Annotated in this window: 36 protein-coding genes and 1 tRNA gene; 20 read left to right on the forward strand and 17 right to left on the reverse strand. The window is 57.8% G+C overall.

The window, feature by feature from the left end; genetic code table 11:
- Positions 1-318 precede the first annotated feature (318 nt).
- The 5 genes from GDJ93_RS08590 (at position 319) to GDJ93_RS08610 (ending at position 6350) form a co-directional block, all read left to right on the forward strand.
- Positions 319-1809, forward strand: coding sequence for a PTS transporter subunit EIIC (locus tag GDJ93_RS08590; RefSeq protein WP_152068483.1), 1491 nt, complete (start codon positions 319-321; stop codon positions 1807-1809).
- Between the two features lie 232 nt (positions 1810-2041).
- On the forward strand, positions 2042-2773 hold the full coding sequence (locus GDJ93_RS08595) for a GntR family transcriptional regulator (RefSeq protein WP_152068484.1): 732 nt from the start codon (positions 2042-2044) through the stop codon (positions 2771-2773).
- A gap of 143 nt (positions 2774-2916) precedes the next feature.
- On the forward strand, positions 2917-4086 hold the full coding sequence (gene nagA, locus GDJ93_RS08600) for an N-acetylglucosamine-6-phosphate deacetylase (RefSeq protein WP_152068485.1): 1170 nt from the start codon (positions 2917-2919) through the stop codon (positions 4084-4086).
- A 32-nt stretch (positions 4087-4118) separates the two neighbouring features.
- On the forward strand, positions 4119-4592 hold the full coding sequence (locus GDJ93_RS08605) for a NanQ anomerase/TabA/YiaL family protein (protein ID WP_152068486.1): 474 nt from the start codon (positions 4119-4121) through the stop codon (positions 4590-4592).
- 774 nt (positions 4593-5366) lie between these two features.
- Complete coding sequence (locus GDJ93_RS08610) at positions 5367-6350, forward strand: site-specific integrase (protein WP_152068487.1); 984 nt, start codon at positions 5367-5369, stop codon at positions 6348-6350.
- A gap of 27 nt (positions 6351-6377) precedes the next feature.
- On the opposite strand, the gene GDJ93_RS08615 is transcribed toward GDJ93_RS08610, so the two are convergent.
- Positions 6378-7112, reverse strand: a complete 735-nt coding sequence (locus GDJ93_RS08615) for a hypothetical protein (protein WP_152068488.1) — start codon at positions 7110-7112, stop codon at positions 6378-6380.
- Positions 7113-7404: 292 nt separating this feature from the next.
- Here GDJ93_RS08615 and GDJ93_RS08620 point away from each other — a divergent pair, with 292 nt between their 5' ends.
- From GDJ93_RS08620 to GDJ93_RS08640, 5 genes are all read left to right on the forward strand, one after another.
- Positions 7405-7656: a hypothetical protein gene (locus GDJ93_RS08620; protein WP_152068489.1), complete on the forward strand. Its 252-nt coding sequence runs from the start codon at positions 7405-7407 to the stop codon at positions 7654-7656.
- The gene (locus GDJ93_RS08625) at positions 7647-8513 is read left to right on the forward strand and encodes a DnaB-like helicase C-terminal domain-containing protein (protein WP_152068490.1); all 867 of its coding nucleotides are present in this window, start codon (positions 7647-7649) and stop codon (positions 8511-8513) included. The genes GDJ93_RS08620 and GDJ93_RS08625 overlap by 10 nt, the downstream gene beginning before the upstream one ends.
- Positions 8514-8838: 325 nt before the next feature.
- A complete protein-coding gene (locus GDJ93_RS08630) occupies positions 8839-9177 on the forward strand; it encodes a plasmid mobilization protein (protein WP_193221506.1) in 339 nt (112 codons plus the stop codon).
- Between the two features lie 9 nt (positions 9178-9186).
- The gene (locus GDJ93_RS08635) at positions 9187-11091 is read left to right on the forward strand and encodes a type IV secretory system conjugative DNA transfer family protein (protein ID WP_152068492.1); all 1905 of its coding nucleotides are present in this window, start codon (positions 9187-9189) and stop codon (positions 11089-11091) included.
- A gap of 26 nt (positions 11092-11117) precedes the next feature.
- Positions 11118-12053 (forward strand): relaxase family protein, encoded by a 936-nt coding sequence (locus GDJ93_RS08640; RefSeq protein WP_193221507.1) that lies wholly within the window; start codon positions 11118-11120, stop codon positions 12051-12053.
- Positions 12054-12368: 315 nt separating this feature from the next.
- Here GDJ93_RS08640 and GDJ93_RS08645 read toward each other — a convergent pair whose 3' ends face one another.
- Together GDJ93_RS08645 and GDJ93_RS08650 are read right to left on the reverse strand one after the other, a co-directional pair.
- Positions 12369-13016 carry an XRE family transcriptional regulator gene (locus tag GDJ93_RS08645; protein ID WP_152068494.1) on the reverse strand — a complete coding sequence of 216 codons (648 nt, stop codon included), beginning with the start codon at positions 13014-13016 and terminating at the stop codon, positions 12369-12371.
- Entirely contained in the window at positions 13016-14263 is a 1248-nt protein-coding gene (locus tag GDJ93_RS08650; protein WP_152068495.1) for an arginine deiminase family protein, read from the reverse strand. Before GDJ93_RS08650 ends, GDJ93_RS08645 begins: the two co-directional genes overlap by 1 nt.
- A 262-nt stretch (positions 14264-14525) precedes the next feature.
- Here GDJ93_RS08650 and GDJ93_RS08655 point away from each other — a divergent pair, with 262 nt between their 5' ends.
- The 3 genes from GDJ93_RS08655 to argF all read left to right on the forward strand — a co-directional run bounded on the left by GDJ93_RS08655 (position 14526) and on the right by argF (position 18327).
- Positions 14526-15959, forward strand: a complete 1434-nt coding sequence (locus tag GDJ93_RS08655; RefSeq protein ID WP_152068496.1) for a YfcC family protein — start codon at positions 14526-14528, stop codon at positions 15957-15959.
- A gap of 28 nt (positions 15960-15987) precedes the next feature.
- Positions 15988-17238 carry an arginine deiminase gene (locus GDJ93_RS08660; protein WP_152068497.1) on the forward strand — a complete coding sequence of 417 codons (1251 nt, stop codon included), beginning with the start codon at positions 15988-15990 and terminating at the stop codon, positions 17236-17238.
- 81 nt (positions 17239-17319) lie between these two features.
- On the forward strand, positions 17320-18327 hold the full coding sequence (gene argF, locus GDJ93_RS08665) for an ornithine carbamoyltransferase (protein WP_152068498.1): 1008 nt from the start codon (positions 17320-17322) through the stop codon (positions 18325-18327).
- Positions 18328-18888: 561 nt separating this feature from the next.
- Here argF and GDJ93_RS08670 read toward each other — a convergent pair.
- The 6 genes from GDJ93_RS08670 to GDJ93_RS10020 all read right to left on the reverse strand — a co-directional run bounded on the left by GDJ93_RS08670 (position 18889) and on the right by GDJ93_RS10020 (position 25739).
- A complete protein-coding gene (locus GDJ93_RS08670; protein WP_152068499.1) occupies positions 18889-19491 on the reverse strand; it encodes a hypothetical protein in 603 nt (200 codons plus the stop codon).
- A 4-nt stretch (positions 19492-19495) separates the two neighbouring features.
- Positions 19496-19795 (reverse strand): DUF2958 domain-containing protein, encoded by a 300-nt coding sequence (locus GDJ93_RS08675; protein ID WP_055250300.1) that lies wholly within the window; start codon positions 19793-19795, stop codon positions 19496-19498.
- 416 nt (positions 19796-20211) lie between these two features.
- Entirely contained in the window at positions 20212-20487 is a 276-nt protein-coding gene (locus GDJ93_RS08680) for a hypothetical protein (protein WP_152068500.1), read from the reverse strand.
- A gap of 46 nt (positions 20488-20533) precedes the next feature.
- Positions 20534-23419, reverse strand: coding sequence for a DEAD/DEAH box helicase (locus GDJ93_RS08685; RefSeq protein WP_152068501.1), 2886 nt, complete (start codon positions 23417-23419; stop codon positions 20534-20536).
- A 2-nt stretch (positions 23420-23421) separates the two neighbouring features.
- On the reverse strand, positions 23422-25575 hold the full coding sequence (locus GDJ93_RS08690; protein ID WP_152068502.1) for a site-specific DNA-methyltransferase: 2154 nt from the start codon (positions 25573-25575) through the stop codon (positions 23422-23424).
- Positions 25575-25739: a hypothetical protein gene (locus GDJ93_RS10020; RefSeq protein ID WP_193221508.1), complete on the reverse strand. Its 165-nt coding sequence runs from the start codon at positions 25737-25739 to the stop codon at positions 25575-25577. Before GDJ93_RS10020 ends, GDJ93_RS08690 begins: the two co-directional genes overlap by 1 nt.
- Positions 25740-26050: 311 nt before the next feature.
- On the opposite strand from GDJ93_RS10020, the gene GDJ93_RS08695 reads away from it, so the two are divergent.
- Positions 26051-27088 carry a hypothetical protein gene (locus tag GDJ93_RS08695; RefSeq protein WP_152068503.1) on the forward strand — a complete coding sequence of 346 codons (1038 nt, stop codon included), beginning with the start codon at positions 26051-26053 and terminating at the stop codon, positions 27086-27088.
- Positions 27089-27280: 192 nt separating this feature from the next.
- Here the strand turns inward: GDJ93_RS08695 and GDJ93_RS08700 are convergent.
- Positions 27281-27356: transfer RNA gene (locus GDJ93_RS08700), tRNA-Thr, on the reverse strand.
- 207 nt (positions 27357-27563) lie between these two features.
- Here GDJ93_RS08700 and GDJ93_RS08705 point away from each other — a divergent pair.
- Positions 27564-28046 carry a PTS sugar transporter subunit IIB gene (locus GDJ93_RS08705; RefSeq protein ID WP_193221509.1) on the forward strand — a complete coding sequence of 161 codons (483 nt, stop codon included), beginning with the start codon at positions 27564-27566 and terminating at the stop codon, positions 28044-28046.
- A gap of 324 nt (positions 28047-28370) precedes the next feature.
- Here the strand turns inward: GDJ93_RS08705 and GDJ93_RS08710 are convergent, their stop codons facing one another.
- Positions 28371-29423 carry an aldose epimerase family protein gene (locus GDJ93_RS08710; RefSeq protein ID WP_152068505.1) on the reverse strand — a complete coding sequence of 351 codons (1053 nt, stop codon included), beginning with the start codon at positions 29421-29423 and terminating at the stop codon, positions 28371-28373.
- 206 nt (positions 29424-29629) lie between these two features.
- Between GDJ93_RS08710 and GDJ93_RS08715 the strand changes: the two genes are divergently transcribed.
- Positions 29630-30394, forward strand: a complete 765-nt coding sequence (locus GDJ93_RS08715) for a DeoR/GlpR family DNA-binding transcription regulator (protein WP_226812561.1) — start codon at positions 29630-29632, stop codon at positions 30392-30394.
- Between the two features lie 108 nt (positions 30395-30502).
- Here GDJ93_RS08715 and GDJ93_RS08720 read toward each other — a convergent pair whose 3' ends face one another.
- From GDJ93_RS08720 to GDJ93_RS08730, 4 genes are all read right to left on the reverse strand, one after another.
- Entirely contained in the window at positions 30503-31735 is a 1233-nt protein-coding gene (locus GDJ93_RS08720; protein ID WP_152068506.1) for a Fic family protein, read from the reverse strand.
- A 365-nt stretch (positions 31736-32100) separates the two neighbouring features.
- Positions 32101-33522: a 6-phospho-beta-galactosidase gene (lacG, locus tag GDJ93_RS08725; protein WP_226812563.1), complete on the reverse strand. Its 1422-nt coding sequence runs from the start codon at positions 33520-33522 to the stop codon at positions 32101-32103.
- A 75-nt stretch (positions 33523-33597) separates the two neighbouring features.
- Positions 33598-34182 (reverse strand): PTS sugar transporter subunit IIB, encoded by a 585-nt coding sequence (locus GDJ93_RS10160; RefSeq protein ID WP_226812564.1) that lies wholly within the window; start codon positions 34180-34182, stop codon positions 33598-33600.
- Positions 34128-35375, reverse strand: a complete 1248-nt coding sequence (locus tag GDJ93_RS08730) for a PTS transporter subunit EIIC (RefSeq protein ID WP_226812565.1) — start codon at positions 35373-35375, stop codon at positions 34128-34130. Before GDJ93_RS08730 ends, GDJ93_RS10160 begins: the two co-directional genes overlap by 55 nt.
- A gap of 285 nt (positions 35376-35660) precedes the next feature.
- Between GDJ93_RS08730 and GDJ93_RS08735 the strand changes: the two genes are divergently transcribed.
- Both GDJ93_RS08735 and GDJ93_RS10025 read left to right on the forward strand, forming a co-directional pair.
- Complete coding sequence (locus GDJ93_RS08735) at positions 35661-36662, forward strand: LacI family DNA-binding transcriptional regulator (protein ID WP_193221510.1); 1002 nt, start codon at positions 35661-35663, stop codon at positions 36660-36662.
- Between the two features lie 62 nt (positions 36663-36724).
- Positions 36725-36925 (forward strand): hypothetical protein, encoded by a 201-nt coding sequence (locus GDJ93_RS10025; protein ID WP_193221511.1) that lies wholly within the window; start codon positions 36725-36727, stop codon positions 36923-36925.
- Here the strand turns inward: GDJ93_RS10025 and lacG (GDJ93_RS08740) are convergent.
- Both lacG (GDJ93_RS08740) and GDJ93_RS08745 read right to left on the reverse strand, forming a co-directional pair.
- Positions 36922-38361 (reverse strand): 6-phospho-beta-galactosidase, encoded by a 1440-nt coding sequence (gene lacG / locus GDJ93_RS08740; RefSeq protein ID WP_152068508.1) that lies wholly within the window; start codon positions 38359-38361, stop codon positions 36922-36924. The genes GDJ93_RS10025 and lacG (GDJ93_RS08740) overlap by 4 nt on opposite strands.
- Positions 38362-38427: 66 nt before the next feature.
- Positions 38428-40194, reverse strand: coding sequence for a lactose/cellobiose PTS transporter subunit IIB (locus tag GDJ93_RS08745; RefSeq protein ID WP_152068509.1), 1767 nt, complete (start codon positions 40192-40194; stop codon positions 38428-38430).
- 357 nt (positions 40195-40551) lie between these two features.
- Here GDJ93_RS08745 and GDJ93_RS08750 point away from each other — a divergent pair, with 357 nt between their 5' ends.
- Both GDJ93_RS08750 and GDJ93_RS08755 read left to right on the forward strand, forming a co-directional pair.
- Positions 40552-41556: a LacI family DNA-binding transcriptional regulator gene (locus GDJ93_RS08750; protein WP_152068510.1), complete on the forward strand. Its 1005-nt coding sequence runs from the start codon at positions 40552-40554 to the stop codon at positions 41554-41556.
- 214 nt (positions 41557-41770) lie between these two features.
- Entirely contained in the window at positions 41771-42109 is a 339-nt protein-coding gene (locus GDJ93_RS08755; protein WP_055252615.1) for a PTS lactose/cellobiose transporter subunit IIA, read from the forward strand.
- The last annotated feature ends 224 nt before the right edge of the window (positions 42110-42333 follow it).

Here is a 42333-nt window from a genome sequence, read left to right on the forward strand (position 1 = left end):
AGTAACCAATTTTGAGACGAAATCGAATGGAAATTGCTAAGAATTAGTTTGATAACGAAAGAAATGCATCATGTCTACCTGCGGAAATTACCGTTTACGGGCTAAAAATAACCGTTTGGCAACGATATAGTAATTTGAACGAAATGTGGTGGACGTTTGAATTGAGTGTGTGCTACCGTACATACCAGCAACCCCAAATAGGGACTGGGTTGTCTAAGTTTGCGCATCAATGCCGGCAAGCGGAGAAGCCGGTATGCACAAGGCGCGGACATGGAACTCGTTGGTGAACAACGAAAGAAAGGTTGGAGGAGATACCATATGATGAAGTACCTCCAGAAGCTCGGCAAAGCGCTGATGCTTCCCGTCGCGGCGCTTCCCGTCGCAGGTATTCTTATGGGCGTGGGCTACCTGCTCGCTCCCGCAGTCATGGGTGCTGCCGGTGACACTACCGGTTTTGCCTATACCGCCGGCTTCCTGCTCATCAAGGCAGGCGGCGCTCTTATCGATAACATGGCCTGGCTGTTCGCAGTCGGCGCCGCTGTCGGCCTTGCCGACGATCACGATGGCACCGCTGGCCTCGCTGGCCTCGTCGCTTTCCTGATGATCCAGCAGCTCCTGAGCCCCGCTGTTGTTGGCACCATTCGTGGTATGGACGCCGATGCTCAGACCGCTTGGCTTGCCACGACCGAGGGCATCGCGTTCTCCAAGATCGCTGGTAACTCCTTCATCGGCATCCTGTCCGCCGTCATCGGTGGCACTTGCTACAACAAGTTCAAGGACACCCGTCTTCCCGACTGGTTGGCCTTCTTCTCCGGCAAGCGTTGCGTCGCCATCATGACCGCCGTCATCTGCATCGTCGTCTCCGTCGTCCTGCTCTTTGCTTGGCCGCTCATCTTCGGTGCTCTTGTTGCTCTTGGTGAGGGTATCGCCGCCATGGATGGTATCGGCGCTGGCATCTACGCCTTCCTTAACCGCCTGCTCATCCCGACTGGTCTGCACCACGCACTCAACAACGTGTTCTGGTTCGACACCATCGGCCTGGGCGACCTGACCCACTTCTGGGCTGGCGAGACCTCCGCTGACGTCAAGTGGAGCCTCGGTATGTACATGTCTGGCTTCTTCCCCTGCATGATGTTCGGTATCCCGGGTGCTGCCCTGGCTATGGTTCAGACCGCTAAGAACAAGAAGGCTGCTATCGGCCTGGTTGTCTCCGCTGCCATCTGCGCCTTCGTCTGCGGCGTCACCGAGCCCTTCGAGTTCGGCTTCATGTTCCTGTGCTTCCCGCTCTACGTCGTGTACGCTGCCCTGTACGGCATCTTCACCATCATCACCTACTATGTTGGTTTCCGTGCTGGCTTCTGCTTCTCCGCTGGTGCTACCGACCTCCTGTTCTCCTCTAGCCTCCCGGCTGCTGCCAACACCTGGATGATCATCCCGCTGGGCATCGCTGCCTTCGTGGTCTTCTACCTCGTGTTCCGCTTCGCCATCACCAAGTTCAACCTCATGACCCCTGGTCGCGAGGATGAGGATGTCGAGGAGACCTCCGCTCCCGCCGCTGCTGGCGACGAAAAGTTCGCCGCCCTGGCCGCCGCTGTTCTCGCTGCCGTCGGTGGCAAGGAGAACGTCAAGACCGTTGACTGCTGCGCTACTCGCCTGCGCTTCGAGCTCGGCGATTCCGCTCTGGTCGACGAGGCTGCCTGCAAGAAGGCTGGCGCTCTGGGTGTCATGAAGATGGACAAGGGTGCTACCCAGGTCATCATCGGCACGCAGGTCCAGGCTGTTGCCGAGGAGCTCAAGAAGCTTCTCTAAGCCTTAAAGACGTATCTGTCTTACAAAGGGTCGTCCCGCTCCGCGGGGGCGGCCCTTTTTGCTACTTCAATGCTTGATGCAGCGATGTGATTGGTATTACAGTGCGCAGGCTATCAACCGGCAAACAATATTGAAATATGCTGGTTGACCTGCTGTTATTCCATTCAAACTGCTATAGTACGTGGTGTCTGGTTACAACCAATTTCGAGTCATTTATCCGGCAGGTATCATTATGGCAATGGGAGCGCGCAAACAACCTCTGTACGATCAGCTCGTCGATTTGCTGACCGATAAAATCGATCACGAACTTCGACCAGGTGACTATTTGCCGTCTGAGCGTGACCTGTCGGAACGCTATGGGCTCTCGCGTACGACGGTTCGTCTTGCCCTGCAGGAGCTTGAGCGTCTGGGCTTGGTGGTTCGTCAGCGCGGCCGTGGAACCATGGTGTGCGACCGCTCTCTGCAAACGGCAAACCTCACGCAGACCTATAGCTTTACCGAGCAGATGAAGGCGATCGGCCGTGTGCCCAAGACGACGATTCTTGAGTTTACCGAGGTCGAGGCTGACAAGAATATTGCCGTAGAGATGAATGCGCGCCTGGGCGAGCGTCTGTACAAGATCAAACGCCTGCGTATTGCCGATGGTGTGCCGCTGATGATTGAGTGTACATATCTGCCGAGTCGCAAGTTCTTTGCGCTTAAGCGCCCCATGATTGAGAACAAATCGCTGTACGACATGATCGAGCAGGACTTTCACGAGAAAGTTCGCGTGGCAGAGGAAGAATTCTACGCGAGTATCGCTCGCCATTCCGACGCTCGTCTGCTCGAGATTGCCGAAGGAGCACCGGTCCTGGATTTGATTCGCACCACATATGACATGAACAACGAGGTCATCGAGTATACGCGTTCGGTTGCGCGTGCCGACCAGTTTAAGTACAAGGTCTACCACAACCGCGCAGTCTAGAGTTATTGGGTATAAACGGCTTGGCGTGTTTTGCGGCGGGTGCAAAATATACCAAGCGGTAGAAGGCAACGAACAATCGCTCGAATTAACAATGCAGTGGTTTTTGATCCGCCCTAAAATGCACTGCGGGTACGGGAGCATAGATGAGCACGTATGCTATCAAGGCCGACAAGTTCTTTTTGCCGGCGGGGCCGCAGCTGGGCGGCTACCTCATGGTCGAAGACGGCGTCTTTGGCGTTTGGCAGGCCGATGAGCCCGCTTGTGAGATCAAAGATTATTCGGGTACATGGATTGCGCCGGGCATGGTGGACACCCATATCCATGGCTTCTATAACCATGCCACGACCGATAACGATGCCGAGGGCATCAACATCAGCTCGACCGAGCTCGCACGTCGTGGTACCACCAGCTGGCTTCCTACGACCTTTACCGACGGCGTGGAGCAGATCAAGGACGCCTGCGCCGCCATTGCACAGGCGGACGAAGAGCGTGGCCCCGAGTTCTGTGGTGCCCGTATTCAGGGCATCTACCTGGAGGGTCCGTTCTTTACCATGAAGCACGTGGGTGCCCAGAACCCCGCCTTTTTGATTGACCCGTCCGAGGAAATTTTTGACGAGTGGCAGGAGGCCGCCGGTGGTCGTATCGTCAAGAGCGCTATGGCGGCCGAGCGCGATGGCGCTGCCGCTTACGCCGCGGCTCTGAGCGCCAAGGGCGTCGTGACCTGCATTGGCCACTCCGATGCCACCTATGATGAGTGCGCCGCCGCCATCAATGCTGGCGCCAGCTGCTTTACGCATACCTATAACGGCCAGCGTGGCCTCCATCACCGTGAGCCCGGTGTTGTTGGCGCCGCTATGACCACGCCCAACACCTATGCCGAGATCATCTGCGATGGCAAACATGTGAACCCTGCTGCTATCAAGGCCCTGCTGCAGGCCAAGGGCTGGCAGCACACGGTGCTGATTACCGACTGCCTGGGTTGCGGCGGCATGCCCGAGGGCAAGTACACCAGCGGTGGCATGGATGTCATTATGAAGGACAACCTTTGCTGGCTCGCCGATGGCTCTGCTATCGCCGGCTCGGTGCTCACGCTCGCACAGGGCGTCAAGAACATCGTTGACTGGGGTCTTGCGAGCGCCGATATCGCAATTCGCATGGCGACCGAGGTGCCCGCGCGCTCTGCTCACGTTGAGGATAAATGTGGCAGCATTATGCCTGGCCGCGATGCCGATTTTGTCGTGTTTAATCCCGACCTTACCCTGGTCGAGACGTATGTGGGTGGCAACAGCGTCGGTAACGCGTTTGCCGAGTAGCCGCCAAAGAAACGATCCGAGAGGGGATTTAGATGATTTACGGTGCATTGGGCGATATCGAGGAGTACCGCGGAATGCTCAAGGGCCTCGACGTGCTGATCGACTGGCTCGAGGAGAACGATCCGGCGGAGCTCGAGGTCGGCAGCCATCAGATTCTGGGCGACAAGGTCTTTGCGAACGTCATGGCTCCCACGACGCGTCCCGAGGCCGAGGCCCACTACGAGACGCATCAGCGCTATCATGACTTGCAGATTGACGTCGAGGGCCGTGAGGCCTTTAAGGTTGCCACGGGCAGCCTGACGCTGGTCCAGGAGTTTGACGAGAAGGACGACTACGACCTGGTCGATTCCGACGCTTCGATCGCCGGCGATCTTGCTGACGACAAGTTTGCGCTGTTTGTCGCCGGCGAGCCTCACATGCCCACGCTCGAGTTCCCGGGCGATGGCGCACAGCCGGTCAAGAAGATCTGCTTTAAGCTGCTTGCAGACGCTTACTGGGAAGAGTAGCGCGCTGCTCGGCTGAACTGTTCGTCTGATGGCGTGATTCCCTTGAGGAGCGCGCTTGAGCCCCGCTGATCGCGGTTCCTTTGGGGATTGCGGTTGGCGGGGCTTGTTGTTGAGTAGGGGAGTTGCCGGCGGCGTTGTGCTTGCATTGGCGCATGCGCACTCAAAATCGGCAACAAAAAAGCCGCCCGAAGGCGGCTATCTTGTGCAATGGAGCCAGCGACCGGGCTCGAACCGGTGACCCCCGCTTTACGAGTACGTGAATTCGGCATTTGACGAGATGAAGCCAATTTCACTGAATTTAAAAGAAGCGCAGGTAAAAATAGGTAATTAGCAATTATCGAGCTAGCTATTAGAATCATATTTCCCACTCTTTTCACACTTAGTGAGACTTGAAAGTGTGAAAAGTTTCGATTAGGCTTGCTGGCAAAGCCTTTAAAGCTTTGCCAGCAAGCCTAATCGAAAATCTAACGAGGGATATGATTGCAGGGATTGATAAAAAAGACCGCTCGCGGCACATCGGAATGCATCGATAAGAGCAAAGGCGTCTATCGGATTTATTTCTCCCTGGGAAAAGATCCGGAGACAGGACGGTACCGCCGTAGTCCGTCGCGCAGGGTTCACTGCAGAAGTAAGAACCCGAAAAACTGGCCGAGCGAAGTCGCCAAGGCGTTGGAAGCCTATAGAGCTGAGCTCGAGGGTGCTTCCAGCCGGGACAATGCTCCTCTGGGCCTATCGGATTATGCGGACAGGTTTCACGCGAACAGGGAGTCGACCATGGGATCACCTCTTGCTTATGAGCGTGAAGGTTTGGACATTCGTCACATACGCGAGCTGTTCGGCAATCCCGATCTCACTCGGCTTAAATCGGATGACGTTCGCGCTGCTTATGCCAAGGCTAGAAAAGAAGGCCGGTTCAGCGAAAGTGAAATTCGCCGCATCCACATCAAGCTCAAACAGGTAATGGAGGATGCCGTCGATAACGACCTTGTGGGCAAAAACCCTTGTAGGGGAGTGAAACTGCCCAAGCAGAATGTCGAGGCTCGTAAGGCGCTGAGCGCCGATGAGGCGGCAAGGCTTCTTGCGGTCCTTTTGGAGGAGAAGCCATCTTCCTTTATCACATGCACAATGCTTCTGCTTCTCTGCGGTTTGAGGAAGGGAGAGGCCCTTGGTCTCTCATGGGAGGATTATGACCCCGACGCCAAGACTCTGAGGATAGTAAAGCAATATACGAACGACAGGACATTGAGGCCGCCCAAATCAAAGATGAGCAGGCGTAAGATCTCGGTTGGAAATGAACTTGCCGACTATCTAGACAGGTGGAAAGCCATTCAGCGGAGTGAGTTCGATTCCTTTGCAGTGGGGCAGACTGGAGAAACGCCCATTGTCCATTCCATTGGGGTCGTTGACGCCGCTAACGGCAAACGGGCTCTTGTGACCCGGATGGATGGACATAACTATTCAAGGGCGTTTAGGCTGTTTGCGGCGAAAAACGGCTTCGGTACTTTTGAGGAGAGCAGGGAAGTCATTGGGAGTGACGGCGTCAAACGTACCCGCTATACGGGTTATAGCGGGCTGAAGCCTCATGAGCTTAGACATACGCAAGCGACTTTGCTCGTTGGTGCCAATGCGGACATTAAGACGATCCAGGCACGTTTGGGCCATGCTAGCCCATCGACGACGCTGTCTATCTATAGCCACTTTATTGAGGCAAACGATCAGAAGGCAGCATCAGTGCTGGACAATCTGCTGAAAGGTTAAAAAAGAGGCCCTTGTGGGCCTCTTTTTCTAATCGACATTGTTTCGGTAAATCATTGCGCCATATGGTGGCTCTAGTTCCATTGACTGATAGTAGCTGGCATCTAGAAGGTTGAAATAACAAATGATGGGGGCGGCTAGGTGCTCGTCCATATTTAGGTAATGTCCCTCATCATCTGTGACCAGTTTGACCTCGTCGCGCATTACGTCGGTCATGCGGGGCCAGAGTTTGGTTGCGCGCTGCAATTTGTCCTTTTGACTGTACTCTCCGTTATGGAAGAAGGCAAAATGAGGCGCATCGTATTTTGCGCCGCCGCGAATTTCGATAATTCCGACCTGGCTGCAAGAATTCGCGCATTCCTCTGTTTCCAATAAAGTCCAAGAGGAGGGGAGGACAGCGTAATCGCCGCCGAGGAGATCGACCCGTCGCATTCCCTGGGGCCTCTCCTCTTTCTCGCAATATAAAGAGAAATGGTCGTGGAGCCTCTGGAATTGCTCTCGATAAAGTTCCAATTGACTAAAACTCATTTCTTCTGATCCGTCTACGGGAAGAGCCTTCATTTCATTGGTGATTTGCCGAGCTTCCCTGAGGCACGCCTCATCGAGGGCCCTGGCGACCCTTGGCTGCAACCCCGTGAGCAGGTTGCATAGATAGTCGATAGCCTCGCCGGTGCTTCTGACTGATTCGGGGTTCTTGAGGCGAAGCTCTTCGATTTTCTCCGGGGTCGTCGCCTGAACAGTTGTTCCGAACTTAATTTTCCGCATCTTACTTCCGGATAATGGTAAACGTCCCATAACCACTCCAATCATCGTTGTATATATATTAAATCAGTCAGACAATTAAGTCTATACAGTCAGAAAGTGAATTAGAAATTAGAACTGTAACTAGATATGATTGTGCAACAGACAGTGTTACAATATAAACAGTAAGCGCCTGACCAGCTTGTTTGAAAGGAGTTATTTTGTTTTCGGTCATTGATTAAAAAGCCGCCCGCCCTTCCCTATCTAAGTTTGGCGACGAAGGGGGAGGGGCGAGCTAGCCTGAAAGGATTCTACCATGATTGTAGAGCCTGAACCGTACGCTGCCGTACAAGCATCACCTGCGGTTTCAGTAAATCCCAATTTGGGACATGAGCGCCTTCTTGGGATTTCTGACGTAAGCCAGATGACTGGGCTTAGCCCGGTCACTGCCTCGAAGTTTATGAAAGAGAGCGGGCGTGCGATCGCATTGCATCGTCGCGTTTACATTCTCGAATCCAGCCTTTTTGCTTACCTCCATGAACTGGAGGTGAGCAAACCATGCCGCTAGTGAAGTCCATGAACGATGGCTTGGATAAGACCGCCCTTGCTATTCTAAGCAATAAGCCCCTTGGGCATATTGAGCACCGTGCGCTCGATGCTCTTCTCGGCGGCGTGCGCCAATATCTGTGCATTGTGCCGGGTGGTCCTGGTACTGGCAAGACTACCTTTATGCATCAAGTTGGAGATTGCTGGGCTATTGCTGGCCATCCGGTTGTAATTTTCGAGGGCGAGCTCGCCCGTGCGAGTATGCTCGCGAAGAGCTTGACCCGCATTTCCGGCGGTGAGCTTACGTATGAGGATATGTACAGTGGTGATATGTCCGTAGAAAAACGTGAGCAATTTGACAGGTCGGTCGATGTCTATGCACGCAGCATTGCCGAACGCATGTTTATTATTTCAGGCGAAATTAAAAACGCAGGAATGCGGAAGGCAATTGAAGAGGTTGCCGATAAATATGGTGAACCGCCTCTAGTCATCGTCGATTACGCGCAAATCGTCTCCTTGCCGCAAGAGCTGCGCATTGCGGATGAGCGAATCGGGCTTAAACTCGTTGCATCCGAACTTCGACGGATTGTAGACGAGGTACATTGCCCGCTGTTCGCAATTTCATCCATTAATAGAACTAACTACGACAAGCAGACCACTGGGCTTCAGGCGATTGGTGGCTGTAATATGTTCGAGTATTCGGCAGATTTGGTAATGTCACTTTCCATCAAAGGCGATAGGCCTGAGGAGAGGAATGCCAATATGCTGCTCAAAAAGCGGCCGGTTGTAGCCTCGATCACTAAAAACCGATACGGGTCATGCGGTGTCGTTGAGTTCGAATTCGACGCTCCGGCCGCAACATTTACGGAAATCGGCTAATTATGGAGCCCGGGCTCTGCATCGGCGGGTACCGGGCGCCCAATCCATGCCTATCGTCCGACGAGCTCGAGCGCGCCGAGAACGAGGATCTTCCCTCGTTCTCGGCGGAAGAGCTTATTTGGGAGCGAAGGCGCTTGCTCGATGCCCTCGATTACTATGAGGAGCATTGGCAACCGTACTGCGTGTACCTTGGCACTTTACCCGGGGTTCCCTTTGATGTTTGGGCAAGGGTGAGAATTGAGCGCATCGGTAGGATGCTCCAAGCAATTTCAACTAAATAAAGGTGGCGGGGCCGATGTATCGACCCCGCTCGGATTGGATGGTTATGACTTCCATGAATACGCACATCAACGTGCGAATGAATGAGGTTCAGCGTAAGGCGATCGAGGAGAAGGCGGCGACCATGAATATGCCGGCGTCTACCTTCATGCGTGACGCCGCCCTGCTCTGCGGCGAGAAGCCGGTCAGGGTCGCCGATACGGGGGAGCTTGCCGGCATCAGGACCGAGCTGAAAAAGATCGGCACGAACCTCAATCAGGCGGTCCGCGCCCTCAATACCTACGGCCCCGACCCGGTGGTCCTCAACAACCTCAACCGGGCGACTTCAATCGTTTCAACCTCGGTGAGTTGGGTCAACGATCTGCTCGCCCGTGCGAGAGAGTAGGTGGTTCATGTGAAGGAGAAGCTGGTCATGGCGCTGATTTTCGCCGCACTGCTTACCGCCGGGTTTGCACCTCTTGTTGCCATTCCCCTCGATTGCGTGATCCTCGGACTTCCAATCGAGCTCAGCTCAATCGGATTCGCCCTGAGCGTGGATAGCATCATCTGGTGGTGGGCCAACGTGGCACCTCACTGCATCCCGGGCTGCCTTGCCTCGTTTGCCCTGTTCTTGTTGGTATTCATGCTCATGCAGCTATCGGCTTCCTCGAAGGAGCGGGCCGCCGATGGAGGCGTGCTCGGAGAGGCGCGGGTGAAATCGGGGCCTGAGACCATCCAAGGCTCGGAGATTTGGGATGGGCACGGACAGCCGAAAAACAGGGGATTCGTGTACGGTTTTGAGAAGACGTTGTTCGGCTCCAAGTATCTGTTCGAGCCGAGGCGACATATGTTTCTCGACGGCTCAACGGGCGCTGGAAAATCCAGGGCACTTCTGATTCCAACAATCGATCTGCTGACGTATGGGGCGGATGACGGGGAATCAAGCCCGCAGACCATCATCGTGTCTGACGTGAAGAGTGAACTCATCGAGTTAACGGGCGACGAGCTGGAGCGCCGCGGATACCGGGTGCTTCTGCTGGATGCCCAGCATCCCGAGAGGAGCGACACGTTCAATCCCCTGGAGATGGTCGATAGGCTTGCGAGCGGGGGAGACCTGCCGGCGGCGGAGCAGGCCGCGGACGCCGTCGCCCGTACGCTAATCGCGGGGGAGGCCGATGCGAAGGCGACCCACTGGACGGAATCCGCGCGGTCGCTGCTGGCGGCGACGATCCTTCTGACCGTACTGGACGAGGGCTGCCCGCGGAGTTGCAGACACCTCGCAACGGTCTACCACATCATATGCCTGGGGACGGAGGGTGCCGGCGAGGACCCGTGCGAACCCCTGAAAGGCCTGTTCCGCTCCCTGCCGCAGGGGCACCCGGCCCGCTCGCGCGCCTCGCAGTTCATCTCGAGCGGCGGCAACGAGCTGAGGAGCATCGTCTCCACCCTGAAGGTCAACCTGAGGATTTATGCGTCGGCGCCGATTGCGCGCATGACCTCGGGCAACGATATCGAGCCGGGGAGAATCCTGGGCGAGAAGACCGCGCTATTCCTCCATGTGATGGACGAGGGCTCTCCCTACAACGCGATCGCGGCGGTCCTGTTCGAGCAGCTCTATTCCGCTGTGTATTCCATCGCGGACGCATCCGGCGGCAAGCTGCCGAGGCCCGTGTCCATCCTCGGTGACGAATGGGGGAACCTGCCGAAGGTCGAGTGCCTGCCGAGCCTCCTCAGCCTCGGGCGCTCGTACGACCTGTTCTGGATGGGTGCGGTCCAGAATATCTCCCAGCTCAACAAGTATGGCGAGCGCGACGGACGGAAGAAGATCCTGGCGAACTGCGGCGTCAAGGTCGCCATGAAGCTGGGCGAGGCCGAGGACCGCCAGTATTTCACCGAGCTTGTCGGGAAGACGACACGGCACACCATGGGAACCAGCTCGAGCAGGGGGCCCTCGGGCGGCACGGGGTCAACATCCTACAGCGAGCATGCCGACGACCTGATCCACCCCTGGGAGTGGACGGAAATGTCCCCCGACAAGGACGGCGTGATCGTGGTGAAGACCGCGGAGAACGGCGTGGGCAGGGGCCATGCGGGATGTTTCCGGGCGCCCGTCTGCGATTGCACGCGGATGCCGACGAAAGGGCATTTCGACCTGGGGACGCGCGAGCACGAGACGGCCAAAAGGATGGAATACCAGGCCAGGCTGGTATCGAGGCGGGCGGGCCGGACGGACGGCGTCGATCTGTGGGCCCCCGAATTCGAGGAAGGGCCCGCGGAGGCGCCTGCTTCCGATGGATGGTCCGGCCTCTTCGTCGACTGACGGTGGACTTCGAGGGGAGTCGAAAGATGACCGCAATCAAGCAGACGAGCGTCATGAGCAGGGAGCACCTCCGGAACCTCAGGCGCTATTTCGATTGGGACAGGGAGAAGGTCCTAGACCACGATACCCAGCACATCGTCAACGAGGGCCGCTGGTTCGAGGAGATGGATGCGACCCGGGAGGCGGCCGGGCACAACCGGCCCGGGAAGCAGGGCGCGAGGTGCACGTACATGCAGCATCAGGTGATCGGTTTCAATCCGGATGAGTGCTCCTGCAACGGCGGGCCGATGACGCCTTCGCGCTGCATGGAGTATGCGAGGGACTATATAGCCAGGCGCTATCCCAACCAAGAGATCGTGATCGTGCTGCACGAGGAGAGGTGCAAGTCGGACGGCTCGGCCCGATTCGCCGCCCACCTCGCAATCAACAGGACGGACCTCGAGACGGGGCGGCGCCTGAACGACGGGCCGGCGAGGGCGGCGGCGAAATCCCGCGTGGGGACGGTGAGGGACCTCGATGCGGAGTACGGCCTGAGGCAGCTCGAAAGGGGCCTCTCGAACTCGCGGGTGCACGCGCGCCAGCCCGGTCGCGAGGAACGCGAGATGGCAAAGAAGGGGCGGTCCGGCAAGTCCGAGAACGCAAAGGTCCGGGCGATCATCGCCCAGAGGGCGGAGGAGGTCGGGAGGCTCAAAAACTGCCCCGATCGCTTTGGGGAGTTTGCGAGACTGCTGGAATCGGACGGGATCGAGGTCGCCCGCTCCAAGCGGGGGGCGCTGCAGTACCGCTACCACTCGAAGTCCCTCGGCAAGACGCGGAAGATCAACGGCGCGAGGCTCGGCTACGCCGTCAACCGCTCGACCGGGCGGATCATGAGGTTCACGGCAAGGGGGATCGACCTTGCCATGCGGGCGGCCTGGGAGCTCGCCCGCGAGGGCGCGGATGACGGAAGGGGCAGGGATTGATTTTTGTTACCGTCAATGGGAAATCGGTCAATTGCGCTACTGTAAATTACCCAACGGAGTCACTCCGTTTACCCAACTTCGACAACGCCGCCCCAACCGCCCTACGGCCCTCTCTTCCTCTCCGCCGGGGCATCCTTGAGCCTGTAGGACCTACCCGTGATGCGCACCATGTGGCGGTAATGGAGATTGCAGCGTGAAGCGATGTTTCAGGACGCGTCGGTCTACATGGCCGGCGTGTCTTTGTGTCCGATTGTCCGTGCGGGCTGTAGAAACCGTTCCGTGGCCACGTGCGAAAAGCCACTCGTTGTCTCGCGGCTACACAATGTCCATTGCGCCCCGATACCACACGACCACACCGATAATGCGAACACGTCTACGATCCAGAATGAGGTCGGGTGCAGTCGAGTCATAGCTGTGCGTCGAAAGCATGATCGTGTTGTTTCCCATGCTGTACCTGCGAATCAGCACGCGGACGGCGTCGATGGTCGCCACCACCGTACAGCCGTTGTATGGCTTCACGTCTGGGTCGACCAGCAGCAGCGTGCCTTGGGGATACAGCAGCGTCATGTCCTTGTTGTTCATCTGCACGTACGCGGCGTGCAGATGCCTCTCTGCTATGTCGGAGGGGGTGAGCGTGGCGCCTACGCTTTGCAACGAGGTCCCATTTCCCGATCGCTTGATTCGCAGGATGGGAAACGCGTCGCGAGTTTGCGGGTTCAACCCCTCGCCCTTGGCGGAGCGTAGGGCCTCTCGTGCGGCAAGTCCTATGCTGTCGCTTAAGATGTCGTCTTCCGTCACACCGTACAGCTTGACCATCTTTTGGATATGTCTCGGTCGAATCGCCGTACGGTTTTTCTCCCATCGGCATACGGTTTCTTTTGCAACACCAAGGTCGCGGGCAAATTCGGCCTGAGTGAGCCCCAGCTGCTCGCGCAGGAGAGCTATGTTGCTTCCCTTGTCCATTAGTCCAGCTCGCGAACAAGTGGCATGCACAGGCAGCTGGGGCCACCAAACCCGCTCGTCAACTCGTCGAGGGAAGTCTCTATGAGGTCGAAGCCGGCTCGTGCGAGCTTGCGGTTCATGATGGCGTTGTTGGCCGAGACGCACAGCTTATTGGGGGAGAGCACGAGGGTTTCCACGGCGGCTCCCTCTACGGTCCTGTTGAAGCTTGGGGTTTCGCACGATATTGTTCGCACGCTGGGTACATCGGCAACCAATGCCAACAGCTGGTCCAGGTCGCAGTCGAGCGATACGACCGTGCAGGTGCCTTGCTTGCGGCCGCGTTCAATCTTGTATGCGTGAAGGTTCTCGCCGATGGCACGGTCGACCACGAAGGTCTCGGGGCCGATACGGTTGAGGTACGTATCTAGGTGGATGCGCGTACCGTTCTCTTCCACCTCGACGACGTACACGGTGTCGACGGTGCTTTGCGGGTTCCAGAGCAGCGAGGCCGCGAGTACATCGATCGCCGCCGCTTCGGTGCGTTGCGACATGCCCACGAGCACGGTCTTCTCGTCCATGTTGAGGATGTCTCCGCCCTCGATATGGAAGGAACTCTCGGGCTCGAACCACAGGGGAGTGTCTTTAAACATGGGATGATGGCGGAAGACGACGGTGTGGAGCGTGGCCTCGTGGTTGCGATCGTTCCAGTACATGTGGTTGCAGCATACGCCGTTGCCCACGACCACAGACGGGTCGCGGGCAAAGAACAGCGTGTTCATGGGGTTGACCATGAGCCCGTGGGGATTGAAGCCCATGCCGACTGCCTGCGCGAGCGAAGAAGTCGCCGTGGGTAGGTCGAGCACGTCCTCGTAGCGCATGCCGGCGAGCATCATGTTTACCAGATTTGTTGCGGATGTAGCCTTCTCAAGATAGGCACGCAGGGCGCCTAGCAGCTCGTTGCCGCTCACGCTGCAGGTGCTGAGGAACGACTCGGTCAGCTCGCGCCGTGCCTGCTCGTCATGCTCGACGGTTTCGATCACGAGGTCCTTAAGGTATACAACCTCTATGCCGCTGTCCTCGAAAGCTTTAACCAGGTTGCGGTGCTCTTCGATCGCCTTGTCGTAGTCGAAGCTCGTGCGTGTGGGGCGCAGCGCGAAGACGCTGCTGAACTCATCGGACGTAAAGCTCGTCGTCTCGATACCGGGGGAGTGGACCAGGACCTTTTTGAGCGTCCCCGTTTCGTTGACGACGTGCAGTGCGTTTTGCATACCTATCTCCGTACCTCGTGCATCTGTATATAGGCACTGTAGCGCAATGCCATACCGTAATGTTGCCTAGTGCTGGTTAATTGACATTATATATCAATCGTTATTTTGCGTATTGACGTTTAACATCAACCTAGCTGACGCTTGCCGCCGCAAACGGTGCCATCGGGCGCAGTGCGTGCGGCGCGTGTGACGCGATGTCCAACAATGGACTCACGTCAAACAGGCGCTGCGGCGCCGTGGATAGAAGCAATAAGGAGAAGACATGGCTGAAGAAAAGAAGAAGTTCCAAGTGCCTCATGTCTACACCATCATCTTCGCGTTGATGGTGGTGTTCGCGGCCCTCACGTGGCTCGTCCCCTCGGGTGCCTTCGAGCGAACCGAGGTCGCGGGTCGTGAGGTCACCGTGGCCGGTACCTATCAGGAGGTCGACAAGGTCTCCGTCGATGAGGACGGTGCGACCGTCGATCTTCGCCAGGGCGTCTTCGACGTTCTGCAGGCTCCCGCGGTCGGTATCCAGCAGGCCGTCGAGGTCGTCGCGTTCATCCTCATCGTCGGCGGTTCCTTCCAGGTAATCACCGCGACGGGCGCCATTACCAACGGTATGAGCCGTGTGGTCAGGCGTTTCGAGAAGCGCGACATCTTGATCATCCCCATCTGCATGGCGCTGTTCGCGCTCGGTGGCACCACTTTCGGCATGGCCGAGGAGACCCTGCCGTTCTTCGCCATCTTCCTTCCCATCATGATGTCCATGGGGTTCGACTCGATGACCGCCTTCATGGTCGTCTTCGTCGGCGCCCGTATCGGATACATCGCCTCGACCATCAACCCCTTCAGCGTCCTTATCGCCCAGGGCGTCATCGGTATCCAGGGTAACCCCCAGCTGTGGCTGCGCATGATTGCCTTTGTGGTCCTCACCATCGTGGGCATCGCCTGGGTCACTATGTACGCCCGCCACGTCAAGAAGAACCCCGAGTCCTCCATCACCTACAAGGACGACTTCGCCAAGCGCGAGGAGTTCTCCGTCAACGATAACGCGCTGGAGGTCGAGTTCACCGGTCGCCAGAAGGCCATCCTGGCTATCTTCGTCGCCGGTATGTGCGCCATTATCTGGGGTCTCGTCACCCAGGGTTGGTACATGAACGAGATTGCCGGCATCTTCCTGGCCATGGGCCTGCTCTCCGGCATCATCGGCGGCATGAACGAGGCCACCATCGCCAGTGAGTTCGTCGCCGGTATCAAGGACTTCGCGTTCTCCGCTATCGTCGTCGGCCTCGCCCGCGGCATCCTCGTCATCGCCAACGACGGCATGATCATCGACACGATTCTCAACGCCATGGCCACGGGCCTGGCAGGTATCCCTCCCGTGCTGTTCACCACCATCCTGTACGCCGTGGACAACGTGCTTGCCATCCTCGTCCCCAGCTCCTCGGGGATTGCGGCCCTCACCATGCCCATCTTCGGTCCTCTGACCGAGCTCATGGGCCTCAACCCCGAGGGTGCCGTTACCGCGCTTTCTATGGGTGGGACCACCATGTCCCTCATCTGCCCCACGAGTGCTATCCTCGTCGCCGGTCTGGGCGTCTGCAAGATCTCCCTCGGCCAGTGGTGGAAGACGGCATGGAAGTTCTTCCTCGTCGTCACTGTTATCAACCTCGTGTTCGTATCCGTTTCCAGCATGCTCCCCGTCGTGGGGTAGCGTGTAACGTTCAGAAAGGTTAGTCAACATGACAACAATCAAGGGACTTAACGTCCACAGCGAGATCGGCCAGCTCAAGCGCGTCATGGTCCACCGTCCGGGTAAGGACCTGGTTAACCTGCGCCCCGAGGACTTCGAGAAGGTCTGGATCCACGACGCTTTCGATCTCGACTGGGCTCAAAAGGAGCATGACGCCTTCACCGACCTCCTGCGCGGCGCCGGTGCCGAGGTTCTCTACATGGAGAAGATGCTTGCCGAAACCATGGACCTCGTACCCAGCGCACGCGGCGAGTTCTTCGAGAAGTTCATCTCCGAGGCGAATATCGCCAACCCCACGCTCGAGGCCGTCGTACGCGAGAAGCTCTCGTCCATCAAGGACAACTACGAGTTCGTGCTCGCCTGCATGGGCGGTCTGTACTATCGCGACCTGGACATCCCGGCTACCTCTGCCTCTCTGTCCATTCTGGACTCCGAGGACGCCAAGCCCGAGGACCTCGTGGTCTACCCGCTGCCCAGCTCCTACTTCTCCCGCGATCCTCTGGCGGTCGTAGGCCACGGCGTATGCCTCAACAAGATGTACTGGCCCCAGCGCAACCGCGAGACCATCTTCTACGGCACCATCCTCGCCAACCACCCCGACTACGCAGGTACCCCCGTATGGTACAACCACGATTCCAAGTACCACATTGAGGGCGGCGACATCCTGAACATCAACGGCAAGACGCTCGCCATCGGCATCTCGCAGCGCACCTCTCCCGAGGCCATCGACGAGCTCGCTCAGAACATGTTCTGGGGTGAGGTGCCTTCCGAGATCGAGGCAATCTATGCCATCAAGATCCCTTACGGCTACGCCTTCATGCACCTCGACACCGTCTTCACCCAGGTCGACTACGACAAGTTCACCGTCTACCCCGGTATCTTCGACTGTCTCAAGGTCTACCGCCTTACCCGCGGCGCCAAGCCCGGCGAGATCGCCATCGAGGAGATCGACGACACCCTCGAGCACATTCTCGAGGCTGCTACCGGTGTGGACAAGGTTACCTTGCTCGAGTGCGGTGGCGGCGATCCTATCGAGGCCTCCCGCGAGCAGTGGAACGATGGTTCCAACACCCTGGCTGTGGCGCCCGGCAAGGTTCTCGTCTACGAACGCAACAAGGTCACCAACGACCTGCTTTACAAGGCCGGTGTCGAGTTGCTCGTCGCCCCCTCCGAGGAGCTCTCTCGTGGCCGTGGCGGTCCCCGCTGCATGACCATGCCCTTCGAGCGCGCCGATATCTAGTTCTCAATTTCCCCTCCGCACGCCAGGCAACCAATCCACCCGGCGTGCGGGCTCCTCAAACCATTACCGAAAGGAACCATCATGGGTGTAAGCCTCTCCGGTCGCCACTTCCTCAAGCTCCTCGATTACACCACCGAGGAGATTGAGTACCTGCTCGCTCTCGCAGCCGACTTCAAGAACGCCAAGCGTATGGGTATGCCCCACAAGTACCTCGAGGGCAAGAACATCGTCCTGCTGTTCGAGAAGACCTCCACGCGCACCCGCTGCGCCTTCGAGGTCGGCGCCATGGACCTCGGCATGGGCGTCACCTACCTCGAGCCCGGCTCCTCCCAGATGGGCAAGAAGGAGTCCATCGAGGATACCGCCCGCGTCCTCGGCCGCATGTACGACGGCATCGAGTACCGCGGCTTCGAGCAGGAGAAGGTCGAGTGCCTCGCCGAGAACGCCGGCGTGCCCGTGTGGAACGGCCTGACCACCGAGTTCCACCCCACCCAGGCGCTGGCCGACATCCTCACCATGCGCGAGGAATTCGGTGACACCAAGGGCCTCAAGCTCACGTTCTTCGGCAAGCACGCCGGCAACGTGGCCGACTCCCTCATGATCATCTGCGCCAAGCTCGGCATCAACTACTGCTCTTGCGGCCCCATCGCCACCGGCGAGGGCGCAACCTCCTACGATCCCGAGTTCCTGGCCGAGTGCGAGCGCATCGCCGCCGAGAACGGCTGCACCATCACCGTCACCGATGATGTCGAGGAGGGTGCCCGCGACGCCGACGTCATCTACACCGACGTCTGGGTCGGCATGGGCCAGCCCGCAGAGCTTTGGAAGAGCCGCATCGCCCTCATGAGCCCCTATCGAGTGACCTCCGAGGTCATGGCCATGGCCAAGCCCACAGCCATCTTCATGCACTGCCTGCCCTCGTTCCACGACACTAACACCACGGTCGGCAAGGAGATTGCCGAGCAGTTCGGCGTCACCGAGATGGAAGTCTCCGACGAGGTCTTCGAGTCCAAGCAGTCCCGCGTCTTCCAGGAGGCCGAGAACCGCATGCACACCATCAAGGCCGTCATGTACGCGACCCTAAAGTAGGTTGGGCATCAAGGCACCGTAAGAAAGAACTGTAAATATTGCTGCGCTGAGCGATGTTTCGAGACGCGTCGACCCCGATGGCCGGCGCGTCTTTTTGCGCTTGGGTGATCATGCGAGCTTTCATATCTGGGGTCCGTGCAACAGCCGGCAAGGCTGTTGCACGGCTCTGCGGGAGCGACTTCGGAGCGGTCCGCACATCCCGGCTTCGGTCGGGCAAGGTATTCCGTTGCACGGAATACATATCTTGCATGGCCCGTGTAACGGAAGCCCATGCGGGCGGAGTGCAACGGGGCAGGTGAGCGGAGGCGCAGTGATGGCGACCCATGGGGAGCCATCGAGCGGAGCCGGAGCGAGAGCCGGCGTGCCGTGACACGGCGGGTCGATCGCGAGTTGAAGCCGAGCGATTGTCCCGCCGTTCACGGCCCGCCGGCGGCGGTCCGGGGTTCCAAGGGGGCACGTCCCTTTGGCGCGCAGGGGTCCGGGGATGGCGCGAGGCATCCCCGCGAAACGCCGCGAGGGGCACGCCGTCGCCGGCGTGCCCGTGCAGGTGGCGGTCCGATGCTATTCCGACCCGGCCGTGTATACCGTCCGGCCCGTCTCGCAGTCGATAGTCTCGGCGTCCCCGAAGCCGACCCGGACGGTAGCCCATCCGCCGGCGCGCGCCAACGCGTCGGCCTCGGACGTCGCGGCGGCGACGAGGCGCCCGAGCTCATCCGAGCCCGCCGGCGCGGTCCCCACCTCGAACGCGCCGCCGTCGCCGCCCGACTCGTACTCGACGACGACCGTCGAGCCGAGAGCCTCCTCGAGGGTCTCTCTCAGGCCGCCCATGCCGTCGAGGGCGTGCCCGGCGACCGTGGCCAGCGGGTAGCGGGCCATCCCGGACGCCGCCGAGCGGCCGGCCCTCCGGACCGCGCCGGCGGCCTCGAGCGCCTCGAGGAGCGCCGCGGGCACGTCGGCGTCGATGGCGATGTTGCCCTGCCCGCGGCACCACTCGGCCGCCGCCGGCACGCTCGCCGTGAGCACGCCCCACTCGGCCATGTAGCCCTCGGAGTGTGGGTCCGTGGCGTCGAGGAGGAGGACGGCCAGGCCGCCGCCCACGTACCCATCGGCCACGAGGGCGAGGCGGACCGCCTCGCCCATGGAGTCGAACTCGACCGTGACCATGCGGCTATCTCCTCCTGACGGCGCTGAGCGGCTTCGGGGAGAAGTGCTCGTCGCGCTCGACGGCGGCGAACCCCATCTGGCGGTTCAGCTCGGCCATCTCCTTGATGCTGAAGTAGCCGAGCTCGTCGTCGTAGCCCTCGACGAGGCCGAACGCCTCGTCCGTTCCGTCGAACTCGAGCAACCACCAATCCCATCCGTTCACGCACGAGAAGTAGTGGGCGTAGACCGTGGGGTCCTCCGCCCCGTCCTGCCCGTAGAGCCTCGGCGCCGTCTTGGCGATTTCCTCGGTCATCAGCTGCTGCATGTCTTCCTCCGTTCCGGGCACGTGGCCCCTAGACTCTCGCCCCTGCGCGCAGAAGCGAAGCGCTGCGTCGGCGGCGCTTGCTTCTGCTCCTGCAGAAGCCGCACCGGAGCGGAGCGGGGTCAAGGGAGGTCCACGGCAATCCCCACCATTCGTATCGAAGAGGAGAATTGTGGACGATTCCGTGGGCCCCCTTGAGGCCGCGCAGCGGAGGTGCAACCCGGTCGCGGAGCCGTGGGCATATCCCGGCGGATGCCGAACTGTAGCTGTTGCTACGTTTTATTTGCCGCTATCGAGTTAATACGCTCTATAAATGTCGCTATGTGGCATTTGTCTATGTTCGTGAATCTAATGAAAGGGAAACGGCGCCCTTATCCAGGAGCGCCGTTGATGCCCATGGGCTATTCAGGTTAGTTGAGCTATCGGTTCGTAAAGGTGGCGATCTCGCCAATCATTAGTTCAACGGGAATATCGAGGCTGCCCGTATCGATTACGACGGCGAGCCTGGCTGAGTCTTCAGGATCGGACCATTTGACAAATACTGGGCGCCAAGCGAATCGGTAGCCGGCGATGGATAGGTACTTTCCATCGCCGGCGGGCGCCGAATCGAGCGTCAACCATGCTTGGTGGTCGCCGATTTTGTCAATTAAATCTGGCAAGCAGGGGATTGATTCTGCGTCGATTACGATTGCCATTGGCTGCTCCGATTCTGTCTTACACAAAGGATCGTTTTATCGGCATCTAGTGATAGTTGTTTGCGAAGGGGCCGTAGAACAGGGCTTTGCAGTCGACGTCATCGTAGTTCTCGATGGCATTCTGGACGTCTTCTCGCAACAGGTTGAGAACACGATACTCTCCGTTGCCCATATCGCCCACAAATTGGACTTGCTTAAACACGTCGGGATATTCACGTAGGTAGGCAACATAGCCTCTGAGCTTGGCGAGCGTGTCGATGAGGAAATCACCGTGCGGATCGACGATTGACGGCTTGATCGCCCCGTCACTGTCCTTCACGAAAAAGAGGAAATCAGGGTGCAGGGCCTTGCGTCCCACCGATGACGAGTACGGAATCGAAAACGCCTTAGCCGACATGCTACCCGACGGGTTGCGATAAAAGGCGACAGTACGGCTCTTCGCCAACTCATTCTTAACGATAAAGTCTTCGACCGGATTCAGGTCGAGTGGGCAGAGACCGTCCTCCTTCTGCATGATATGGTGCGGATACTTGGCGAAGTTATCCGACGTGCTGGTAGATGTGGGCCACTCTATCTTTGTGAGGCGCTTGCCTTCGGTTTCACGAGCCAGTTCGTCATAACGCAGCTTTGCGGCGTCGTTGAGGTAGTCATAATCACCGGATCCGTCGACCTTGTCAAAGTAGGCCTTTCGGCAGTTTGCCGCCCAGTCCTCGAGCGCATTAACGATGGGCTGCGTGCGCACCGCAGCGGCAAGCCTCAGGTCGCACTCAGGGCGTCCAAGCTCCTTGAAGTTGGCGCGGCGATATGCCTGCGTGAACTCCTTCGTGAAGCGTATGTCGGCGTCGCGAGCGGCCTTCCTGAGGCCTTCTGCGTCCGTACGAGCCTCCTCCTGCTCCTGGTCCTCGGTCTCATTGAGCTTATCGAGCGTAATCTTGACGGTCTCAGCAACCTCGACTTCATGGCGTGCCTCGCGGTATTCGTCTTCGTTGGCAACGATATAGCCCTTGAGCTTCTGGGTGAACTGCCTATTCACGTCCGCTGCAGCGTTGACATCGAGACCGGTCTCGACGAGCAGGGTTGCCGTCTTAACCAAGCTCTGGAATTCGTTTCTGGCCTTCTTCGGAATTCGCTGCACGGGAATGGAGTCGAAGGCGGTGCGAATTCCCTCCCATTCGTCATGCGTGAAGGATTGCTCTCGCTTGTTTGGCGGCTCAGGCTTTGACATCGGGATAGGCTTCGCGACAGGCGCTGGCTGGACCGAATTGAAGTGCGCAATCTCTGACTCGGCGGGGCTATCGCCGCCAGCCGTGTCAGCTTGGGAAACTGGCTTCTCATTAAGGGGCAGATTGCCACAGCCTTGAACGGCGGAAACGAGCGATGGCTGGGCGCCCTGCATGTCCAGGGGCTCTTGGGTCGCAAAGCCCTCCAGCGATGACTGGTAGCCGGGTTGCGATTGACGAGCAGCCTCGACAGCCTTCCGGTTCTCCTCGTATGCCCTCAGCTCCTGCTGATATTCCTCATTGGTTTTTGGTTCGGCAGCAGTAATGGTCACGGGGTTGAGAACGATGTTCTGTTTGCCGATGGAGCTCTCGCCCATGTCGTCCTTGCGGCCCATGAGGTAGTCAACCACGTCCTGAGTGCTCTCGGGATTGAACTGGGGCAGGTAGCAGGCGACGGAGTTCAAAAGGTCATCGGATTCGATGCGCCGCGCAAGTGGGGTGCGTACCATACGCCCCACGAGCTGTGCGATATAGGTCGAGTCCGAACGCCTGCGCTGCGAGAAGATGACCTCCGCTCGTGGGCAGTCCCATCCGTTGGAGACGGCCTCCTTGGCGAAAAGTACGCGGACGCTTGAGGTGTCCTGAACGAACTCGGGCTCTACATAGCGGATGAGGTATTTTCCCGCCGCGATGTCCTTGTGCTCGCCGAAGACATTGGCAAACGACATCGCCTCGGAAAGGCCGGGGACTAAGCCCATGATCTGGTCGCACATCTCGACCAAGGCCGAGCCGCTCACGTTGTCAGCGGCCTGGATGAGCAGCAGGGGGTTGATGTAGCTCTCGCCCTCGCGGGCGCAGTACTCACCCCACTCGTTGCAAGCCAGGGCATAGCGCTCGCACGCCATAGTAAGGTATTGGTGCTCGACTGGATCGTCCTTCTCGGGCACGCGCAGCTCGATAATATCTTTAAGCAGGCCCGATTCCTGGACCTCGCGAGGGGTCACAGCGACCTTTGGCATGCGTACGCGATCGGCGCGCTGGTCCATAGCAGCTTCGAACCTCTGCGGCGTGGCAGAGACCCCGACGACGATGGGCATCGCCGCACGGCCGTCCAGGCCATCAATGAGGCTAGCGTAGATTGTTGCTGTGCCGCGCTCACTCGAGGCATTGGCTCCCAGGCCGCGGTGGGCCTCGTCTATGAACAGATAGAGGTTGCGCTCCGGGTCCCTAATGGTGCGGTCAAGGATGTCCCAAAATACGCGGCCGGAGTTGGCCTCACCGCCCTTGATGAGCAGGCCATTTTTGCTGAGTAGGTCCTTGCTAAGGAAATAGACGTGGCGCGGCTCGAGAATGTCGTGCGCGGCTCCGAAGTCGTTGGTAATCGTGACCAGATGGCGCCTGTCAAGGATGCTGTCTGCGAGCTTGTCCGCCACGTTGGAGAAACGCACGCTCGTCTGTTCGTTCAAGCTCGGGGAATCCGAGAGCCAAAGAACAACGGCATTCTCGTCGGGCATGAGGCTCAGATCGTCGTCTCCGAAGAAGAGCGCTTCGATCGTCGCTGCGCACATAACCGTTTTGCCCGACCCCGTGGGAGATGCGAGGCATATCGAGGACAGCTCGCCGTCCTGCTCGTAGCGTCGGCGCATCGACTGCAACTTGTTTGCCAGGGCCGCGACCGCACCGGCTTGGAAATCCTTAAGTTCGACTCTCATGTTTACCTCACCGCATCCTCGGCGGCAATCTTGAACGATTGCAGGTAGTTCTCGTACAGGCGGACGACGTCGAGCCCAGGCAGTTGTGCCTTGACGGAGGCGTATCGAGCCGTGTCGTCCGTGATCACATAGGCGCACCCTATGCCGGCATTCTGCTTGACGGCGTCTATGAAAGCGCCGACCGAAGCAAAGTCGAAAAGGACGGCGTAGGCGTCGGCCATGGCAAAGCCCGGCTGCTCGTGCTTGATGATGCTGCCACGCGAACCAGCGCGCAGCCAGAGCAGGGGCGCGATTTCCTCGAAGGCCACGCCCAGCTCGACGGCGTCTGGGTCTGCGTAGGTGAGGTCAAAGAAGACGGCGTTTTCCTCAAAGCCGTCGGCCATGGGAAACTCGTCGGTGAACTTGTAGTCACCCTTGATGGGATCGCCCTCGGGCGTCTTGCCCGTGATGGCCGCCGTGACGCGAGGCTTGGTAACGTACTGGCAGATACCCAGTGCCTCCCACTGGGGATCGCCTTTACGAAGACCTTGCTTCAAAAGCCCCTTACTCTCCTCATCAGACACTTCATTGTTGGTAATACAGACGCACTTGCGCTGACCGCCGTCTTGATGGTTGAGACGCATGACAGCATGTGCTGTTGTGCCCGATCCAGAGAAGAAATCCACTATGAGCGCATTGGGCTTACTCGCAATGAAGAAGCGCAGCGTGTCTTCTACTGCATAGAGAGACTTGGGGTAAGAGAAGTTTCTGCCAATAAGGGATTGGATTAGGCCCGTTCCGTATTCCGTGGCATTGTGCGAGGCGATTTTCCATTGCGTCGGAGCAATTGCCATGTCTGACGACTCTTCAGTTTCAGCTATGAGGGAACCATCCTCGGCTCTGCCGAGAACCTTGTAGAAGCCGCTGGTTACCTTTGCATACTCGCCGTCTGGCAAGTAATTAACCACGTACCCATAGTTGGTTTTTGAGCCAAGCTTTACGCGCCCCTGCTCAATTCGTGAACGCAGCTCGGATGGGCCGACCTGCCAGCACCCTTCGCTTCCGTCGCGGCGCAAAGGCAGAATTTGTACAAGCCCATCGATGTCAACACCTGCATGTTGCTCTGCGGGCAGCACCTCACCGACCTGTACGATCATATGCTTCTCAGGATCGGCGAAGATGGGGTAGTAAAGCCCGGGTCGCTCATGTCGATGGGAATGGGATCCTCGACGCATCATGGATGTCCAGCCAAGCTTCACCGCGCCTTTTTTCTTGCCAGCAGAAGCTTTTGCTGATGATGCGGACCACTCGTCACTTAGCTGAAGCTTCACCGGCGATGAATCGCCCACCATTACAAAGAATAGGTATTCATCGGCCCGCCTAAATCCGTTTTTCTGCGCTACGCCCTTGGGGTTGATTACGCTGGAGACCATCTGAATGGTTGCACTGGGGAATAGCTGCTCGAGCAGTAAGCCAAGTCTCAAATATTCCTTCTCATCTATTGTAACGATGAGAACAGATTCCTCGGGATTGAGCAGTTGCTTCGCCAGCTTGAGGCGGCGCTCCATGAAGGCGAGCCATTTGGAGTGACGATAGGCGTCGGAGCCGTCGACGTAATCGTTGTTGTATTTCCAGTCGCGGGCGCCAGTGTTATACGGGGGGTCAATATATATGCAGTCCACTTTGCCAGCATAGGAAAAGGCCAAGGTTTCAAGAGCGTGGTAGTTCTCGCCATTGATAACTACTTGATAAGGTCTGTCGCCGCCGCGCTCGATACGCCCGGTCTCCTTGAGGCCAGTATAGATGGGCTGATCGTATTCCGCTACCGCAACGATGTCCTCAACAGCTACGGAGCAATCCTCGTTGTTGTTTTCGTCATAGGAAACAGATTTATATGGCGTTAGCTGAGCCGTTTGACCGTCGAGCGAAGTGACGCGCCATAGCAGCTGTGAATCGGCATTCTCCTTTTCACCGCGCGCGGGTAACACCTGTACGGTGTCACCGCGCATAACGGGCTTACCGTAGAGGCGTAGACGTTCGGGGCGATTGTGCTCAAAGACCAGACCGAACTGGCGCTGGGCTGCAAAGGCACGGATGTCCGCAGCGAGCTGGCGGTCGCCTAATTTGACCGCCCGTTCAACGAGGCTCTGAACGACGGCTTGTGTGGTTTGGGACATTATTTATCCCCCTTGCACTTCTCGTCAATCCATTCGCGCACGACTTTTGCAACGGTTTTTTCCTGCTGGGCTGCGTATTGCTTAAGGGCCTTTTTGTCTTCACGGGTAATGGAGAGCGTGAACTTATCAAGTCTCTCCGGATTATTTTCTTGAGCTTCAGCCATATCAACCTCCAACATAAATTGATTTAATTATACGCAATTACGTAATTACGTAATTACGTATAAATAGGAGTCGAAGAATCGGCAAATGGATTTTCTCGGTGTTGACGATCTGCCAACTCGAGCAGGTCAGGTTGCTTCACGATTTACCACCCGAAATTGAGATGACCTGGCATATGGGTTATTGATTTCGAGAAGAGTGACAATTGAGGCGGGAGCGAGTTCGGTTTTAGTCGCCGGCTTAACATATTGCGAGTGCGGTATCGGTGGGCAGTGCATTTGGTTGCCGATGAACGATTCGATTGGAAGGCTGTATGGACGTCAAGCTGCTTGGAAAGAAAAACGGGGGAGAGGGTCTCGAGGTCGTCGTTCCCGTTGATTCGGCTTTTGCAGAGCTAAAAGACAAGAGCGATGAGCAGTTGGCAGAGGCCCAGAGATTTTTGATTGACTTTATGAAAAAAGTTGCTCGGTTAAAGGGAGTGAGAATTGATCGGCCTCATTTCCTCCGCTCGGAGTTGAGGAGGAAGGGTGTCCATAAAGATGTCGTCGAGTTTGCCGTGGAAACGACTCCCGTCACTGCTGGAATCGATGTGGGCCTGATCGATAGAATTGCTAGAGAAGTAATTGATTTTGAGACAAAGAAGTCAACTGCCCTTTCCTTTGCAGCAGGTCTTCCCGGAGGTGTTGCGATGGCGGGCACCATTCCTGCTGATATTACGCAATACTACGTGCACGCATTCAGGATTATGCAGAAACTGGCATACCTGTATGGCTGGCAGACCTTTTTTGAAGAATGTGACGACGTTGATGACGAGACTCTCTACGAAATGGCAGTGTTGCTCGGTGTGATGATGGGTGTAGGCAGCGCGAATTCGATGCTAACCGTAATCGCCAAAAACGCCCAAGAGGCGGTCGCGAAAAAGGTCGCTCGCCAGTCTCTAACCAAGACCAGTTGGTATCCGATCCTCAAGAAGCTCTTGAGCTTCATGGGTATCAAGATAACAAAGCAGACGGTGGGGGATGCCGCTGGCAAGGTTGTTGTGGGTGTCGGTGGCGTAATCTCTGGTGTTATCACCTATACGGGTCTTTCAAAGGGATCGGCACGCTTGCGTAGGCAGCTTAAGTGCTTGCCGCAGGCAAGCGAGCGGATTCCTGGCACTGGGTACTATGAAAAAGATGAGGCTGCGGTTGCCAAGAGGAGGGTTGGCGTAGCGGAACCCCTCTTTATCGAAAAGTTCGGATTTACTCCCATGTTCTACGGCTCTATTGTTGAATATGCTGACCGGCTGGAGGAGTCACTGGCGACTGGAGAAGCGAAGCTGGATGCATATAATCCGGACGTTCTTCTCTGATACTCAGCGGAATTTGGCTATGTGCAACAGGATTGTTGTTCGATCTAATGTGAACGTTGGATGATGCTAGCTATTTATGGAAAACGGTTAAAAAAGATTTTCACCCCTTTTTCACTCCTCGGAGAAGGAGGAAAGAGACACGAAAACAAAAAAGCTCAGAAGCAACTATGCTTCTGAGCTGCACTAATGCGATGGAGCCAGCGACCGGGCTCGAACCGGTGACCCCCGCTTTACGAGAGCGGTGCTCTACCAACTGAGCTACGCTGGCGGCCATGTGGTGACGCAACTGAGGCGTCAACGGCTGTCTATGATACGGGACATCGCAAATCCGCGCAAGTGTTCTGGCGGCTTTTCTCACTTTAAATGCACTAATATTAGAGGCGTGATGTCCGCGGTACCCATTTGGTGCTTGACCTGCTGTCGAGTTGGTGGCCGACGTCCCGCTCGTATGGGTCTCAAACAGAATGGGGCAGCCATGGCTCAACCCAATATCCTTCTCACGCGTATCGACGACCATTTCATTTACGGGCAAGACGTTGAGCTATGGAACGAGGCCGTGGGTTCCAACCTTGTCCTAATCGTCAACGATGAGATTGCGGCGGATTCGCGCCAATGGGCACCCATGAGGGTGGCGGCGCCAGAAGGCGTTTGGACGCGGTTTTTCTCGGTGCAAAAGACCATCGACATCATTCACACCGCGGCGCCGCGCCAATTGATTCTGATCATGGTGGCCTCACCCGCCGATGCACTCGCGCTGGTTAAGGGTGGCGTGCCGATCACCAAGATCAGCATTGGCCATATGCAGGCAGGGGAGGGCAAGCACCCCATAACGCCCGCAGTCGCCGTAGACGGCGAAGATGTCGCCGCCTTCAAAGAGCTGCAAAAGCTCGGCATAGAACTAGAAATCCGCTATCTCCCCAGCTCCAATCCCGACCCCATCGGCAATCTGTTCAACTGATCCCTTGGGGACGGAGAAAAACGAATCATTTTGCCCTTGCGAGGGACGCGTGCGATGCTGCCTGTCAAAAACTATGCCCATTTACTACGTTTGATCGGTTATCGCCGAGTATGTCGAATTTGAGAAAAACAAAACCGCAGGTAGACGGCTCGCGCATTTAACAAAAACCGGTGCATGGTCGAGCATCCCGGGCTAAGCGTAGTAAATGGGCATAGTTTTGATATGTCACTCATACAGTCACAGCGAAAAAGAGCCCAAAAGATGAAAAACGCCCGTCGGCGGTGTGCCGGCGGGCGTTGCTGTGCGATATGTCGCGTTGTGGGCCTAGTGCCTCATAAAGTGGTATTCGATCACATTGCTGTAGGGATGACCGGGGCCCACGATGCCCTGGGGGAACAGCGCATGGTGCGGCGTGTCAGGATACATTTCGGCCTCGAGGGCAAAGCCGGCGCCCCAACCATAGTTGGCATCGTCTTTGGCGTGTTCGTCGCCCAGCCAGTTGCCGGTGTAGAGCTGCACGCCCGGGGCAGTGGTGTAATAGTCCAGCTCACGGCCGGTCCACATCTCCTCGACGTGCATCGCGCGGCGCAGATTACGGCCGTACTGATAGCCATCGATGCACAGGCAGTGGTCGTAGCCACGGGCCTGCTTAATCTGCGGGTCGTCGGCTTCCATGCCGGGCGCGACGGGGCGCAGCTCACGGAAGTCAAACGGCGTGCCCTCGACCGGAGCGATCTCTCCGGTGGGGATATTCTGCTCGTTGATGGGCAGGTAGTGGGCAGCGTTAGCAACAAAGAAGTGCTCACAGTCCATGCCGGCGTTGTGACCGGCAAGGTTAAAGTACGTGTGGTTGGTCATGGACACGTACGTGGCGCGGTCGCTCTCACAGCCATATTCGATACGGAAGCAGCCGGTGCGCGTCACGGTAAACACGGCCGTAAAGGTGCGGTTGCCGGGGAGGCCCAGCTCACCGTCCTCAAGCGAGGTGGTCATGCGCACGGCATTGTGGACCTCGTCGAGCTCAACGTCCCATACGCGCTTGTGCAGACCATGCTCAAGATCGCTGTGCAGGTTGTTGGTGCCCTCGTTGGCGGGCATATGCCAGTCCGTGCCGGCGATGGTGATCGTGGCACCTGCAGTGCGGTTGGCCACAGGTCCGATGGTCGCGCCAAAGCAGGCGGGGTTGTCAAAGTAATCCTCGAGCTTATCGAAGCCCAGCACCACATCGCGCACGTTGCCGGGGATATCGGGCACGTCGATGCCCAACACGGTGGCGCCATAGTCCATAATGCGAACGCAGATCTCGGGCCCGTTGAGGGTGTAACGATGAACGGGGGTACCGCACGGCGCGGTGCCGAAAAGCTCGGAAGTGATCATTTGGTTCCTAACATCGAGGTATTTCCGACAAACTGTAGCGCGAACAGGCGAGATTATCACTACACCCCACTAAAGCAGGGGGTATTTTTCTCAAAAAAGTGATGATTGAAGCTGTGCGGGCGTTCATTTTTGACGCGCACGAGTCTGATACAATTTGTTCGTTACTGTTTGAATGATATGCGCGCAAAGAACGGCGAGGATTCATCGTGATTAAGGCAGAGCGACAGGATAAGGTTCGTCAGCTGCTCGAAGAGCAGGGCACGGTCTCGGTCAAGGAGATTTCGGATGCGCTGGGCGTTTCGGATATGACGATTCGCCGCGACCTTGAGGAACTTGCGAGCCTGGGCGAGATCGAGCGCGTGCACGGCGGCGCCCGTAGTGCACAGGGACGTCCCCACGCTATGTTGCGCCATGAGTATTCGCACAGCGAAAAGCGCACTAAGCATGCCGAGGAAAAGCTGCAGATCGCGCGCCGCGCCGTGGAGCTTATCGAGGAAGGCTCGACCATCTTTTTGGGTACGGGCACCACGGTTGAGCAGATGGCCTCGATGCTGCCGGCGTGCCGCCTGCGCATCGTGACTAACTCGCTTTCGGTCTTTAACCTGCTCGAGGCGCGCGAGGACTGCGACCTGTGCCTCGTGGGCGGTATGTACCGTCGCCGCACTGCCGCTTTTGTGGGGCCAACGGCCGAGGATACCCTGCGTGCGCTGGGCATCGACGCGGCGTTTATCGGTGCCAACGGCATCTTGGACGGTGACGTATCTACGTCCAACATGGACGAGGGCCGTATCCAGCAGCTCGCCTTTAGCAAGGCCGACTCGCGCTATCTGATCGCCGACTCCAGCAAGATCGGCAAGCGCGACTTCTACACCTTCTGCCGCCTGGACAATTTGGACGCCGTGGTGTGCGAGCCGGGTATTGCCGCCGAAGATCGCGCCGCCATCGAGGAACACACGCAGGTCATTTGCTAGCTAGCGCTGCAGGCGATACTTCTGCCCCCTGCCGGCGTGGGGATTACCGCTTCACGCTGACGCGTAAATAACTTTGGGCAACAAGGATGAGGCTATTCTGGGATATGACTAGACTCCGTATTTCGTCTTTATGTCCCTTGAGAATGAATCGTAGTCTTCATAGAGCCCCTCTCTGCTTTCATCCTCGGCGTGGTTTACACGTTCAAGGAGCTTATCCTTTGGAGCCTCTTTTGTTATTGCGGCCTCGCTATCGGGTATTGTGGATTGCAAGAATAGTTCTAGAGCATGGACGTCTTTGAGTATGTAGCCCGTCGAACGACCCGCTCCTGTTTTTTCGATTGCGCTGCAACTAACAAGCTGACCGAGGGTTCGTTTAACGGTAACCTCGCTGATATCGGGGCAGTTGGATCGGATGTCGGATTTCTTAATGACGCCGGGTCTCTGTTGAAATAGAACAGCGATGCGCGCTTGCTTCGACATGGGACGAGTGCTTGATTCAATTAAGGTACGCTGCTCGAGCTGTCGGTAGGCGGCCAGGGTTGTTCCGAGCATAAAACGGATAAAGGGTACTTCGGTGTTTTGATTTTCATTCCATCCAGTGGAGCTTGCAGCGAGGGCGTTGTAGTAGAGCGCCTTGTTGTCTTCAATAAGTCGTTCGATGCTGATGTAACGCGCAACGTCGTATCCAGTCTTTTCGAGTAGCAGCGTTGTAAGGAGCCGGCTCATCCTGCCATTGCCATCGTTGAAGGGATGAATGCTGACAAAATCGAAGATGAAGCGGAATGATATAAGGAGGGGGTCGCAAACTTGACGAGATAAGGCGTCGTTGAGGGACCGACAGGCTTCTTCGATAAGTCCGGGGGTTGCTAGGGCCGAAGGCGGCCTAAAGCGCACAAATCGATTGCCTTGATCGTCGATGGAGATGATTTCGTTATCGCTATCTTTCCAATGGCCCCCATACGAGATTGCCGTGTGCGCCATGAGGTCACGATGCAACTGCAAAATGACCGATGGCGTTACGGGAATGGAATCGTGTTGCTCGTGAATAAGCGACAGCACATCTCGGTATCCAGCGATTTCTTCCTCTGCGCGGGAGCTTGGCTTGGCGGAATACGCCATGATTGCTTTGAGTCTTTTTTGGGTGGTAACAATTCCTTCAAGTCCGTTGGAGGATTGGGTGCTTTGGATCTTAGCTTCCTCCATAAGTGACGATAGAAGTTCGGGTTTAACTTGACTCAGAGCAAGCTGTCGGCCTTTATGCTCGCGTATCGAGAGGAGGAGGTTGGTGATTGGAGTTGCCTCGAGTTCCGCTGGGACTGTGGTGTAATCGAACTGGCGCATGCGGCTCCTTTCGATATCACGAACATACTTTCGATATCATAATACCATTAAATGACACCGAAAGTATGTTCGTGATACCGAAAACTAGAAACCATGCTTCATAACTGCTTGGAAAGTTTGGATTTGACTATCTTATTGTCTTGATCTGTAACAGGTAGACGATCGAAAGTGGGCTACGTGTTACAGATTGAGATTTTTTGACCGGACTCCTGTTTGTCTCGATCTGTAACATTTAAGACCGAAAATCCCAGTTAGATGTTACAGATCGAGACGAATGATCCGCTCGGGCCCACCAAAAACAAAAAGGCCGCATGCGAACCCGTGGAGGGATTCGCATGCGGCCGACAGGGGGTATGTGGCAGAAGTTAAGCCATGAGCAGGCCGGTCTCCGCGACGTTCTTGTACCAGTACGCGCTCGCCTTGGGATAGCGCTTCTGGGTCTCAAAGTCGATGTAGAACAGGCCATAGCGCTTGTTATAGCCGTTGGTCCAGGAGAACTGGTCCTGCAGCGACCACACGAAGTAACCGTCGACGTTCACGCCGCCGTCGATTGCCTTGAGGATCCACGCGAGATGCTGACGCATGTAGTCGATACGAGGGGCGTCGTCGATAAAGCCATCCTCGAAGTCGTCCTTATAGCCCATGCCGTTCTCGGTGATGTAGATCTTCTTGTAGTTGGGGTAATCGTTCTTAATGCGCAGCAGCAGGTCGTACAGGCCCTCGGGATAGATGATCCAGTCCCAATCGGTGGTGGGTATGCCTTCGCGCACGCATGACTCGCCCACGCCCTTGAGGAACCAGCGCGAGGAGCCCTTGTCGCCGGTGCCATTGTGGTTGATGTCATTTTCGCCCTCGGCGGCACGCAGGAACTGGCACTTGTAGGTGTTGGCGCCCAGGCAATCGTTGTAGGGGAGCGCGGCGGTCAGCGCGGCGATGTCCTCGTCGCGGACGTCGAGCTCGCCGCCGGCGATATGGGACAGCTTGGTCGCAGCCTCCATCGTGTCGGCGGCATAGTGGCCGCGGAAGGTGGCGTCGAGTACCCAGCGGTTGTTGATGACGTCGGCCATGCGAGCCGCCTCGCAGTCGGCAGCGCTGTTGGGATCGAGGGGATACTTGGGCTCCAGGTTCTGGACAATGCCGATCTCGCCCTCAAAGCCACCCTCATGGAAGGCGACGACGGCCTTGGCGTGGGCCACCATCATGTTGTGCATGAGCTGGAAGGCCTTGTCCAGGCGATACTTCTCGCCGTGCGGCCAGTTGCCGACGATAAAGCTGCCCTCGGCGGTCGCGGGAATCTCGTTAAAGGTAAACCAGTGCTTGACCTCGGTGAACTCGGCAAAGCAGAACTTGGCGTACTCGACAAAGGCATCGATGGTCGTACGCGTCAGGAAGCCCTCGCCGCCGTCCTGGTAGAAGGCCTCGGGCGTGTCAAAGTGATCGAGCGTGACATAGGGGATAACGCCAGCTTTGTTGCAGGTGGCGAAAAGCTCGTGATAGAAAGCGACGCCCTCGGGGTTAATCTCGCCGGTGCCACTGGGGAAGATACGGCTCCAAGCGATGGAGACGCGAATACCGTTGATGCCAAAGCGCTGGCACAAGTCGATATCGACCGGATACTTGTTGTAGAAATCGCTTGCGGGGTCGGGGGAGAAGCGACCCTGAGCAGCCAGGAAATCGTCCCAGGGCACTTTGCCCTTGCCGTGCGTGCGGGTCTCGCCCTCAACCTGGTAAGCGGCGGTGGCGCCGCCAAACACAAAGCCGTCGGGGAACTGCATGGGGTTGGTCATGAGTCATCCTTTCTGTGGGATACGAATAGGGAGAGGTGCCCGAACTGGGGATCCGGGCACCAACAGAGGGAGGAACTAGTCGAGGTTCTCGCGGAGCCACTTGATGGCGCCAGCGGGGTCGCGGGTGAGGTCGATATATTCCTTACCGCGGGGAGCGAGCAGCTTAATGCCCAGACGATCGGTGTCGGCCTTCATGTCGTTGTAGTAGCTACGGACCTGCGGGGCAAGCACGATAACGTCGTACTGATCCATGATGGCAGTGTGCTGGCCATAGGCGCCTGCGGAGGAGGCGATGTTCTCTCCGGTCTGCGCGGCACCTTCCTTGATGGCGTTGGCAAGCATGGCAGAGGTGCCGGCGCCGGCGCACAGGACGAGGACCTTCAGGCCGTCGACATCCTTCTTGGCGGATGCGTCGGCGGCGGGCTCGGGCTGATCGGCGACAGGCTTGCTGTCGGCGGCAGCGGCGGTCGGCTCGACGGCAACGGCGGTCTGCTCGACAGCGGGCGCAGAGGTGCTGGCGGCAATGGTGGCAGCACCATCGGACTCAAGACCCAGCTCGGCGGCGCGCTCGGCCTCCTGGTCGCAGAGCAGCTTATCGTATGCCTTTAAGAACGGCAGGTAGATGATGGCGTCCAGCAAGATGATGATTGCGACAAACACCAGGGCGATAAGCTGGAAGTTTGTGGTGATGAAGATGCCGATGGGGGCAGGAGTAGCCCAAGGCACACGAAGGAGAAGCCGTTCATGCCCACGTTATCGATAAAGAACTTGGCAACACTCACGTTGACGCAGCCGGCGGCAACAAAGGGGATGAGCATGTAGGGGTTAAGGATCATCGGCGCGCCAAAGAGCAGCGGCTCGTTGACAGCAAAGGCAACAGGAACAATCGAGGCCTTACCGACGGCTTTGAGCTGCTTGGACTTCATAAAGAGAATCAGCAGAAGCGGCACGATGAACGTGGCGCCGGTGCCGCCGAACTCACCCACGAGCGACATGTTAAAGGTGAGGGAGTGGGCGGGGTGGCCACCGGCCAGCAGAACCTGCAGGTTCTCGGCCTGGTTGGCAAGACGGATGGGGTCGATGCCCGGCTGGACGATCGAGGGGCCGTGGACGCCGATGAACCAGAAGAACGCGGTGGCTGCCTGGATAAGGATAAGGCCAGGATAGGTTTCTGCAGCGGTAAAGAGCGGGGAGAGCAGCTTGATGAGCAGCTCGGAGAACGGAACGCCCATGAGGTTGCGCACAACCACATCGATGATGCCGCAGATGATGACGGCGCCGCCAAAGGGGATGATGTCGCGGAAGTTTTGAGCGATGGCGCCCGGGACCTCCTTGGGCAGCTTAATGGTCAGATCGCGCGAGACGCAGAATTTATAGACCCACACGGTAATGAACGCGGCGATGTAGGCCGAGAACAGACCGCGCGTGCCCATGCTGGTGCAGTCGAAGACCGAAAGTTCGGAGCCGTTGAACTTGGTGGTGAACTGCGTGACTGCGAGCAGCAGCATGCTGCACTGGGCGGCCACCATGGTGGAACCGTCGTTGAGCACTTTGCCGGCGGGCATGCGACGGTTCATGGAAGCCGTGAAGTTCTTGGCGGTGGTGCCGGCAACCATGATGCCCATGACGCCCATGGTGAAGTTGTACAGCTTGTTGCACCAGTCGATGAGCGGCTGGGGCAGCGTGATGCCGACTACGCCGGGAAGGGTGGCAATGAGCAGAAAGATCGAAGAGGTGAGGACGATGGGCATGCACCCAAGGAATCCGTCCTTAATAGCCTGGAGGTAGATGTTCCTCGAGATCTTCTCAAAGAACGGCTGATGCTTTTCGAGCATCTTTACGATGGCGTCCATAGAGCTCCTTTGCTACTTGATGCGCGATGCATGTGGATGGAACTGGTCGTCGATGGATGGTCAGGACTGCCCGGAAACCTTCCTGCTTAAGGAAGGCATTGCGAAATGACAACGTTGTCATTTCGTTAATGACAACGTAAGACATTTTTGGAAGAGCAACAAGGATTTACAGGTGAACGGTCGATATCGTCCGATAAACGGCTGATTTGTCAGTCGGGCAGGTAGTGTATGCTAGAACGCAAAAAAACAAGCGATGCAAAACCGACTGGAGAAGTAGTGGCAACGATGGACAAGAAAAATGTCTCAATGAATGATGTGGCAGTTGCCGCGGGCGTTTCTCTCAAGACGGTTTCGCGTGTGATCAACGAGCCCGATAGCGTGCGAGAGTCGACACGCGATGGGGTCCATGCTGCCATGGAGACGCTTGGGTTCCGGGCGAACTTTGCCGCGCGTTCGCTCAAGTTGGGCCGTTACGGGTGCATCGGCGTGGTGCTGTTCCACTTGTCGGGCGGTGCCGTGGACATGATTGACGGTATCGCCGATGCCGCCGAAGAACGCGGCTTTGCGCTCACGATGATCAAAAAGCGGGCGGGGGAGAAGATGACCCTTGCCGAAGCGGCGCGTAGGATGTCGCAGCTGCCTGTTGATGGCATGATCTTCAACCTGCGTCAGATGGTCGATGACTTTGATACTTTTGAGGCACCGAAAGACCTCAAGACGGTGATTATCACACCGATGGAACATCCTACCTGCTCCACCGTCAGTGACGACCAAGAGGGCGGCGCGCGCATGGCATGCGAGTACTTCTTGAATCACGGGCACAAGAACGTGTACTTCGTCTCTGGTAAGAAAGAGTCGCTGTCGAGCCAGTGCCGTATGAAAGGTTGGCGAGCGGCACTCGAGGCGCATGGCATTGAGCCGCCCGAGCCTCTGCAAGGCGATTGGAATGCGGATAGTGGCTATGCCGCGGGCCTTGTGCTTGCCGATAAACCCGATTGCACGGCGGTCCTCGCTGCTAACGACTGCATGGCAAACGGCGTGATGATGGCTCTACGTGACAAAGGGCTCAGTGTGCCCAATGATGTGTCAGTGATCGGCTTCGACGATGAGCTCTACAAGACGATTCCCAACTCGATTCTGACGTCGGTGAAGTTCCGCCACCGCGAGCTGGGCGTCCGTGCGTTCAACGAGGTCGTTGCGGGCCTGGAAGCCCCGAGCTCCAGAAGCCGTACGCTCGTCTCGGGCGTGCTGGTCGAGCGTTCCAGCGTAAAGGACTTGCGGGCGTAGACGTGCTCGGCCTATTCCGTTTGTCTCAATCTGTAACAGCTAGGACCCAAAAACTCGGCTAGATGTTACAGATCGAGACAAACGAACGCGGCCCAACCCGCCCAAAAACAAAAACGGCGGATACGACCAAGGATGCTGAAGCATCCACCGGGAAGGTCGTATCCGCCACACGGAAAGAGGTGCATGGACGCAGCGCCCATGCGATCGGGAATGGTAAGGTGCACGGCAGCGTGATGGTCACGGCGGCCGATGGCGTTAACTAGTCCAGACGACGGGTCTGCGCCACGTGCTTGTACCAGTAGGCGCTTGCCTTGGGCGTGCGCTTCTGGGTTTCAAAGTCAACGTAAAAGAAGCCGTAACGCTTGTTGTAGCCATTGGTCCAGGAGAACTGATCCTGCAGGCTCCACAGGAAGTAGCCGCCCACGTTGACGCCCACCTCCATGGCCTTGAGCAGCCAACGCAGGTGCTGCTCGATGTAGTCGATGCGCGGCTGGTCGTCCACAAAACCGTCCTTGTAGGGGTCCTTGTAGCCCATGCCGTTCTCGGTGATGAAGATCTGCTTGTAGTTGGGGTAGCGCTGTTTAATGTAGACGAGCAGATCGAACAGGCCCTCGGGATAGATGATCCAGTCCCAGTCGGTGGTGGGGATGCCAGGCTTGTTCACATGCTCGCCAATGCCCTTAACGCGCCAGCGGCCGGTGCCCTTCTCTCCCGTACCGTTGTGGTGCAGGTCGTTTTCGCCATCGTAGGCCTTCAAGAATCGGCACTGGTAGTTGTTAACGCCCAGGTAGTCGTTGTAGAGCGCGGCCTCGCGCATGATTTCCAGATCCTCGTCCAAGATCTCGATGGTGCCGCCCGAGACGGCGGCCAGGCGGTTGGCGCACTCGAGGGTGTCGGGCGCGTAGTCGCCGCGGAAGGTGGCGTCGAGCAAGAACTGGTTTTGCAGCACGTGCTCGTTGTTGGCGGCTTTGATGTCGGCGGGGTCGTTCTCGTTGAGCGGATACTTAAACTCCAGCGACTGAATGACGCCAATCTTGCCCTTAAAGCCGCCGTTGTGGAAGGCCAGCACTGCCTTGGCGTGGGCGAGCATCATGTTGTGCTCGCACTGGAAGGCCTCGGCAAGATGCGCCTTGACGCCACCGGGGAAGGTGCCCTCGATGTAGGTGTTGGAGGCGTCGGCCCAGATCTCGTTAAAGGTGAACCAGTAGGTCACCTGGTCGGCGTACTCCTTAAAGCAGAAGGTGGCAAAGTCCACAAAGGCGTCGATGGTCTCGCGGTTGAGGAAGTCGCCCTTCTCAAAGAGAGGAAGCGGCGTGTCAAAGTGATGCAGCGTGACGAACGGCTCAACATGGTGCTTATGGCACTCGGCGAAGAGATCGTGGTAGAACTGGACGCCCTCGGGGTTGATTTCGCCGGTACCGTTGGGGAAGATGCGGCTCCAGGCGATGGAGAGGCGAATGCCGTTGATGCCAAACTCTTCGCACAGCTCCAAGTCGACGGGGTACTGGTTGTAGAAGTCCGAAGCGGGATCGGGGGAAAAGCGCCCCTGGGCCTCCAGGAAGTCGTCCCAGGCAACCTTGCCCTTACCGTGGGTGCGGGTCTCGCCCTCTACCTGGTAGGCAGCGGTGGCGCCGCCAAAGACAAAGTCCTCGGGAAACTGCGTAGGCGGGTTGGTGACGCTAGCAGGGTTAACGGACATGATGATCCAATCGTCTAAATCGAAGGGCCAGCCGGCTGTGGATGGTCGGCTGGCCTTGGGCGTTACTTACTTCGAAAGTTGCTCGCTTACGAAAGCGAGAGACTTATCGCCGTTCTGGGAGAGCTCGATGTACTGCTTACCGCGGCAGGCGACGCACTTGTTGCCCACGCGCTCGCAGTCCTTTTGCAGGTCGGCCAGGTAGCTTGCGGCCTGCGGAGCCAGGACGACCAGGTCAAAGTCGGGAAGCATGTCAACGTGGTTGCCATAGGCCTCGGCAGCGGTCTCAAGATTGATGCCGCGCTCTTTGGCGGCCTTGGCCAGCGCGTTGGCGAGCAAGCCCGAGGTGCCGCCACCCTGGCAGAGCACGAGCACGCGCTTGCCGTTGAGGTCACTGGCGGTCGTTGCCTCAGTGGCGACAGCGGCGGGAGCGTCGGCCTTCACGGCCTCGGCAGCAGCGCCGGCGGCAACGCTCTTGGCGTCAGCCTTGCCCTGGAAGGCATCGTTAAGCTTGGCGGCCTTCTCGGCGTTCTTGGCGGCGAGCTCCTCCTGGGAGATCTCGGCCTCCTCGGCGCACTTCTGGGCGTCATAGGCACGGAAGAACGGATAGTACAGAACGAAGTCGACGACCAGGATAAGGGCGAGCATCACAAAGGCGAGCGGCTGGAAGCCCAGACCCATGATGGTGCCGATGGGGCCGGGGACAGTCCAAGGCAGGGTGTACATAAAGCCGTTCATGCCCAAGAAGTCGATAAAGATCTTGAGGATCCAGATGTTGGCGATCGGGGCAAAGACAAACGGGACAAAGAAGACGGGATTGAGCACGATGGGTGCGGCGAACAGCAGCGGCTCGTTGACGGCAAAGCAGACGGGGACGATGGCGGCCTTACCGACGGCGCGCATCTCCTGAGACTTGGCCAGGAAGCAGAACATAAAGACCAGGACGAGCGTGGCGCCGGTGCCGCCCATGCAGACGACGAAGTACTGGGCACCCTGGGTCAGGACAGCGGAAGCGTGCTGGCCGGCCTGGAACGCAGCCAGGTTGTCGGTCATGTTGGCAACGAGGGCGGCGGCGATGGCGGGCTCGACGATCGAGGGGCCGTGGACGCCGACGAACCAGAAGAGGCTCATGGCGCCGTAAATCACAGCGAGGCCGATATAGCCATCGGCAGCGGTGAACAGGGGCTGGAACACCTGGATGACACCCTGGGCAAAGCAGAAGCCAAAAGCAGCGCGGAAGACGATGTCAAAAACCCAAAAGACGGTGATGCAGACGGAGAAGGGGATGATGTCCTTGAAGGTCTGCGAGATGTTGGGCGGAACCTGCTCGGGCATCTTGACGGTGATGTTGCGCTTAATGAAGAACTTGTAGATGATGCCAGTCACAAACGCAGCGATGAAAGCGGTCAGCAGGCCCTTGGAACCAAGGTAGGTGGTGTTGAAGCCGCTGGCAGCGTCCGTGGCGATCGTGTCGCTCGAAAGGAGCAAGAAGCCGATGATGGCCGCGCACATGCACGAGATGAAGTTGATCTGGTTGTTCTTGGGCAGATCGCGGTTCTGAGCGTCGGCGAAGTGCTTGGCTGTGGTGGCAGCGCAGGCGATGGCCAGGATACCCATGGAGTAGTTGTAGCACTTCCACAGGGCGTTGTTGATGTCATCGGGCCAGTAGAAACCCCAGATGTTGGGGACTGAGGCTACCAGGCAGAAGATGGACGAGAAGATGATGATGGGGATGACGGAGATAAAGCCGTCGCGGATCGCCTTGAGGTACTTGTTGCGGGCGATCGCGTTGAAAAAGGGCTGGCCCTTTTCGATGGTGGCGATAAGTTGCTCCATGCAATGCTCCTAAGAGTCGGTGGGTTAGCAACGATGGTAGCTTTTGGCGTTCGGTTGCCAAAATGTTGACGTTGCCATTTTGCGACACAAAAAAAGACGCGAACCGGTGGTTCCTGTGCCTGCGAACCGTCGATTCCTTATGCGTAAACGTTTGAGCCGCCCGGTGGCTCTGTGTTTGCGCAATGGCAACGTTAACATTTGGGCGCAAAAAGCCGTTTGGGGAAGCAAAAATGTCGGTGAACGGTAGGTTTTGGGTGGTGAGCGTATGGTGGGGGAGGCGTTGGATATACTTGAAGGCGTTAAAAATGACTGCGCAGGGTGCCACCAATGGCATCGTTGACATAGAAAGATCGACCTATGGCCGCTGTTAAAAAATCGGTATCCGTCAAAGACGTAGCGCGCCTCGCGGGCGTCTCGGAGCAGACGGTCTCGCGCACCGTGCACGATTCGCCCAGCGTGCGCCCCGAGACCAAGGAACGCGTGCGTGCCGCCATGCGCGAGCTGGGGTATCGCCCCAATTTTGCCGGTCGATCGCTGCGCCGCGGCAAGTTTAAGACCGTCGGCGTTGCCATGTTCAACATTACCGGTACCGGCAACCTCGACCGTATGGAGGGCTTTACCGCCGCCGCCGATAAGCACGGCTATGCCATCACCCTCACTAAAGTAGACGGGCATCCGTATACCCTCGAGAGCGCATCGTCGCGCATGAGCGCGCTGCCGGTAGACGGCATGGTCGTGATCATGAACCGCATGCCGGCGGACTTTGGCACCTTTGAACCGCTGCCCGGCATGCAGACGGTGCTCGTTACGATGTTGGAGCACCCGCTCTGTTCAACGGTCGATAACGACCAGTTCGATTGCTCGCGCCAGGTGGTCGAGTACTTGCTGGGGCGGGGGCACAAAACCGTGCACTTTATCTCGTGCCCCGAGCGCTCGCTTTCGGGCATGCGGCGCGAGGAAGGCTGGCGCGAGACATTGCGTGCGCATGGCATTGAGCCACCGCGACTTATCCGTGGCGATTGGACGGCGCAGAGCGGATATGCCGCAGGTCAGGCCCTGGCGGATGATCCGACCTGTACTGCCATCTATGCCTCCAACGACGCCATGGCCTACGGCTGCATTCGCGGACTCGAGTCGCGCGGAAAGCGCGTGCCCGAGGACGTGAGCGTGGCGGGTGTTGACGACAGCCTGGGCGATATCGTGCCCGACCGTCGCCTGACCACGGTGCGCTTTGACAACAAGCGCGTCGGCATGTGGGCGGTCGACAAGATTGCCGGCGCCGAGGGCGTTGAACCCGGTGTGGAGCACATGCTGTTTCCGGGCGTGCTCGTCGAGGGCGATACGGTGCGCGATTGGCGCTAGGGCGCGGGTCTGTTTGGGTTGCCGCTAATTGTGTTCGATATTGTTTAAATTGGTTTAAAAACCGTTCACGGGCAAAAATTGACCGTTCATAGCTTGAAATTACGTTTTGCGCTGTTCTTTTTTGTTTGAATGTTAATGTTTCTGCCATACAGAACGCAGCGCGTATGCCCGGACGCGATGCTCTCCATTGGTTCATATGTGAAAGGAACGCAATATGGCAACCAAAGAAGAAATCTCGATGGTTGGATTCGAGATTGTCGCATACGCAGGTGACGCCCAGACCGATCTGCTTGCAGCGCTCGATGCTGCTCGCGAGGGTGATTTTGAGAAGGCCGAACAGCTGCACAAGGATGCCAGCGATGCACTTATCGGCGCCCACGACACGCAGACCAAGCTGCTTTCGCAGGAGGCCGGCGGTGGCGAGATGGAGATGACCTTCATCATGGCCCATGCTCAGGACACTCTCATGACCACCATGATCCTGGAGAAGCAGGCCCGCTTTACCATCGATGCCTACAAGCGCATTGCCGAGCTCGAGGCCAAGCTCGCCTAACGAGCCCTCACAACCAAGTCCCCTTCCAAAAGCTCTGCCGCTACCCGCGGCAGGGCTTTTTCTGTTCTCCTCCCCGCAACTCATCCCGAGATAGTCATTGGGTGTTCCTATAGTTTTGTCAACCGTCGGGGCTACTCCCGGTAAGGCACCCGGTCGCGCATCACGGCGTATATCGCCCTGAGCCGCTTCCTCGCGACGGCCTTGAGCGCCCGCCCGTGCCCCAT

The organism is Collinsella aerofaciens (assembly GCF_902501475.1).
Lineage (GTDB): Bacteria > Actinomycetota > Coriobacteriia > Coriobacteriales > Coriobacteriaceae > Collinsella > Collinsella aerofaciens_AL.

Bases quoted from the DNA above. Each gene is read 5' to 3' on its own strand.
- GDJ93_RS08590 (WP_152068483.1), top strand. From the start codon at position 319: ATGATGAAGTACCTCCAGAAGCTCGGCAAAGCGCTGATGCTTCCCGTC.
- GDJ93_RS08595 (WP_152068484.1), top strand. From the start codon at position 2,042: ATGGCAATGGGAGCGCGCAAACAACCTCTGTACGATCAGCTCGTCGAT.
- nagA (WP_152068485.1), top strand. From the start codon at position 2,917: ATGAGCACGTATGCTATCAAGGCCGACAAGTTCTTTTTGCCGGCGGGG.
- GDJ93_RS08605 (WP_152068486.1), top strand. From the start codon at position 4,119: ATGATTTACGGTGCATTGGGCGATATCGAGGAGTACCGCGGAATGCTC.
- GDJ93_RS08610 (WP_152068487.1), top strand. From the start codon at position 5,367: ATGGGATCACCTCTTGCTTATGAGCGTGAAGGTTTGGACATTCGTCAC.
- GDJ93_RS08615 (WP_152068488.1), bottom strand. From the start codon at position 7,112: ATGCGGAAAATTAAGTTCGGAACAACTGTTCAGGCGACGACCCCGGAG.
- GDJ93_RS08620 (WP_152068489.1), top strand. From the start codon at position 7,405: ATGATTGTAGAGCCTGAACCGTACGCTGCCGTACAAGCATCACCTGCG.
- GDJ93_RS08625 (WP_152068490.1), top strand. From the start codon at position 7,647: ATGCCGCTAGTGAAGTCCATGAACGATGGCTTGGATAAGACCGCCCTT.
- GDJ93_RS08630 (WP_193221506.1), top strand. From the start codon at position 8,839: ATGACTTCCATGAATACGCACATCAACGTGCGAATGAATGAGGTTCAG.
- GDJ93_RS08640 (WP_193221507.1), top strand. From the start codon at position 11,118: ATGACCGCAATCAAGCAGACGAGCGTCATGAGCAGGGAGCACCTCCGG.
- GDJ93_RS08645 (WP_152068494.1), bottom strand. From the start codon at position 13,016: ATGGACAAGGGAAGCAACATAGCTCTCCTGCGCGAGCAGCTGGGGCTC.
- GDJ93_RS08650 (WP_152068495.1), bottom strand. From the start codon at position 14,263: ATGCAAAACGCACTGCACGTCGTCAACGAAACGGGGACGCTCAAAAAG.
- GDJ93_RS08655 (WP_152068496.1), top strand. From the start codon at position 14,526: ATGGCTGAAGAAAAGAAGAAGTTCCAAGTGCCTCATGTCTACACCATC.
- GDJ93_RS08660 (WP_152068497.1), top strand. From the start codon at position 15,988: ATGACAACAATCAAGGGACTTAACGTCCACAGCGAGATCGGCCAGCTC.
- argF (WP_152068498.1), top strand. From the start codon at position 17,320: ATGGGTGTAAGCCTCTCCGGTCGCCACTTCCTCAAGCTCCTCGATTAC.
- GDJ93_RS08670 (WP_152068499.1), bottom strand. From the start codon at position 19,491: ATGGTCACGGTCGAGTTCGACTCCATGGGCGAGGCGGTCCGCCTCGCC.
- GDJ93_RS08675 (WP_055250300.1), bottom strand. From the start codon at position 19,795: ATGCAGCAGCTGATGACCGAGGAAATCGCCAAGACGGCGCCGAGGCTC.
- GDJ93_RS08680 (WP_152068500.1), bottom strand. From the start codon at position 20,487: ATGGCAATCGTAATCGACGCAGAATCAATCCCCTGCTTGCCAGATTTA.
- GDJ93_RS08685 (WP_152068501.1), bottom strand. From the start codon at position 23,419: ATGAGAGTCGAACTTAAGGATTTCCAAGCCGGTGCGGTCGCGGCCCTG.
- GDJ93_RS08690 (WP_152068502.1), bottom strand. From the start codon at position 25,575: ATGTCCCAAACCACACAAGCCGTCGTTCAGAGCCTCGTTGAACGGGCG.
- GDJ93_RS10020 (WP_193221508.1), bottom strand. From the start codon at position 25,739: ATGGCTGAAGCTCAAGAAAATAATCCGGAGAGACTTGATAAGTTCACG.
- GDJ93_RS08695 (WP_152068503.1), top strand. From the start codon at position 26,051: ATGGACGTCAAGCTGCTTGGAAAGAAAAACGGGGGAGAGGGTCTCGAG.
- GDJ93_RS08705 (WP_193221509.1), top strand. From the start codon at position 27,564: ATGGCTCAACCCAATATCCTTCTCACGCGTATCGACGACCATTTCATT.
- GDJ93_RS08710 (WP_152068505.1), bottom strand. From the start codon at position 29,423: ATGATCACTTCCGAGCTTTTCGGCACCGCGCCGTGCGGTACCCCCGTT.
- GDJ93_RS08720 (WP_152068506.1), bottom strand. From the start codon at position 31,735: ATGCGCCAGTTCGATTACACCACAGTCCCAGCGGAACTCGAGGCAACT.
- lacG (WP_226812563.1), bottom strand. From the start codon at position 33,522: ATGACCAACCCCATGCAGTTCCCCGACGGCTTTGTGTTTGGCGGCGCC.
- GDJ93_RS08730 (WP_226812565.1), bottom strand. From the start codon at position 35,375: ATGGACGCCATCGTAAAGATGCTCGAAAAGCATCAGCCGTTCTTTGAG.
- GDJ93_RS08735 (WP_193221510.1), top strand. From the start codon at position 35,661: ATGGACAAGAAAAATGTCTCAATGAATGATGTGGCAGTTGCCGCGGGC.
- GDJ93_RS10025 (WP_193221511.1), top strand. From the start codon at position 36,725: ATGTTACAGATCGAGACAAACGAACGCGGCCCAACCCGCCCAAAAACA.
- lacG (WP_152068508.1), bottom strand. From the start codon at position 38,361: ATGTCCGTTAACCCTGCTAGCGTCACCAACCCGCCTACGCAGTTTCCC.
- GDJ93_RS08745 (WP_152068509.1), bottom strand. From the start codon at position 40,194: ATGGAGCAACTTATCGCCACCATCGAAAAGGGCCAGCCCTTTTTCAAC.
- GDJ93_RS08750 (WP_152068510.1), top strand. From the start codon at position 40,552: ATGGCCGCTGTTAAAAAATCGGTATCCGTCAAAGACGTAGCGCGCCTC.
- GDJ93_RS08755 (WP_055252615.1), top strand. From the start codon at position 41,771: ATGGCAACCAAAGAAGAAATCTCGATGGTTGGATTCGAGATTGTCGCA.